45 protein-coding genes and 5 pseudogenes are annotated in these 49,805 nt (G+C 34.8%); 10 read left to right on the top strand and 40 right to left on the bottom strand.

Annotation, left to right across the window (positions count from 1 at the left end; translation table 11 throughout):
* Both AC3WTA_RS24970 and AC3WTA_RS24965 read right to left on the bottom strand, forming a co-directional pair.
* A partial coding sequence (locus AC3WTA_RS24970) for an IS4 family transposase (protein ID WP_492333068.1) occupies positions 1-953 on the bottom strand: 953 nt, incomplete at its 3' end.
* Between the two features lie 128 nt (positions 954-1,081).
* A complete protein-coding gene (locus AC3WTA_RS24965; protein ID WP_000384374.1) occupies positions 1,082-2,254 on the bottom strand; it encodes an MDR family MFS transporter in 1,173 nt (390 codons plus the stop codon).
* Between the two features lie 84 nt (positions 2,255-2,338).
* On the opposite strand from AC3WTA_RS24965, the gene AC3WTA_RS24960 reads away from it, so the two are divergent.
* A complete protein-coding gene (locus AC3WTA_RS24960) occupies positions 2,339-3,151 on the top strand; it encodes a MerR family transcriptional regulator (protein ID WP_000440177.1) in 813 nt (270 codons plus the stop codon).
* A gap of 1,435 nt (positions 3,152-4,586) precedes the next feature.
* Here AC3WTA_RS24960 and AC3WTA_RS24955 read toward each other — a convergent pair.
* From AC3WTA_RS24955 to AC3WTA_RS24930, 6 genes and pseudogenes are all read right to left on the bottom strand, one after another.
* Positions 4,587-5,111 (bottom strand): nuclear transport factor 2 family protein, encoded by a 525-nt coding sequence (locus AC3WTA_RS24955; protein ID WP_000764212.1) that lies wholly within the window; start codon positions 5,109-5,111, stop codon positions 4,587-4,589.
* A 147-nt stretch (positions 5,112-5,258) separates the two neighbouring features.
* Positions 5,259-5,651 carry a nuclear transport factor 2 family protein gene (locus AC3WTA_RS24950; RefSeq protein ID WP_001046367.1) on the bottom strand — a complete coding sequence of 131 codons (393 nt, stop codon included), beginning with the start codon at positions 5,649-5,651 and terminating at the stop codon, positions 5,259-5,261.
* Positions 5,652-5,655: 4 nt separating this feature from the next.
* Positions 5,656-6,477 carry an MBL fold metallo-hydrolase gene (locus tag AC3WTA_RS24945; protein WP_000477263.1) on the bottom strand — a complete coding sequence of 274 codons (822 nt, stop codon included), beginning with the start codon at positions 6,475-6,477 and terminating at the stop codon, positions 5,656-5,658.
* Positions 6,478-6,650: 173 nt separating this feature from the next.
* Positions 6,651-7,271: a DsbA family protein gene (locus AC3WTA_RS24940; RefSeq protein WP_000448622.1), complete on the bottom strand. Its 621-nt coding sequence runs from the start codon at positions 7,269-7,271 to the stop codon at positions 6,651-6,653.
* A gap of 467 nt (positions 7,272-7,738) precedes the next feature.
* Complete coding sequence (locus AC3WTA_RS24935) at positions 7,739-8,368, bottom strand: DUF4352 domain-containing protein (RefSeq protein WP_000913398.1); 630 nt, start codon at positions 8,366-8,368, stop codon at positions 7,739-7,741.
* Positions 8,369-8,537: 169 nt separating this feature from the next.
* Positions 8,538-8,666, bottom strand: a pseudogene (locus AC3WTA_RS24930) (GIY-YIG nuclease family protein); the annotation flags it as partial.
* A 207-nt stretch (positions 8,667-8,873) separates the two neighbouring features.
* Between AC3WTA_RS24930 and AC3WTA_RS24925 the strand changes: the two are divergent.
* A complete protein-coding gene (locus AC3WTA_RS24925) occupies positions 8,874-9,212 on the top strand; it encodes a hypothetical protein (protein WP_000141759.1) in 339 nt (112 codons plus the stop codon).
* An 88-nt stretch (positions 9,213-9,300) separates the two neighbouring features.
* On the opposite strand, the gene AC3WTA_RS24920 is transcribed toward AC3WTA_RS24925, so the two are convergent.
* From AC3WTA_RS24920 to AC3WTA_RS24910, 3 genes are all read right to left on the bottom strand, one after another.
* A complete protein-coding gene (locus tag AC3WTA_RS24920) occupies positions 9,301-9,471 on the bottom strand; it encodes a hypothetical protein (protein WP_082180995.1) in 171 nt (56 codons plus the stop codon).
* A 51-nt stretch (positions 9,472-9,522) separates the two neighbouring features.
* Positions 9,523-10,173: a Yip1 family protein gene (locus AC3WTA_RS24915; protein ID WP_000449719.1), complete on the bottom strand. Its 651-nt coding sequence runs from the start codon at positions 10,171-10,173 to the stop codon at positions 9,523-9,525.
* Positions 10,174-10,585: 412 nt separating this feature from the next.
* The gene (locus tag AC3WTA_RS24910) at positions 10,586-11,257 is read right to left on the bottom strand and encodes a hypothetical protein (protein WP_000748156.1); all 672 of its coding nucleotides are present in this window, start codon (positions 11,255-11,257) and stop codon (positions 10,586-10,588) included.
* Between the two features lie 118 nt (positions 11,258-11,375).
* Between AC3WTA_RS24910 and AC3WTA_RS24905 the strand changes: the two are divergent.
* A pseudogene (locus AC3WTA_RS24905) lies at positions 11,376-11,594 on the top strand (tyrosine-type recombinase/integrase); the annotation flags it as partial.
* Positions 11,595-11,598: 4 nt separating this feature from the next.
* Here the strand turns inward: AC3WTA_RS24905 and AC3WTA_RS24900 are convergent.
* Positions 11,599-13,731 (bottom strand): family 10 glycosylhydrolase, encoded by a 2,133-nt coding sequence (locus AC3WTA_RS24900; protein WP_140399259.1) that lies wholly within the window; start codon positions 13,729-13,731, stop codon positions 11,599-11,601.
* Between the two features lie 284 nt (positions 13,732-14,015).
* Between AC3WTA_RS24900 and AC3WTA_RS24895 the strand changes: the two are divergent.
* Positions 14,016-14,156 (top strand): annotated as a pseudogene (locus tag AC3WTA_RS24895) (nucleoside hydrolase); the annotation flags it as partial.
* Between the two features lie 173 nt (positions 14,157-14,329).
* On the opposite strand, the gene AC3WTA_RS24890 reads toward AC3WTA_RS24895, so the two are convergent.
* The 13 genes and pseudogenes from AC3WTA_RS24890 to AC3WTA_RS24830 all read right to left on the bottom strand — a co-directional run bounded on the left by AC3WTA_RS24890 (position 14,330) and on the right by AC3WTA_RS24830 (position 22,400).
* On the bottom strand, positions 14,330-14,497 hold the full coding sequence (locus AC3WTA_RS24890) for a hypothetical protein (protein WP_000490952.1): 168 nt from the start codon (positions 14,495-14,497) through the stop codon (positions 14,330-14,332).
* Positions 14,498-14,517: 20 nt separating this feature from the next.
* Entirely contained in the window at positions 14,518-14,754 is a 237-nt protein-coding gene (locus tag AC3WTA_RS24885; RefSeq protein ID WP_001160634.1) for a DUF4176 domain-containing protein, read from the bottom strand.
* Positions 14,755-14,883: 129 nt separating this feature from the next.
* Positions 14,884-15,552 (bottom strand): hypothetical protein, encoded by a 669-nt coding sequence (locus AC3WTA_RS24880; RefSeq protein WP_000748417.1) that lies wholly within the window; start codon positions 15,550-15,552, stop codon positions 14,884-14,886.
* Positions 15,553-15,773: 221 nt separating this feature from the next.
* Positions 15,774-16,154: a ribonuclease toxin immunity protein CdiI gene (cdiI, locus tag AC3WTA_RS24875; RefSeq protein ID WP_001188527.1), complete on the bottom strand. Its 381-nt coding sequence runs from the start codon at positions 16,152-16,154 to the stop codon at positions 15,774-15,776.
* Between the two features lie 27 nt (positions 16,155-16,181).
* On the bottom strand, positions 16,182-16,532 hold the full coding sequence (locus tag AC3WTA_RS24870; protein ID WP_070168449.1) for a CdiA family toxin C-terminal domain-containing protein: 351 nt from the start codon (positions 16,530-16,532) through the stop codon (positions 16,182-16,184).
* A gap of 218 nt (positions 16,533-16,750) precedes the next feature.
* Positions 16,751-17,209 (bottom strand): SMI1/KNR4 family protein, encoded by a 459-nt coding sequence (locus AC3WTA_RS24865; protein WP_000481683.1) that lies wholly within the window; start codon positions 17,207-17,209, stop codon positions 16,751-16,753.
* An 18-nt stretch (positions 17,210-17,227) separates the two neighbouring features.
* Positions 17,228-17,686 (bottom strand): YrhA family protein, encoded by a 459-nt coding sequence (locus AC3WTA_RS24860; protein ID WP_000265783.1) that lies wholly within the window; start codon positions 17,684-17,686, stop codon positions 17,228-17,230.
* A gap of 140 nt (positions 17,687-17,826) precedes the next feature.
* Positions 17,827-18,399: an imm11 family protein gene (locus AC3WTA_RS24855; protein WP_000707080.1), complete on the bottom strand. Its 573-nt coding sequence runs from the start codon at positions 18,397-18,399 to the stop codon at positions 17,827-17,829.
* 34 nt (positions 18,400-18,433) lie between these two features.
* Positions 18,434-18,928: an AHH domain-containing protein gene (locus AC3WTA_RS24850; protein WP_002203410.1), complete on the bottom strand. Its 495-nt coding sequence runs from the start codon at positions 18,926-18,928 to the stop codon at positions 18,434-18,436.
* A 157-nt stretch (positions 18,929-19,085) separates the two neighbouring features.
* A pseudogene (locus tag AC3WTA_RS24845) lies at positions 19,086-19,656 on the bottom strand (cytosolic protein); the annotation flags it as partial.
* A 46-nt stretch (positions 19,657-19,702) separates the two neighbouring features.
* Complete coding sequence (locus tag AC3WTA_RS24840; RefSeq protein ID WP_098632600.1) at positions 19,703-20,680, bottom strand: ornithine cyclodeaminase family protein; 978 nt, start codon at positions 20,678-20,680, stop codon at positions 19,703-19,705.
* Positions 20,681-20,699: 19 nt separating this feature from the next.
* Entirely contained in the window at positions 20,700-21,752 is a 1,053-nt protein-coding gene (locus tag AC3WTA_RS24835) for a proline racemase family protein (RefSeq protein WP_492333067.1), read from the bottom strand.
* 186 nt (positions 21,753-21,938) lie between these two features.
* A complete protein-coding gene (locus tag AC3WTA_RS24830; protein ID WP_000483912.1) occupies positions 21,939-22,400 on the bottom strand; it encodes a VOC family protein in 462 nt (153 codons plus the stop codon).
* A gap of 143 nt (positions 22,401-22,543) precedes the next feature.
* On the opposite strand from AC3WTA_RS24830, the pseudogene AC3WTA_RS24825 reads away from it, so the two are divergent.
* Positions 22,544-22,731: pseudogene (locus AC3WTA_RS24825) on the top strand (YflJ family protein); the annotation flags it as partial.
* A gap of 120 nt (positions 22,732-22,851) precedes the next feature.
* On the opposite strand, the gene AC3WTA_RS24820 reads toward AC3WTA_RS24825, so the two are convergent.
* The 6 genes from AC3WTA_RS24820 to AC3WTA_RS24795 form a co-directional block, all read right to left on the bottom strand.
* Positions 22,852-23,805 (bottom strand): TRM11 family SAM-dependent methyltransferase, encoded by a 954-nt coding sequence (locus AC3WTA_RS24820; protein WP_098632605.1) that lies wholly within the window; start codon positions 23,803-23,805, stop codon positions 22,852-22,854.
* 141 nt (positions 23,806-23,946) lie between these two features.
* Complete coding sequence (locus AC3WTA_RS24815) at positions 23,947-25,569, bottom strand: N-acetylmuramoyl-L-alanine amidase (protein WP_492333066.1); 1,623 nt, start codon at positions 25,567-25,569, stop codon at positions 23,947-23,949.
* A 264-nt stretch (positions 25,570-25,833) separates the two neighbouring features.
* Positions 25,834-26,883, bottom strand: coding sequence for a M42 family metallopeptidase (locus tag AC3WTA_RS24810; protein ID WP_000930033.1), 1,050 nt, complete (start codon positions 26,881-26,883; stop codon positions 25,834-25,836).
* Positions 26,884-27,032: 149 nt separating this feature from the next.
* Positions 27,033-27,359 carry a nucleoside triphosphate pyrophosphohydrolase gene (locus AC3WTA_RS24805; protein ID WP_001277355.1) on the bottom strand — a complete coding sequence of 109 codons (327 nt, stop codon included), beginning with the start codon at positions 27,357-27,359 and terminating at the stop codon, positions 27,033-27,035.
* Between the two features lie 17 nt (positions 27,360-27,376).
* The gene (locus tag AC3WTA_RS24800; protein ID WP_000720144.1) at positions 27,377-27,694 is read right to left on the bottom strand and encodes a YjcN family protein; all 318 of its coding nucleotides are present in this window, start codon (positions 27,692-27,694) and stop codon (positions 27,377-27,379) included.
* A 114-nt stretch (positions 27,695-27,808) separates the two neighbouring features.
* Positions 27,809-28,597: an enoyl-CoA hydratase gene (locus tag AC3WTA_RS24795; RefSeq protein ID WP_070168444.1), complete on the bottom strand. Its 789-nt coding sequence runs from the start codon at positions 28,595-28,597 to the stop codon at positions 27,809-27,811.
* Positions 28,598-28,906: 309 nt separating this feature from the next.
* Here AC3WTA_RS24795 and AC3WTA_RS24790 point away from each other — a divergent pair, with 309 nt between their 5' ends.
* On the top strand, positions 28,907-30,286 hold the full coding sequence (locus AC3WTA_RS24790) for an O-antigen ligase family protein (protein ID WP_070168443.1): 1,380 nt from the start codon (positions 28,907-28,909) through the stop codon (positions 30,284-30,286).
* A gap of 136 nt (positions 30,287-30,422) precedes the next feature.
* Here the strand turns inward: AC3WTA_RS24790 and AC3WTA_RS24785 are convergent, their stop codons facing one another.
* Both AC3WTA_RS24785 and AC3WTA_RS24780 read right to left on the bottom strand, forming a co-directional pair.
* Complete coding sequence (locus AC3WTA_RS24785) at positions 30,423-32,906, bottom strand: S-layer homology domain-containing protein (RefSeq protein WP_098632612.1); 2,484 nt, start codon at positions 32,904-32,906, stop codon at positions 30,423-30,425.
* Between the two features lie 544 nt (positions 32,907-33,450).
* Entirely contained in the window at positions 33,451-35,289 is a 1,839-nt protein-coding gene (locus AC3WTA_RS24780; protein ID WP_098632614.1) for an S-layer homology domain-containing protein, read from the bottom strand.
* 263 nt (positions 35,290-35,552) lie between these two features.
* Between AC3WTA_RS24780 and AC3WTA_RS24775 the strand changes: the two genes are divergently transcribed.
* Entirely contained in the window at positions 35,553-36,986 is a 1,434-nt protein-coding gene (locus AC3WTA_RS24775; RefSeq protein WP_098632615.1) for a glycosyltransferase family 39 protein, read from the top strand.
* A gap of 13 nt (positions 36,987-36,999) precedes the next feature.
* Here the strand turns inward: AC3WTA_RS24775 and csaB are convergent, their stop codons facing one another.
* Both csaB and AC3WTA_RS24765 read right to left on the bottom strand, forming a co-directional pair.
* The gene (csaB, locus tag AC3WTA_RS24770) at positions 37,000-38,088 is read right to left on the bottom strand and encodes a polysaccharide pyruvyl transferase CsaB (RefSeq protein ID WP_098632617.1); all 1,089 of its coding nucleotides are present in this window, start codon (positions 38,086-38,088) and stop codon (positions 37,000-37,002) included.
* A gap of 127 nt (positions 38,089-38,215) precedes the next feature.
* Positions 38,216-39,736 carry a putative polysaccharide biosynthesis protein gene (locus AC3WTA_RS24765; RefSeq protein WP_098632619.1) on the bottom strand — a complete coding sequence of 507 codons (1,521 nt, stop codon included), beginning with the start codon at positions 39,734-39,736 and terminating at the stop codon, positions 38,216-38,218.
* Between the two features lie 251 nt (positions 39,737-39,987).
* Between AC3WTA_RS24765 and secA2 the strand changes: the two genes are divergently transcribed.
* Both secA2 and AC3WTA_RS24755 read left to right on the top strand, forming a co-directional pair.
* Positions 39,988-42,351 (top strand): accessory Sec system translocase SecA2, encoded by a 2,364-nt coding sequence (secA2, locus tag AC3WTA_RS24760; RefSeq protein ID WP_098715470.1) that lies wholly within the window; start codon positions 39,988-39,990, stop codon positions 42,349-42,351.
* A 13-nt stretch (positions 42,352-42,364) separates the two neighbouring features.
* On the top strand, positions 42,365-43,243 hold the full coding sequence (locus tag AC3WTA_RS24755) for an accessory Sec system S-layer assembly protein (protein ID WP_098632623.1): 879 nt from the start codon (positions 42,365-42,367) through the stop codon (positions 43,241-43,243).
* A gap of 72 nt (positions 43,244-43,315) precedes the next feature.
* Here AC3WTA_RS24755 and AC3WTA_RS24750 read toward each other — a convergent pair whose 3' ends face one another.
* Both AC3WTA_RS24750 and AC3WTA_RS24745 read right to left on the bottom strand, forming a co-directional pair.
* Positions 43,316-43,675: a hypothetical protein gene (locus tag AC3WTA_RS24750; protein WP_000278032.1), complete on the bottom strand. Its 360-nt coding sequence runs from the start codon at positions 43,673-43,675 to the stop codon at positions 43,316-43,318.
* 218 nt (positions 43,676-43,893) lie between these two features.
* Complete coding sequence (locus AC3WTA_RS24745) at positions 43,894-45,408, bottom strand: SulP family inorganic anion transporter (RefSeq protein ID WP_098632626.1); 1,515 nt, start codon at positions 45,406-45,408, stop codon at positions 43,894-43,896.
* Between the two features lie 152 nt (positions 45,409-45,560).
* Here AC3WTA_RS24745 and AC3WTA_RS24740 point away from each other — a divergent pair, with 152 nt between their 5' ends.
* Complete coding sequence (locus tag AC3WTA_RS24740; protein WP_087979590.1) at positions 45,561-46,031, top strand: hypothetical protein; 471 nt, start codon at positions 45,561-45,563, stop codon at positions 46,029-46,031.
* A gap of 27 nt (positions 46,032-46,058) precedes the next feature.
* Here AC3WTA_RS24740 and AC3WTA_RS24735 read toward each other — a convergent pair whose 3' ends face one another.
* The 3 genes from AC3WTA_RS24735 to AC3WTA_RS24725 form a co-directional block, all read right to left on the bottom strand.
* A complete protein-coding gene (locus tag AC3WTA_RS24735) occupies positions 46,059-47,615 on the bottom strand; it encodes a fatty acid--CoA ligase (protein WP_492333065.1) in 1,557 nt (518 codons plus the stop codon).
* Positions 47,616-47,820: 205 nt separating this feature from the next.
* Entirely contained in the window at positions 47,821-49,311 is a 1,491-nt protein-coding gene (locus AC3WTA_RS24730) for a coproporphyrinogen III oxidase (protein WP_002007015.1), read from the bottom strand.
* A gap of 142 nt (positions 49,312-49,453) precedes the next feature.
* The coding region (locus tag AC3WTA_RS24725; RefSeq protein ID WP_492333064.1) for an LPXTG cell wall anchor domain-containing protein at positions 49,454-49,805 on the bottom strand (352 nt) is incomplete at its 5' end.

The following is a 49,805-nucleotide window of genomic DNA, read 5'->3' as shown; positions in this document are numbered from 1 at the left end:
AGTCGTTTACTACGAGGAGAATACTTCATTCCTTTCTTTTTTTCTCTTACAGCTTGATCTTGTAATCGTTTTTGTTGCTGTTGTTTTGTTAATCGATGGACAATTACACGAGCTGACACTTTATCAATCATTCCTACATAAGCATTAGCTATTTCCCATGTTTGTCCTGGCTGCAGGGAGTTCATTACCGTCTCCATATCTAACTGTATATACTCTGTACCTTTCTTAATTCTTCCATCTTGAAAATAATCAGGGTTAGGATTTTTTTGATAAATACGTGTATTCGACTTGATACGAGAAATATAGTAGGCCTCTTGATCTTGTATATATTGAAGGTCTTTTAAATGAAAATAACCTAAATCTCGGATACATAAATCATTCGCTGCCACAGTTGGGGCACACAGAGAGCCGTAAGTGCGATCATGTTGTTTACCTGGACCTGTATGAATATGTAGGAACTGTCCGCTTAACAAATCATACTCAAGCTGAATTTTTATCCCAGCTGTATGGCTGCATCCTCCTGCACCTGGATAAACCGATGAAAATACATCCGGGAGTTGAAATGCAGTTGAATCTAAGATACGAATACGCTTGAAAATAGAAGTATATGGAGCAGAAATTAGCTTAGCTGAAGATAACTTTTGGTTTAGAAGTTTGGCTAAAACTTGTTGTAGAAACTGGACGGCTGCGGCGTTAAATCTTTGATTTAGTCCTTCAGGACTGATGAGTACTTCTGTTGATACTTCTAAACAACTACATAACTGGGTTAAGGAAGTTTTCGCTACACTTTGGCTTAGCCATACGCATAAAGCTACTAACTCTTGTGCTTGATACTTACTTGTTCGCTGTACAAATCCAACATCTCTAGCTAGATTCTGTAAGGTATTTGGGGATAAAAGACTCTTTATCTCCTGTGCAAATAATTGTAAGTCGTCAGATACAGAATTAGACATACAAAAAACGCCATCCTTTCCTATAATTCTACAGTAAGAATAACGTCTTTTTTGCTTAATGAATAGTGTGAAACCTTAGCTTTATGGTAATGTGACCGTACCTCATGTAGTTACAGTTTTTATTTGTATTAAGACATTCGAAATGATTTGCCACGTAAAGCTGCTATGTAGCAAATAATAACTACTAAGCATAGGCTAACCATCACCAAATACAATTGTGGTGCAAAATGGATAATCAACCAGCCACCAAGCACTGGGCCTAAGAAGCCACCTAAGTTTTGAAATTGCATAAAACCAAGATATGTTGCTTTTTGATGCGCGGGTGCAATCATTTCGACTATAGCACTCGTCATTGGGAAAACAAAAATTTCACCAAGTGAGAACACAACCATACCGACAATAAAAAGTGTCCAATTATCAGCGAAGTGGAAGATTAACATACCAAGTGCTAATAGTCCGCCCCCGAAAATAAGACTTGTTTTGATTGCTACTTTTTCGCTTAAAATGCCGAGTGGCAATTGAAGAATTACGATTGTTGCAGCATTAATCACAATTAGAACTGAATATAATGCTACTCCGTCTGCCATAGTTAAATTAAGCAATTGTGGCATTGTTGCCTCTGTTTGCATATATACGAAATTGCAAATAACACTCGCAATAATGAGCAACATAAGTGTGCTATCTTGTAAAAGAACACGCATCAAGTCGCCAATATCTTGCGTAACATTGACCGTATTCTGCTCCTCTATACGTCGTAAAGTGATGACTAAGAAAATCGCATACAATAAGTACATCGTTGCAGTAATAAGGAATGGAAAACTTATTGATGATGCTTTTGAAATGACAATACCGAGCAAAAGGCCGATCACAGCTGATAAATTGATGGCAGTATATCGAATTGAAAATAGGCGACGACGCCTATCTTCGTCAGTATAGTCAATCATCAAAGCTTGTGAAGCTGGTTCAAAAAATGCACGACAGATACCGTTGAGAGCATTGCATAGAACGAATATCCAAACAGAGTTTGCGAATGCAAAGCCATAAAAGACTATACTCCAACAGAACATCGATATGATGATAATTTTTTTTCGGCCAAACCGGTCAGTAAAGAAACCACCGAAGAAGCCACCAAATGTCGCAGTCAATTGTGAAATACCGACTGCTAAACCAATCATAATTGGTGAGGCATGTAAATCATTTTGTAAATAAAGTGCTAAAAATGGTATCGTCATAAAGCTAGCTGTGCGGGCGAAGGTCGTACCACCGAGCAGCTGCCAGACGAGGGGGTGAAAATAATCCATAATAAAAACCTCCTGTATTAACATGCGTTTGCTTATGCTAGTATGAAGTGTGGAGTTAGTCTATAGTCAAGAGGAGTTTTTAACTTGGAGAGAAAAAACCTTAAAACCTTAAGTACAGGAGAATTTGCTAGTTATTTTGGGGTGAAAAAAGACACCTTGTTTTATTATGATAGAATCAATCTTTTTAAACCTGCCGGTAAACTTCCCAATGGTTATCGATATTATACCTACGATCAAATTAATACATTCTCAACACTCCAATCTCTTCGGAAAGTGGGAGTTTCGATTGAGGAACTAAAAGAATATCTTAATTCTCCCAACACTTACAAACTTGTTGAAATGGCAAAACAGCAGACAGTTCTGGTGGAAGAAGAAATTGAGAAATTAATTCAAATTCGTCGTTTCTTTAAGGGTATTATTTCAATGGAAGAAGAAAGAAAAAACGTTGAAGTTGGGAAGGTTTATATCCAAAAGACACAGAAAAAATCTATTTTCTTAAGCGATGTAAATTCGAAAAATAGCATGACCGATTTCGATTGGGTAAAACATTTTAGCAAGCAAATAGGCTTGTTTGTTCCTGCTCCTATTGGATCTGTGATAACAAGAGAGAGCCTGATTCAAGAAAGATATGAGGAGGTAGATCACTTATTTTGTTATAGTGATTTAGAAACAGGTCAATCAAAACCAGGAGGAATTTATGTCATATATTATCACCAAGGATCTTATAAAGATATTGAATCCGCATACCACAATATCACGGAATTTATCAAATCAGAGGGCTATGTTATTGAAGGAAATGCCTATGAAGATTACTTCTACAATCCATTAAGAACTAATAATAAGGAGGAATATCTTACTAAAATTAGTATACAGGTAACAAAGTGTTTAAAGAGTTAAAGCTATAATGTTATCTTTGTTTAGTAAAAATTAAAAATAGGAAAAACAATTGCAGCGAGTACTTTTAAAAAAAGTGATAAAAAGAGAATCGAACTTTATGTTTAGTAGGGCATACCCCATCATCAAGTTGAAATTTTAAAATACCCCCAAAACGAGAAAATTGTACGTTTTAATCTGGAGACGTCAATTTTCTCATTTTCGGGTATTTGCTTTTCTTAGCTTGATGGTGATGGGGTACCGCCACATGTCCATCAACTTAAGAATTCCGAATTACCCCAAAATAAAAAAATGAGCTTTTTTGCTACAAGTTAGCACAAAATTTCGTTCTGGGGGTATTTACTTTTCTTAGCTTGATAGCGATGTGGTGCTGCCCCTATTAGGCAAATTCGACAAAGAAAAGACACCCAAAGGTGCCTTCCTCCGACTTGAACCATCTTAATTTTATTGTGTTGTTATTATATAAGAAAAGAAGACATCGCTTAAGATGTCTTCTTTTACTTGTACACTTGGTGTTAAGAAGGTATTTATTGCTTAAAAACCATAAAAAAATATAACAATCATCGAGTAAACCTATTATAGCATCAATAAATAGAGTTTTTATATTAATTTTTACATATATATAGATTTATTTATGTTTTATCTATATAGTTAAATTGTCTGTTTCTTGTTTTAATTCGTTTGTTTATTTTGAGTGCTCCAGCAATGGAGCCTTTTTTTTATGCAATAAAACATTTTCTTAGCATTACTTAGTTGATCTATATTAACTTTACCCTCTTAAATTATATCTATATTTTACCAAATAATTATATAGATAACCAATTTTTTCTAATAATCTAGTGAATTGATAATTTCAATGTTAGTTGTTAATACTCATAGAAAAATTCATTATGCAATGAAAATTGAGAAATCAAGAATTATAAAAAACTTATAGTATCTTTTGTAAAGATATATTTATAATTTGTATATTAATATGTTATAATTTAATTTCTAAAACTACCAAAAAAGGACTGCCAGTAATGGTGGTCCTTTTTTATATTGGTGAGATTGTACTAGGTTGAGCAAAAAAAGGAACCAAAAAAGTTATTTCTAATGAGGATAGCCTTCTTATGATGAAGTTTCATTCAGTGGATCTGCAAGCAAACATAAAAGAAGGAAAAAATTACGATTTTACTTTACGTGGATATAGAGTACCTATACTTTCATGGTTTCCAAATTTAGATGGTGCCGAACCACAAAATTAGCACTATTCTTTAATAAAAAATCCTACTCATTTTTTAATGAGTAGGATTTTTTATTAAAGAGCTATTTCGTATTAATTTGTGCCATCATTTAATATGCTATTTTTAAATGATTTCCAAATTTGATAACTTATTATATAAATTTCTAAATTCTATACAGCACTATCAATTAAACAATTATTAAATATATCTTCTATCTAAAACATCGTATTATCATTAGCTGCTTCACTTGGAATCTCTTGAATTACATCCCAGTGTTCGACAATCTTTCCATCCTTGATACGAAATATATCCACTATAGCAACTCCCTTATCTTGAGAATTAGTATGAGAATGTACATGAAGAGCAACTGTATCCCCTTCAGCTACTACACGTTTAATCTCTGCAGAGGAATTAGGATTTTTAACAAAATCCTCCTTAAAGAAATCCATGAAGGCTTTTCGTCCATCAGCAACAAAAGGATTATGTTGCTTATAATCTTCGCTAACATATTTAGGGATAATATCGATATTATGTTTGTTAAAAACTTCATTATAGAAATCAACTACCATCTTTTTATTCTTTTCATTTTCTTTTACTTCTTTTGATACAGAAGCGACATTTTCGCTCTTAATTGAGTTACCTTTGTTATTACCGGTGGAAGCTTGATATACCAAAGTCGAAACTACTCCTAAAATAAATACAGAAATAATTGTTATGATTAAACTTTTCTCTAATTTCATATATACCTACCTCTTCTACTTAAATAAGTTTTCTTCTATAAAAAGTTTGAAGAAGGAGAAACCTTCCCAAAAATGTAATGTCAGGGGTAATGTTAGGAATTTCATTTATCCTCTCCCCTATACAAGGCATATTAGAAACGATTAACTCTAACTTAATACCTCATTAACAGTTGCACTGTCCACAATTTGTATAAACTTCTTAACCTTATCGTTCTCATCAAACTTATAAAGATGACAAAAATCTGCTACAAATGACTTCCCTGTAGCTTTATATGTTCCACTATATTTTCCATACACAATAACAGTATTGTTATTAAAAGTATAAATTTCATCTTTAGCGCTATAGTCATCCCATTCCGTGCCAAGACGTTCATGTACGTTTTTCACTACTTCATCTGGACCTATATAAGTACCTGCATATGGAAACCCAGCAGCTTCTGTCCAAGATACATTTTCACTTAAATACGTTTTGAACGCATCCAATTTCCCTTCGCCAGTTAACACATACGTTTCATGTAATAGTTTTTGATATTTATTCATATCATTAACCCCAAGGCATTTCTTTTGTTACAACTTTTGCACTTAATTCTAATACACCTTTATTTGCATAGCCTGGATATGCTGCTTCAAGTTTTGCCACAAAATCTTTTGAAGTTCCACTTTCCTCAGAAGCTTGAATCGCAGTTCTTAGATAATCCATTGTCGCAGTAAGTGCTTGATTATTTAGGGATTTTTCGATTGATCCATGGCTAGGTACAATTATGTCAGCATGTAATGCTTGTAATACTTTCAAGTTCTCAATCCACGCCTCCATAGCCGCTTTTGAGCTAGTATCCGCTAAGAATACATGTATTTCGTTAAATACATCAATACCACCAATTAATACTTTTAGTTCTTTATTAAATAGGCTAGTTCTGTAATGATCTAAGCCTACTAGTTCAAATGTTAACCCCTGAAAATCAATCGCTTTTTCTTTAAACACTTGAGGTAATACCACGTTACTTGGTGCATTTTCTCCAAGGGCGTCTTTCCAAACTTTTAATTTTCCTAAGACAGAATGAACGATATGTTCAACAGTAGACTCTGTTGCATACGCTATAGCTTCCGGGTAAACAGCTTTAATGCTCTCTAATCCAAAGTAGTAGTCTGGATCCCCATGAATAATAAAGATTTTATCTAAAGATAAGTCGTTTTTTTTCAGATACTCAACAATTTCTTTCGAATCAGATTGAGTAAATTTTGAGTTTATTAAAAATGCATGTCCTGCTTTCTCAACTAATGTTGCTGTGACCATAAAGCTTTTTTCGTCCGAACTAAACACCGTTAATTTCACATCTTTTTGATTTGTATCGATTGTTTTAAACATAGTATGTTATTCTCCTTTTGTTAAAGTTATTAACTAATTATCATATTTTTATCTTGTTCCGATAAAATCTTCCACTCCCATTCACCTGAAAGTGTAATAGTACCGGCGAATATTCCGGAGATGAATGTCAGGTGGCCTAAGATAACATGTTTGCTACTATATCCTAAATTTTCTTAATATAAATTTTTAAAACGCGCTTCAATTTTATCCGGTGTCATTACGCCACCACCAATAGGGATAATTTGATTATCCTTTTGTAAAAGTAAGGAAGGATAGCTATTAACACCAAGCTGTCGAACTTTATTGAAATCATTTTGGACATCTATTATTGTTTCTTGAGCATTTAAACGTTCTAATACTTGTTCAGGGTCCAAACCATGCTCGATTGCAATCTTACGATATGTTTCAGGATCACTCAGACTTTGGCCCTCATAATAAAACGCTTTTTGCATAGCCGAAGTGAATTCTAATAAACGGTCTGGCGCTAATGAGCGTAAAGCTGAAAAGCCAATTGCAGCATCTTTCGAATTCATTTTAAAAGTACCTTCCTCCACCAATTTTTGATATGAAGGACCAAATTCAGCACCTGTAAGTTGATTAATTCTTTTATTTCCTTCTTCTATATATGAGAAGTTTTTCATTGGTAAATTATCTAAAAATAACCCTCCACATAAAACCGTTAATGGCACTTCAGTGTGGTTTTTGTAAAATCCTTTAATACTTTCTGAAAAACCATAGCACCATCCACAATATGCATCCCATACGTAAATAAGGTTATCTTGTTTCGTCTCCATTTAAATCTCCTACCTTTTTTTATTATCCAGCTCAACTAAATTTTTGGTTTATATAAGTACATCTTTTTATACCTTGTTCTTTTTTAGATACCTTACTATATTTCCCCAAAACTAATATTTCCAAAGAAAGATCCACCAAGGTTTTTAACAAAAGATAACGTTGCACCTTATTGCCCCGTAAAAGAAAAATACTAAAGCTTAGAACATGCATTGATTTGAATGTGTTAGTAACTTTCTACACCGGGTGGCAACGTATGGACCACCATCCTTAATTAAATATATAAATCATATTTTTAGCAGATATTAGTTGTAACCAAATTGATTACATCTTTATGTAACTATTTTAGTTACAACTAATATAGAAGTCAATTCTTTTTTTCGAAAACATTAAATTTCTACATTATAACGAAATTCTGTGTTAACTTGTAACAAAAAAAGAGGAGCCATCTCCTCTTCATAAATAATCACTATTTAATTTGTTCCTTATACTCATTGTTAACAACTACATACCATTTTCCTGTATCAAATTTTTCTTTATTAATCACATAAACTTTACTTTCTCTCATTACCTCCCCTGGTTTTAATTCCTTAGTAATAGTAGAGGTCTCACCTTTTTCAACCTCATAACTACTAGCTGCCCACACATCACTTTGGTAAGCATTGTCATTTTCATCCACTAAATCCACTGATGGTAAAACGGCTAATTTCATCGATTCGTTTGTGATGTTTTTCCCTTCTACTTCTACAACAATAAAGACATGTCCATTTTCAGGTTCTTGGATTCCTATACTTTCTTTACCAACCTTATCTCTTTCTACAACTCTTTTTACAGTTACATCAAATTTAGGTGTATGAAAATCCTTGTTTACAGCATACTCTTTTTCTTTTACTTTTGATTTCTCTTTTGTTTGTTCCGTATTTTTCTGCTTTGTATTCTCTTTCGTTTTCGCCTCATCAGTTGTTTGCACTTTCTTTTCTTCTTGTTTAAAATTGGTTTCTTTAGATTCTGAAGAAGTTTTGTCGGATGCATTGCCGCAACCAGATAAATTGAATACTAAAGCGCCACCTAAAATACATGTAGTAAATTTTTTCAACATCTCTTTTTATCCCCCAATAACACGATATATAAATTCCTTACTTATCATAGCAAAAAATACAATCTTAAATTGTTGCATCTTGTCGAATGATTAAGAATAATCAATTGTTTTTATTGCATATAAAAAACATGATCTTGATGTAGTACCAAGATCATGTTTTACGTTGATGTTATTTATAAAACACTTTATTCACATTATATTTCGCTTGAAATTCGTTAATCATATATGTTTCGTAAATTCCTCTTTCCATCTGATTTTCTACAATACATACATCAATACGATACACTTCATCACGATGTTTTTAATTGGTGATAAAATCTATTAGTGCATTCTTGCGATAAACTACATTTATAAGGATGATAAAATAAAAAAACCACGAATAGATTACCTCACAAAATGAGTTAAAAAACTATCAACTTACAGAAACTCCCTCTAAAATGATTGTTATATATGATCGAAAATGTAGAATGGGATTAAGGACAAAAAACACTTTTAGGAGGTTATCATGACATTTGATGAATTGAAAAAAAACAAACCAACAAACTCATGGGTTGAGTATGATGAAGATGGAGAATTTTTCACTGAAGAAAATATAAGTGCAACAAATAAGGTTCTTGACACTTACATTAACCATTTACAGCAATTAGGTGAGAATCCAACCGAAGTCGAAGTAATGCAAGTTGTTAAAGAGGTAGTTATTAAAATAAATGAACTAAATATCGAACATGACCATTTTATCGAAACAATGGAAAGAGAAGATCTCTATGAATTTATCGATACAGCAGCACGATTAGCTGGCTTAGAATCTGAAGAAGATATAACTGAAGAATGGCGGGAATGGTAAAAAGCTGCATTTACTCCTCCATAAAAATTTGTCCCTTATTCTCCAATTGGAAAATAAGGGACAAACAAAGACAATCTACTCAGCTCCCCTAAGGTTTTAATTGTTTAATATTTTGATTTTTAAGTTTGCCTTCACAAATTCCTGTTAACACTGATAATAAGAAAAACAGGCCGTAAAACGGGCGATCAATTTGGTCATAAAGGTCATACGCTTCGCCAAGTGGAACATCCGAATCATGTGGTTGTTCACCCTGTAACAATTACTAACAGCGCGTAGAAAACATTTGGATAAATAAGAAGCAAATCAATGATTAAAAGATTGTAACCCCTACTATAAGAAATACTATTATTACCAAAGGAAGAATGATAATCATAAAGGATATTATTATTGTTAATAATGCTTTCCATGCTGAAAATTGGTGTGCTTCTCCTAAACATTTTAAGGAAATAATGATTGTCCAAATTCCAATAACTATATCAATTATGGCAAAAATAAGAAACAAAATCGTTAAAGTTATGCTACTATCCATTTCCGGTGTCTCACTCGTAAAGTTTTCTATCCCAAACAAGAAAAATGAAGGCACCCAAACTAATATAAGAGAATAAACGTAAGGGATATAAGAATAGGCAACTGAGTAACGTGTTTTTTCAAAGGTACCTTGTCCACCAAGTTTTTTTGCCACCCAATTAAATAACGCTGGTAGCAAAAAATAATAAATTAAGAAAGCAACAAAGGTACCGAATATAACCATTGAGATTAATGAAACTGGACTACTTATTGAATCTGCCATATTTTTAGAAGATGCTCGATCTAAAGTCTGTACGAATGAGCCTAATAAAATAAGTAAAAACACATTCTTAGGTTTGGATATAAAAATTTCTTTCATTGTATCACGTGGTTTTGTCCAAATGGAGAACCAAGGATTAAGTGCACGTTTAAATTGATTTTCTGGAGTTTCCATATAAAAAACATTCCCCTTTCTTAAAACATCTTAAATATAATTTCCTAATCATCCCAATTATGTACCTAGAAATATTAAAGCATAAATAGTCGGTTATTTAAATATAAATATTCAATCATTTAATTTCATCTGAAACTTAGGGGGAGTGCTTCTTAGCAATTACCTCTATATTGTCTTGCATTTTTAACTATGGGCTGAGTAGTTACTTTCATTTTTGAGTACCTCACATTCTTTAATACATTGGATAAACATTTATAATCCTATCATTAATAAGAACAAACCTAATTTCCATTCCTTCAGATGTTTTACTAGAATATAATCTTCCACTTATACATCTTTTATTGCTATAAGTCTCGTGAATGGCTTCCATAAGAAGAATGCGATTATATACTTGAAATGCAACAAATCCTCTTTAAAAGCCTATACGTATTTTCCCTCCATCTTCTATATGCTGCCGTAAATAATAATACTTATGAAGTTCTATAATCATATAAAACAAACCAAACGAAAACACTGTGCATGCAGACATAAATACAATTGCCCCCATCTGTTGTGTTGCAATGCTAAGAATTATATTAGCGATTAACTGCCCCAATCCCGCTGCAATAGCTGCTACTTTTACACCACCAGTTCCTTTCGATGATTTTGATTTTTTTCTTGGTTCCTGAAGTTTTTCAATATGATTTTTATAAAAATAATACAAAGCAAAACCATACAAACCAAATGAAAGAATAAAATAGATAGGAGTTTGTAATTGTAACACTTCATAAGCATATTTTTGAGTTATAACCAATAATCCGACTGAACATATGATGCCATATACTCCTCGAAATAGAGTGTATTGTAATTGTCGTTTCCCAGGATTGATAGCAATCCATATCGCCCATAAATTTAAAAAAATAACTGGAGGAGTTACTATATATACATAGAGTAATCGAAAAGGATTCGCAAACGCAGGCAAAAGAACAAACACGTCTGCCCCCAAAAGGACAAGACCAATTACGTGGACCCTTATTTCATTTACAGGATAAAGTGCCATATAATGTGCAAAAGCCTTCTTATTAAAATCTATACTTTTTTTCATGTTAATTAAACCACCCTGCTATTGTTGACCAAGCTTTTTTCATTTCCCCTTTACTACTATCATCTTCACCATCACCATCTAAATCAACATCCCATTTTACACCTTCTGTGAAATATCATTCCCTTCTCGAAAAGAAGATCAACCCATTAATAAGATCTAGGCTTATCAAAAAATTCAAAAAGCCGGAGATTTTGCCGGTATCGAATCTATCGGGATTCACACCATGCATAAAACCTTCGGCTATTGGTTCTATAAACAAACTAAGGATGTGGCTATGTTGCAAGAAATTTTAAATCACAGCACCCCACAAATTACACTGAAATATATTTGGCGTTAAAATGTTAACGTAATTCCTCATTTATCGTTCTCGCCATCATAGTCGCAAACTGTTCTCGTGTTAACGGATCCCCTGGTCCGAACATTCCATTGCCATATCCAACCGCAATACCATTTTTGGCTAATGATTGAATGTACGAATGTGCCCAATAACCTTTTGGAACATCTGAGAATTCTTCGCTGTGTGTCCCATTTAAATTATAGTTACGAGTTAAAATAGTTGCCATTTCAGCACGGGTTAACACGCCATTTGGCTCGAAATATTTTTGGCCGCTGTCGTTTACTTTGCCTGTAACAATACCTAATTCAACTGCTTTTGCAATTTCTTTGTACCCATAAGTACTAGGATTTACGTCGATAAAATTAGGATTGGATACATTAGATAAATCTTTAATACCTTTTTCGTTCAAAATCATAAAAATAGCTTGTAAACGAGTGAGTCTGTCTTCTGGTTTGAATGTCCCGTCTGGGAAACCTGAAATAATTTTCTTTTCAGCTAGAAAATTAATATAAGTCAAAGCCCAGTGGTTAGTAGATACATCTTTAAATTGCGGTTTTGGTTTTGGTTCAGGTTTTGGTTCAGGTTCAGGCGTAGAAGCCGGAACTAGGTCACTTTCGTTATGAAGGCGGTCTACTGCTGAAACTGCGTATGTGTAGTCACTACTATTCGTTACTGCCTTGTCTACATATGATAGTACCTCTGAACCGTTGTTACGAATTGTTGTGACAATCACAGATGAGTTGTTTCCGTCGATTAGTTGTCCTCTGTTAAAACGATAGATAACGAAATAGGCCGCGTCATTACCAGCATTGTTATTCCATGAGATTGTTGCACCGTTAGGGCCGTCTGTCACAGAATGTATAGAAGGCTTACTTGGCGCAGAGTTATCTAACCAAGGCATAGTTGGAATTAATGCTGGGTATTTGTACGCATTTGCTCGTAATTGATCTTTGATACCTAATATATTTGTCTTTAAATTGCGGTAACTAAAGAACATACTTCCTTTTACATTTTGAAGTGTTGAGTTAAGAGCCAATTGATTGTTTGTCTCAGTCGGGTTCTCCCAGGCCTTGTCCGAATCGTTATTAATCTTGTAAGCAGCTTGTCCAATGTATAGGTGTATGTTCTTTCCTTGTGCTTCGTTGTTCCACCATTTTGTTATTACGTCATAGTTTGCGGCATTATGGCCAATGCTCCAATAAACTTGAGGTGTTAAATAGTCCACCCATTCTTTATGCACCCATAATCTTGAGTCAGCATAGATGTTGTCGTAAGCGGATAAGCCATTTGTCTCGGAACCTTGTGTGTCATTATGTTTGTTTCTCCAAATACCGAATGGGCTAATTCCGAATTTCACGTGAGATTTTGTTTGTTTAATACTTGTTGATAAATCGCGAACAAGTGTGTTGACATTCTCACGTCTCCAATCGTCTTTATTTTCACCTTTCCCGTATGTTTCGTAAGTTGTTTCATCCTTGAAATTTTCCGCATCTGCGTATGGATAGAAATAATCATCCATATGAATCGCGTCTACATCATAGTTTTGGACAATTTCGAGAGTGCTATTTTTAATATAGTCTCGAACAGCTGGGATGCCAGGGTTATAGAGCAGTTGCTTGCCGTGTTTAACAACCCAATCAGGATGTTGTTTAGCTGGGTGATTTACAGCTAGTTTGTTTACATCTTGGTGACTTGTTGTAATGCGATATGGGTTCAACCATGCGTGGAATTCTAGGTTGCGCTTATGCGCTTCTTCCACCATAAATGCTAGTGGGTCATAGCCTGGGTCTTTTCCTTGTGTACCTGTTAAATACTCTGACCATGGGCTATGTTTTGATGGGTAAAATGCATCACCAGTTGGCCTTACTTGTACAACAACAGCATTCATCCCCATTGATTTAACATCATCTAAGATGTTAATAAACTGTTTCTTTTGTTCGTCAGCGCTTGCACCTTTCACTGGCCAATCGATATTGAACACAGTTGAAATCCAAACGGCACGTAGTTCACGTTTTTTATTTATGGCTTGTTGTTCTGATGCTTCTACGCTAGAAGCAGATATGATAAGTGCCAGAAATAAAATGGGAATGAGTAGACTCTGAACGCGCCCCCTACTTATTACTTTTTTTATAAACATATTTATTTCCTTTCTCTCTTTGCGATATAACAACTAGTAGATTTTTTGTTTCCTAGAATCAAAAGGTTATATATTCCAAATGCTATTATAACATTTTATATGTTTTCCGTCACAATCCCCTCATTCGGTACCTCTACTAAGCCAGGAGAAAACCTTTCTAAATTTCCATCCCCCTATTAATTCATTATCTTCAAATACAAAATACATAAAGATAACCTTATGTAACGATATTTAATTATAATCCGTTTCAGAAACTAGTAAAATTCAGGAGAAACATTGTATGAGGAAAAAGTATAGGAGGTTTTAGATCTACTTTTGAACCAGAAACATTCGGTAATCGTCCAAAACATAGGATTGCAATACAAATGAATTATGAACAGTTTTTTAAGGAGTTTATGACTGTAACGACTGGCGACCTATTTTAGTGAATACCCTTGTCCATTAAGCTAAGATTTTAAAGTACCCTCCAAATGGAAATTTTTTGTTTTTATAGACCTGAAATTTATTTTTATCATTTTGGGGGTAACCTGTTTTCTTAAGTTGATGGATGTGAGGTACTACCCCAATCTTCAAATAAAGAATATATTTATGATTAAAACTAATTATATTTTTTTACATTTAAAGGAATAGATATAAAATACAAATCTATAGCATAAATAGTAATCAAAATACCTTTACCTTCATCAGCAAACTTTGATTGAAGAAACTGTTCTGAAACTTTTCTTTTTCCCCATTTTTTAGGAAACCATTGAAATCCTGAAAACATATAATTAATCTACCTTTCCACTAAAATTTTGATAGTTTATTTCTTAACTCTAACTCTTCAACTGTTTCAAAACCTTTAAAAAATACATTGTATTCTTTAGACAAATTCCCATGAGGATATGGACAAGACACGTAATCCCACATTTTATTTCCATTCACTTGTCCCTGTTTTCTACCGTAAATCACAATTTTCTTCGTCCCACCTTTTAAGAGAACAATAGAACCATTTGGTAAAAACTTTTCTTTAGAAAATTGCATAATTCCCCATCCTTGCTTTATCTAAATGTAATTCTATATTCATGATGTTGCTTCTCCCTTTTCTTTTCCGCATTCTTTACTGACTATAGGAGAACCACGATTATATACTGAATATTCAATACAGACTCTTTAAATGGTTTCATGTGTTCTACCCCCATCTTCTATATGCTTCCTTAAATAATAATACCTATGGAGTTCCATAATGAAATGAAACAACATAAACGAAAGCATGGAGTATACACACATTAATACAATTGCTACCATCTTTTGTGTTGCAAAACCAAGACTGATATTAGCAACGAGTTGACCCAACCCTACAAAAGCCACTACTCCAAAACCAGAGTTTTTTTTCGATGATTTTGATTTTTTGATTGGTTCCTGAAGTTTTTTAATATGATTTTTATAATAATAATTCAAAGCAAAAATATACAAACCAACCGAAAAAATAAAATAGATGGGAGTTTGTAATCCTAACATTCCATATGCAAACTTTTGGGTTATAACTAATAATCCTACTGAACATACGATGCCAAATACCCCACGAAATAGAGTGTATTGTAATTGCCGCTTCCTAGGATTTATAACAATCCATATTGCCCATACATTTAAAAAAGCAACTGGTGGAACTATTATGTACATATATATCGGTTGAACAGGATTCGCAAAAGCAGGTAAAAGCACAAATATATCTGCTATCCCAATCACAAGAGTAATTATAGTCGATCTTATATCATTTACAGCATAAAGAGCCATATAATATTCGAAAACTTTTTTATTAAAATTTATACTTTTTTTCATGTTAATTAAACCACCCCACTACTGTTGACCAAGTTTCTTTCATTTCCCCTTTAATACATAATGAGTAAAATATGAATCGGTTAATTTTACTAAACATATTATGCGATTTTGTTGCGAATTTTCAAACATCAAATCTTTCTATTGAATATTAGCATATAATCAATTCTAATCATGAAACATTCTACCTTTTATAATGATTTTGGATAAGTTATAAATAGCCTCTACCTATTAATATTGTATAATTCAATAAATTTGTTAAGACTGTCTTCTAATCTCTTAATTGTGTTTGGATACTTTTTTGAATAACCCTCACACATTTTTTTTAAATAATGATAAAGTGTTTGATAATTAATTATTACCTCATCACCACTGTATAATGCAAATTCTACCCCTTCAAATGAATCTCCATTGGCAATATCATACTCATCCAAATCTCCTGGAAAAGTACATGCGCCATATTCCTCTCCAAATCCTACTCCTTCACAAACTGAATTGATTACCTTTAAAAATCTTTCATCATCTACCATATTAAACACTGCTTGTATAGGAAAATGGGTTAAATCTAGTAAATCCTCATCTTTTAATCTAAATTCTCTTTGCATACATATCTCTCCTCGTATATCTTTAATTTATTCTGGAAAAAAAGAAGAGATTTCTCCACCTTTATGGTATCCTCTCCAAGTTATTTCTTTACCGTCAACACCTGTCCCTTCTCTCGAAAGAACTCCATCACTGGTTTTTAATTTAGCGTCATTAGCTGCTTCAATTCCACGGTTAATAAATTCCTTATCACTTATAATTTTAGGATCATAAATGTTGTTTGTGAATACTTTATTTCCATACTCTCCTGTAGGGGTGCCATCCATATTTAACTTAGGCATATTGTATTCTACTATTTTTACACCTAGAATTTTTGAAGGTGATTCACTGACTATTTTTAATATCGTTTTTAAAGAACTCTTCACTGTTGTGTGCTCCATCAATACCTCTCCTTCTTGGAACAGAGGGATCTATATTTTTAATATGATTTTCTAATTTAGGAGTCGCTTTAAACTTTCAAGTGATTTAATGGTGAATGTTTTTGATACTTTTTACCTATTATGGACATTAAAAAAGCTTATGCAGGTTATACATAAGCTTTCTTACTCATGATTAGATATTTTTCAAATGCTACACATTAAAGCAAGTCTTAAAAAGATTAAATATAATAGTCAGGATTTTCATCCATTTTAATTAAAAATTCTTCTAAAGAATCCGCTATTTTTCCATCCTCAGAGTAAATAGGACATTGACCTAATTCATTTTCCTCTTTAAATTTAATGGTTAAAAAGTTAAGTTCTGTTACTTCAAAAAACACTAATGATTCATCATCATCTACATCATCTAGGTTGGGATTATATTCATAAATATCTTGTCTTAAACGGAAATCTGCAACTGAAATCGGGTCCATAAATCTGTTAAAAAACGTTCTTTTATCAGAATTTAAAAACCCACAACCTATTTCTTGATAAAAGCGTTTCAGTTCTTTTGGAAGTTCCATTTGTAATAAGCTTTCTGCCTCATCTATCTCATCTTGATATATAGGATAGAAAATAGGTTTTTGTTTAGAACGGACACTTCTGTCTGCTACAACATATTCTTTCAAAAAATTAAACATAATTTTTACTACCTCCTATTAAAGAAGGGTTATTTTTAACGCTTCCTCAAGCATTGTATTAAAATCATTATATGTGTTCATTACCGTACCTGATGGTTTATCAAGTTCTAAATAAGTACCGTCTGATAAGCTTTTACAAAACCACGCAATATTTGAATCGCCAAAGAAAAGATACTCTTTTTGAAATTCATTTTCATACCAAATCTCATTCGTGTCTATAAAGCCGCAAATATGTTCATGTTCATCTTTTTCTGTTTCTAGTAAAGGAGAATCGACTCCGTAAAGTACCAATCCATCAAAGTCTAAACCATTTACAGTTTTAAGAAACTCTTCGTATTCACTCGGTAAATCAACATTAAATTTCTCTTTTGCATATTCTCTTAATCTCTGAACTTCAGTATCCGTTGCGGGTGTATTCAGCTTATAATTAACACTTTTCAATATATCTTCAATTTCTAAAATCAGATTTTTCCACATATAAATTTCACCATTTCTTCAGCTTGAATCAGTTCAAAAATTTCTTTTTCATTTCCCTCATAATTGTTTAACATTCTTAGAATTTCTAAAACCTTTGCATCCATGTCACTAACTCCTATCAATTATTTTAGGACTTTCTTTTACATGTTTGCTTCTGAATCCCATACCTCTATAAATTCAAAACCTTTTAAATCACTTTCTAACACTGTATTTCTAAATTCATCTGATACAAAAACGGAAGGAATATGTAATATTTCATTTAAGTAAACTTTAAATATTGTTTGGTTCTTAACCATATTAGGTAAGAATGCGTATTTTTTGAAATCTATTACTAAGCCAGAACGTAGTTTCTTTAGTATAGCTTTCTCATAGTCAATAGCATCTAGTGCATTTAAAACGTTAATTATATAATACACTTCTCCCATCACATCATGAATTAGGGGAAGAAATTCTACATTATCACCAAGTATAGACTCTAAGAATTTTTTAGCTTTCCCACTAACCATTGGTGTACCAACTTCTCCCCAAAAATGAGGCAAATCACTTTGATTTCCTTCTTCTACACATTTAATACGTATTTCTCCCCATGAATCAGATGCTTTTACTGCCGAGTCAATTTTTCCTTCAAAATACTTTTTAGAATCTTCTTCTAAGTTCAATAGTTGAAAGGATTCATAGTCATCAAATGAACTCTTTAATTCCCAAATTTTCATGTTTACTCTCCTTTGTTATTTTTCTATTCTAAGATTACTCTTTCTTCGGTTTATTTAATTTTAATTCACCATTTAATAAACGTTCTCTTATATCATGTAAGGCGTCAACAGCATCTTCTTGAGTACCGCCCCGTTTCTTAACAAGACTTAATACTCTCTCTACTTCAAGTATGTACTCTGAACTATGCTTTCCTATGTGTAAGACTTCAGTAGTCACGTATTCATTAACTTTATAAGGTAAAAATACTCCATTAGCCGCTGAATCATGGTCTATCCCAAATTCCTTTAATAATTTTTGTGCCTTTTCTGCCCTACTATCGTTCCAAGGTGTTAGATGATGCGCTGCATTAGAATATGGGGTTGGTTCAATCCCTGCATCCTTAAGTTCTTCACGTAATATTTTAGATGCTGTATACGAATCAGGATACTCATTTTTCACTTCAACTCTATCAAGAACTTTATCCGCATAATCTTGTATTACTTCTTGTACACCTTTAACTCTATTTCTTCCACCAGTTTTAGAAAACATAAATGTATCACGGGCTTCTTGTAAAGCTTCAAAAGTTTTATCTGATTGCTACCAAAGCCACTAGTACCTGCGAATGCAAATCGTTCTTTCAATGGTAAATGATTCGAAACAGACGAAATACCTTCTGAGAATTTTGTTAGATTTGCAGTAGTTGCTACCTTCGATACTTTACTTAATCCTTTATCACCAATGAGGCCTAGCCCAATTTGAGTTAAAGCATAACTTCCCCATTTAGCACGACTTTCAGCATCTCCATTTATTACATCATTAATAAATGAATCTGACAATACATTATACATCGTACTAAGGGTATCAATAGGGTGCAAAGCAGCGTTCCCCATGTTTTCCCACGTTTCCCATTTACCAAGTGCCTTAAATCCTTCTATAGTATCTTCAACCGCTTCCCCCGCGCCTTCTACAATACCATCCCGAATTTTTTTGAAAGTAGATTTTTCAGGTAGCTTACCACACATTGCGCCTTCTTCACTTGAACTACTTCTCAGAAGATTTTCAGACTGACGTGCCCTCTCTTCTCCAATAGCTTGAATAGAATTTGTCCACTCCATATTCAACCCTTGCGTACTAAATGTACCACTTGCAGGACTAAAACCTTTTCCACTTTGAACTTCAGCAAGACCAGTAGCAATACTCGCTGCTAGTTGAAGAGCCGTACTATAGTTATTACTGGACGTATAATTGAATTCATATAGATGCTCTACTTTTTCTTGCTTTACAAGACCTTATGCAAAAAAAAGACCACCAAAAGGTAGTCCCTCAAAACTCAATCCTATTCCCCACTCCGCGCTCCACCGCTTTCTCATACAAATACTTCGCAACAATAATATCTACTACTGCCAAACCAACTGATTTGAAAATAGTAATCTCTTCATCGTTTTCGCGGCCAACTTTTTCTCCGCTTACGATTTGGCCGAGTTCCGCGTGGATGTCATTTGCTTTGAATAAACCTTCTTGTATCGGAACTTGAAGGTCCCCCGTTTCTTCTAATGCTGCTTCTTTTGATTCGACTACTACTTTATTTGCGCTCGTGATAGCGTGAGATGGTAGTTCTTGCATGTTCGGTTTGAATGAACCGACGGCGTTTATGTGGACGCCTTTTTGTAGTTTTTCTGAGAAGACTGGTGTGGATGCGTTCGTAGTTGTGACGATGATGTCTGCTTCGCTTATTGCTTCATTTGCATTTGTGTGAACATATGCAGGTTTGTTAAATCTCTCTTGTATATATTGCGAGAATGCATACGCCTTTTCTTCTGTTCGATTGTATAACATGACTTTTTCGATATCTCTTACCGCAAATACAGCTTCAGCAATTCCCTTCGCCTGTTCGCCGGTCCCGATAATGCATAAAGTTTTTGCGTTATGACGAGCTAAATGTTTTGTCGCTACTCCTGATAGAGCCCCTGTTCGAATCATCGTTAAGTAGGATCCTTCTAAAAGTGCGAGCGGTTCTCCCGTTTGAAAGTCTGATAGCATCACAATCCCGTTTATCGTTTTCTTTCCTATCTTTTTGTTCTCGGGGACTACTGTTACTACTTTTAAGCCAAGCGCCTCAAGTCCTTCCGCTACTGAAGGCATAATTAATGCCGTATTTTTCTCATTCGCAAATGGTAATGAACCTCGTATTGGCGTAATCGTTCTTTCTGCGGAAAATTCTTTTAAAGCAAGCGCCGCGTATTCAATGACTTCGTTCATTTTTACTAAGTTTCTTTGTTCGTTCGCGCTTATGACTAGCATATCTTTCCACCTCCTCCTTCTATCCTAACAAAAATCCCCTATTCAAATCATCTCTCGGGTCTACAACGAACTGATGAAATCCTGTAATAAATGCATGCCCCGTTACTTTCGGAACGACAGCTTCATATGTATGTACCGTTGTTACTAACAATACTTCTCCTTCGAATTTCCCGTCAGTAATGCATTCGTGGATGAAAATTTCTCCCTTTTGTAAAGCATCTTTTTCAAAAAGAGTTGCAATTCTTGCAGAAGTTCCTGTGCCGCAAGGAGAACGATCTACTTGCCCATCAGCAAAGATTGTTACATTTCGTAAAGTTGCGTCTTCCCCTTTCGGTTCATCTGAGAAAATAACGCCGTATATTCCTTTTAACCCTTCTTCAAGTGGATGTTTTACTTCCATTTTACTCTCGATGCAGTGCTTAATTTTACCGCCCCACATTTGAATAGCAGCTAAGTCTTTGAAATCGACTTTCAAACCAAATTCTTTACTATCTACTACCGCGTAGAATGCTCCACCAAACGCGATATCTACTTGAAATTCATAGTCATCTATTTTAATAGGAACGTCTTTTTTGTATACAAATGAAGGAACATTTTCAAATGATACGGACTCTACTTCGCTCCCGTTATATTTTGCATACGCAATCACTTCGCCAGCAGGGCTATCAATAATGAACTTTTGTTTCTCACCTGTCACTTCAAACATACCTGTTTCAATTCCGACTGTAATAACAGCAATAATGCCGTGCCCACACATCGTACTCCAGCCTTCATTATGCATAAATAATACGCCAAAATCAGCGTGAGCACTTGCAGGCGGAGTAATGATACAACCGTACATGCCATGATGTCCTCTCGGTTCATACATAAGAACTTCGCGAAGATGGTCCAAATGCTCCATACAGTACGCGCGTCTTTCTAGCTGCGTTTCTCCTTTTATTTCTGGCACGCCGCCTGTAATAATTCGAAGCGGTTCCCCAGCTACGTGAGCATCAATTGTCGTGTACACTTTACTAACCTTCATTTCTATCTCTCCCCTATATGTTGATACTATTTTCATTGCAAATATCATGCCAACGCATAGGGTATAAATTTGTATACATTGTGTAAAAAAGCATACACTACTGTCTATTTTTTTATACAGTAGACAGTGAGTGACTCTTAGCCCGCACAAAACAAAAAAGCCATAACGTCACTACTTGAGCAAAGTTATGGTTCCTTTTTTAATTATTTTGCGGGATTTGAGCCAAAATCAAATTTATATGTCACTCGGCAATTTTTCCCACTCACTTAAATGCATGACATCTTGTTTTACGTTTTTCTTTTCAGGAAGTAGACATAGAAACTCTAAAGAATTTCCGTCAGGATCATAAAAATAAAGATTTGCAGTAGGTGTCCACGTCTGAACCATAGGCTCAGACGGTTCAAGACCGAAAGCGGCTCTTGGTTTTATTCCTTTATTAAGAAGCCATTCTCTTGCATGAATGATTTCTTCATAGTTAACCTTGAATGCAAAGTGACTTTTATGGAATTCTTCTTCTGATACCTCCCAAATGCCCAGCATTTGTTCCTTCTTATTATCTTTATCAAACCAAAAGAATGCTACACGGCGTTCTTCAATTGTGCGAGCATGAAATAATCCAAGTTTAGTATAAAACTCTTTTGCTACTTCTAAATTTCTTGTTTTAACATGTGTTTCATATAAAGTACCTGGAAACAAAGCATATCCCTCCTTTATCTTTTTAGAAATTCTTACTATAAAGCCTATTTTAATAAACTAGAAATAGAAGTGATATCCTATTCTTCTTACATGTTTTTCAATTTTGTTGCCCTAATGCTGAATAAAAAAGAAAATTCCCTCACCCCGCCACATATACTGTTCAAAAGCAAAAGGAAGTGATCCAATGTACTACGGAACAAAAGGCTGGTACGTAGCTGAATTAAAAAAATTAGGCGTGCGCTATCATGAAGGACGAAAACTAGAAAGTTACCGCGGACACGTCTTACGAAATTTATTACTTGCACAACAAGAGAAATTAAAAGAACAGTAATATACTAATGTAAGATATCGACTTGCCGACAAATTCCGCCAATTCATCTATCTAAACCGCCAACCAATCACACATCAATACAAACCAAAAAAGGTCACCCAAACGGGCGACCTTCCTTTCTTATTCACAAACAAGAATTTGTCTAGTAAATGATCCTTTTCTTGTAATACAGCGATCTGTAATTTCAAATCCTGCTTCATGAATCATGTCGTCCATTGTTTCCATCGTGACAACGACTACCTTTTTAGCGATGCGGCGCGCGCTTGAAAGAATGGAGAACTGGTCTTCTGGTGTTGCATGCGTAAATAAGTCGTACGGCATATCAATAATTGCAACGTCGTAGTTCTCAGTAATTTCCTCAATTGGACCTTTTGTTACTGTTCCTTCAAACCCGAAATGTGCAATATTTTTTCTCGTTCCAAGCACCACAAGTGGATTTATATCTCTACCAACGATGTTAATCCCCATAGAAAGTGCTTCTACTACTACTGTTCCAATACCGCAGCACGGGTCAATTGCTCGTACTCCCTCTGGATTTGGTACAGCGATATTTGCAACTGATCTCGCAACACGTGTGCTAAGAGATGTCGAATAACTATGCGGTTTTTTTATGTGATGATACCAAACTGGTTCACTTTCTACATAGTGTCCAAAGTACCAGCGTCCTCCAAGTGGAACAATCCCGAATACACGCTCTGGATTACGAACATCCGCTTCTCCTTCAATATGCATACCGAGGTCGCGTTCAATAAGACGTCTTTCCCCATATTCAATTTTATTTTCTTTACCAAGATCATTGATTTTAACGAAGATAACTTTAAATGACGCCCCCGCCAAATCAATTTGTTCCACTTGTTTTAAAATACTTTCTAAGTCGTCTCCTTCATACATAACCTCAACGCGCTCTTTCATAAACGCACTTCTACTCGGGTCAATTTTGACATCACTTTTCAAAATATTAACGTGAGACTCCATTCCAAAGAACGAGCGCATTTCCAAGTAACATAAAGCACGCTCCTCCTCACGAAATGCATACGTATATATACATGCAGGTGTTTTACTATAATTATTCAATCTATTATCATCCTCTATATCGTTATAATTGCAATTACTACAATACTTTTTCATATAAAATTAAATGATATCACATGCCGGAAATAAAGAGAAACGTTAATAAATAAAAGAGACTGCCAATTGGCAATCTCTTTTGATTTATTAACGGAAAGAAGATACGCTATTACCCTTTGCTTCGTAATAATCTAAAATACCTTGATAAATCGCTTCTGCTGCAGCTTGTCTCTGTTTTGGTGTAGCAATTTTATCTGCATCACTTTTATTATCTACAAATGCTAATTCTGTTAATACAGCTGGCATTGTATTTTCTCTAGTTACGTATAAGTCCTGATGTCTCACACCACGATCTTTTGTTCCAAGTGCTGCTACAAGACGGTCTTGAATTTTTTGTGCTAATAAAATACTGTCTTGTACATGTGGATTCGTTGCTCTTGGCGCTGCTGACTTATAATATAATGTTTCTGTACCTTGTCCATTTTTCTTTTCAGAACCATTAGCATGGATACTTACAAAAATATCTCCATTATTTTTTTGAGCAAACTCTACACGTTTCTTTAATGAATCAGGACCACTTGTTCCTGGGCGTGTATCATCTGTACGAGTGAACATCACAGTAAATGGTGCCTTTTGCTCAAATATTTTCTGTAATCGTAATGATACGTCTAATACTGTTTCGCTTTCTTTCTCATAATAACCAGGATTGCCCGAGTCAATTCCACCGTGACCTGGATCAATAATAATCGCTTTACCTTCTAGGAAGTTATCTTGCTTCGCTGGGTTTAATTGATTTTTATCTACCCACTGGAAGCCACTATTTGTACGGATACGAATCCAACTATCTTTTTCTTCAATAACTACTACTTTTTGCGCTTCACGTTTCGCTAGCACTTTAGAAGAATGTGACGCTTCTGCATATGTTGTAAATCCTTCATTAATAACTTCTGTTTTTTCTTTTAAAGGTGTCCATTTCTCACCTTTGCTTGTTACAATTTTAATCCATCCATCTCGCTCTTCTTTTACTACAACTTTTTGTGGCTCATGTTGCATGTCAGTAATTCCTGAAGATAAAGATGGTTGGTGATATGTAATGAACTTACGATCTATATACATTTCCTTCGTTGTTTCTTCTGGTTTGCTAGTATTATCATTATTTTTCTTTAGCTTGTCCGCTTTATACGTCATTTGCGCTGCTTGCTCACGTGGTATAGACAGATCCGGGCTCCAAATTGTCTTCCCAGTACCAGCAGAAATCTCTAACGCTACTAAAATATTTGCTGCTTCTTTACCGAAATGACCTTCTAAATCAGTAAATTGATTCGTAATTGGGGCTTGTACTAAACCTTGTAATTTATAAGCCTTAACAAGCATAGAAGCCATTTCAGCACGCGTTACTTTTCCATCAGGATCAAATACGCCTGCTCCTCGGCCTGAAATAATATTTTCTTTTTCAATTGCTGCAATATACTGAGTTGCCCAATGATTTTTTGAATCATTAAAAGATGGTTTCCCAGCTGGATCCACTTTTAATCCAATTGCTTTCGCTATAATTGTCGCTGCTTCCGCACGTGTTAAAAGACCTTTTGGCGCAAACGTATCACTTGTCATACCGCTAATGACATCTCGCTCTACTAAATAGTAAATTGCGTCTTTTGCAAATGAGTCGTCTCGAACATCTGAAAACTTCTTCGTTTCTGCTAAACTACTAACTGGATAAGCTAGTAAACTTGCTGCTAACATACCAGCAGCTATTGCCTTGTACTTCATAAAAATTAAATCTCCTCTCGAAATCTCACGTTATACAATTCTCTTAATCAAACTAATATTAAAAATATTAATTGGAAAATAACTCCTATAATAGTTTATAACATTCTATCACTGTAGTAAATACGTTTCCTACCTAAATTATTAAAGATGAATATATAAGGAATAATAAATGTAAATACATTTCAAAAAGCGATTCATTACCCACCAAATGAAAAGCTGATTAAAAATAATATTTTTAATCAGCCCTCTCTATTTTCTATGAAATTATTCTTCAATTAAATGAGACATTACATATGCATATACTAACGCTTCTGTATGTACAATCGAACTTTCATGTGTGCGCTCAAATGCATGAGAAGAATCAATACCCGCTCCAATTAATGCATGTTTCACATCAAATCCAGCGCGAATCGCAGCTGATGCATCCGATCCATAGTACGGATAAATATCTACTTTATATTCAATATTGTTCGTTTTCGCAAGCTCTACTAAATGTTTACGCAGTGCATAATGATACGGACCACTAGAGTCTTTTGCACAAATAGATACAGTATACTCGTCAGATGCTTGTCCATCACCTAGCGCTCCCATATCAACCGCTAAATATTCAACCGTTTCTTCTGGAATGTTAGAGTTACCACCGTATCCAATCTCTTCATTATTAGAAATTAAGAAATGCGTTGTATATGGTAATGTTATGTTTTCATCTTGTATTCTCTTAATTAATTTTAATAAAATCGCAACACTTACTTTGTCATCTAAATGACGTGATTTTATGTATCCACTCTCTGTAATTTGAACGCGCGGATCGAATGAAACGAAGTCTCCTACTTCAATTCCTAATTCACGTACTTCATCAGCTGAAAAGACACGCTCATCAATACGAACCTCAATATTTTTCTCGTCACGTTTCGCTTCACCTGCATCTTTATATACATGCACAGATGTTTGATGCATTAAAATCGTTCCTGTATAAGTCTTACCGCTTGATGTTTCAATTTCGCAATATTCCCCCTCTACAGAGTTCCAGCGAAATCCGCCAATCATAGAAAGACTTAGACGACCGTCAGGCTTAATTTCTTTCACCATCGCCCCTAACGTATCAACGTGTGCCGTTAATAAACGGTGCTGTGCATCATTTTTCCCTTTTACCGTTAAAATGAGAGCGCCTTTATTGTTACGCTTCGTTTCTACGTTCCACTCACTTACATAGTTTTCAATAAAACGAATGATTTTCTCTGTATTTCCAGACGGACTTGGAATAGAGACAAGCTCCTTAATAAGTTCCATCGTTTCTTTCGCATGATGTGCCATTGTCGTTTCCTCCTCATTTTCTCTACTATTCAGTATACCGAATTTACTATAAATCCTCTACTAATATAGTTTAATTTTCTAAATTATATTAAAATTCACTTTAACAAAAAAACATAGCGTTATTCATGAACACTATGTTTTCTATCAAACTATTCTTCTGACACATCTAATAAATAAATGCCTCTTTCAAACCCACCGCGCTCTATTTCTTTTTTCTTACGAAGACGTTCTATATCTTCAATTGTTGCACCTTCTGCACGCGCTAAAGAGATAATTACTTCCAGTGCATCCGCAAGAGAATCAAGCGCATGTTCACGTTCTTTCATAGAAGCGAATTCACGAATTTCTTCCGTTCCAATTTTCGCTAAAGCTTGTATGTATGCGTGTCCTGTTAATTTTTGAGCTGTATATGTTTTTCCAGACCTTAAAATCTTCTCTGGAACACGATCTCTTACTAACTTGTTATATGCTGACATCATTCAACCTCCTATATTTAATAACATCCGAGCTCTGCTTTATAGAAAAACCATTTTTTCTTCACGCACGCACTAAGCATATCAATTCCTGATCCATGTGCCCTTACGTGTGGAAAGAAATAGTGCTCTGATTCTTCTTCCTTACCATATAAAGTTTGGTACTCAGCTGGAATTGCTTCTTTTTTCACATCGTTTTCTTTCGTCACCTCGCCAGAAAACGCCACGCTTGGATGTCCTTCAAAAAAAAAAGCAGTTCGCACCGCCATAGATGGTGTACTATGCAAAGCGTAATATGCTATTACAATCATGCCGATCACACCGATAATTTTCTTCATACATTACTCCTTAAAAAAAAAGTGCTAACACAATTATACTAAAATGTGTTAGCACTTTCTCCCCTTTACCTTAAATTAACCGGCAGTAATACTACCATTAATTAAAATTTCACTTTATTCCCCTTTAAATGCTGGCAAACGTTTTTCTAAAAATGCCGCAATACCTTCTTTATGATCCGCTGTTTGTCTCATCGCATATTGGCCGCGTTTTTCAAGCTGCAATGTTTGTTCTAAATTAGAGCGGTTTACTTCACATAAAATTTGCTTCGTTTGAACCATCGCTTTGATCGGCTTTTGTGACCATTCACTAATTTTTTGCTTCACAGCCGTTTGGAAATCCTCACTGATTACTTCATCAATTAAGCCGATATCAAGCGCTTCTGTTGCTGATAATTTCTTTCCTTCCCAAATAATTTGCTTCGTCATATTTTCACCGACACGCTTTTGAAGGAAGAAATGGCCACCGCCATCTGGAATTAAAGCGATTCCAATAAAGTTCATCGCAATAATTGATGAAATATCCGCCATCACATAGTCAGCTGTTAATGCAATGCTTAATCCAAGACCAGCAGTTGGTCCATGAATGGCACTAATAACAAGCTTCGGCATCGTATATAAAGTTACAACAACTTCAGAAATAGTGTTCATAATACCATCAAACTTGCTTTCATCATTACTTGAAAGCATCGATTTAATATCTCCACCCGCAGAAAAACCACGGCCGTTCCCGCATAGCACAACAATATGCGCAGAACTCTCCGCTACTTCTTTCAGTTTTTGTAATAGCTCTTTTAACGTTGGCTCATCTAATGCATTTAACACCTCTGGGCGATTGACCATAACCGTTGCAACGTGCCCTTCATATTTCACAATGACAGATTCTGTTTTACTTGTTACTTCCATTATATATACCCCTCTTTTCTACATAAAGATTATACTTATATAATTATAGAAAGGAAGTGAAAAACCCTTCTTTTTTCTTAATTTTCTGTCTAATAATCACATAATTTGTATATAGCCTCGTATAAAACATACAATTCCGTTGAAAAATATAGCAATTAAAGTCGGTTTATCCATACTTTTCATCTATTTACCATTACAATGAAATGGTGTATTCTTAAGTTTGATGTAAAAAATTAAATATAGAAATTCATTCTCCTTCCTATTAATATAGAGGTGCTGAAATAAAGGAATGAAGAAATGGAGGAACATATGGTTACTAAGTTAAAACAGACGGATAACTCCTTCCCGCATTTCCTACTGCTATTCATTGTGTTTCAACCAATCTTAGATTTATTAACGTCTTTTTCAATCTATGTATTACACATGAGTGCAACAGTCGGAATCGTAGTCCGTTTCGCCTTTATGCTTCTTGCATTAGGTTATCTACTTCTTCACCATAAACAACAAGGTGCGAAAAAATATATTCTCTACTTATGTCTCTTTGGCATCGTACTCGCAATCGGCCTTGTGAATAATTTAATGGTAAAATCTCCAGTTTCATTTGGAGAAGAAGTGAAATTCATTTTAAAAAGTGTATATCCAATTGTACTACTGTTTGGATATATTATCGCACTAAAAAAATTAAAAAATAACGAATATGCGTTTCATAAAATCATTACGTATTTCTTATATGCAACGTTAATTTTAAGTATTTCAATCATTGCGGCTATGGCAACTGGTACAGATTTCCCAAGCTATCCGAACTCAAAGATCGGTTCAAGAGGATGGTTCTTTGCTGGAAATGATTTAAGTTCCATTTTCGCAATTATGTTCCCAATCGTTGTCTTATACTCGGTTCATAAAACAACTTCTTTCTCAAAAGTGTATTACTGGATTCCAACTGTACTTGCGATGTATGCAAGCATTATGATTGGAACGAAAGTAGGCTATGGTGCCATCGTTATTACACTTGGTATCGCCCTTTTCTTCTTATTCATTGAATACATGATACATCGTAAAAAAGAAGGAAAAGGATTCACATATCTTGTAAACACAGTTGTTGCTGCTGTCGTATTAGGAGGGTTACTCGTACTTACACCGCAAACTCCTATCGCAAAAAACATGAGCATCCATTTACAAATATATGAATACAAAAAATCAGTACAAGAAGAAAAAGACCGAAAAGAAGGAAAAGTAATTAAAGACGAAGAACATAAACAAGGCGAACTAACAGACTCTGAAATGAAAAGTTTAATTTACAGTGATCGCGACAAGTTTTTAAAAGTATACAAACAATACTATAAAGAAGCACCACTATCTCAAAAACTATTTGGAATGGGATACGCTGGTAACTATACAACGAAAATGAAATTGGTCGAAATGGATTTCCACGACCTATTCTTCGCATTTGGTATTGTCGGATTCCTTATGTACTTACTACCACTTCTTTATTTCGGTATAAAAATATTCATTCGCATCATCACAAACTTCAAAAAACTATTTAGCGTAAAACATATGCTATTAGCTAGCACACTCGTCTTATCGCTCGGAATCGGCTTTATGTCTGGACACGTACTAACAGCGCCAGCCGTAAGTATTTTCTTTACTGTCATACTTGCTTATATGGTTGTTGATTTGGAAATTGAATAGCAAAAAAAAGGTGCTCCAAAGAGTCAGTTACACTGGCTTCTGGAGCACCTTTTCTTATACTTATAAATAGAAAAAATAAAAAGCGTTCAAAAGTAGCTATTCAGCTACCTTTGAAACGCTTTTTTATCATTATATATTACTTAATGATGTTTTTAACAGTAATGCTTTCGAAAGCAGCTAGTGGGTTACCTTTTTCATCAGTAACTTTAACGCCTTCTTTAGCAGGTTTTACTGTAAGAGTTTTAGCAAGTTCTTTGCTGTCTAATGCACGGTTGAACGTGAATGTAACTTTAGAACCTTCTACTTTAGTTTTAGTTCCATCTACAGTAATTTTATTTTCTAACTCAGCAGCATTTTTACCGTCAAGAAGAACGATGAAGTCTGCAGCGTCAACATTTTTAACAGCTTCGCTGAAAGTTAATTCTAATTTCTGACCGTCTACAAGCTCAGCTTTTTCTACTGTTGGAGCTACGTTTTCAGTAATTTCAACATATAGATTAGCATTTTCACCAGCTTTTGCTTCTACAGCTTTCGTGCTATCTTTAACACCGTTTACAGATACAGCATATTTACCAGTAGCTTCTACTGAATTAGCTTTTAATGTAAGTTTTACTGTAGCACCTTCGCTAGTATTAGCAGTTAATACAGCTTTTTCTACTTTTGCACCTTCGATTGCATAGTTTGCTGCATTTGTAGCTGAAGCACCGTCAACTTGACCAGCAAATGTAATGATTACTTCATTGTTTGTAGTTGTAGGAGCTACGCTGTAAGTAAGTCCTTTAACTTCATTTTTAACTGTACCTACATCAAAAGTAAGTGATTTTGCTTTTGTTGCATTAGCAGCAGTATCTTTAGTAAATCCTGCACCTAAATCAACTGTCCATTTTCCAGTTGCTAATTTTGATAAATCAACTTTAACAACTTTTTTGTTTTTGCTGTCTACTGCAGCTGTAACATCAAAGTTAGGTGTTGTAGTTACATAATCCTTAACTAAAGTACCTGCTTCTGGAAGTTTTGTAGGGTCTAAATCTGCTACATCTTCATTGTAAGTTAATACAAGAACTTGTTTGTTATCTTCAGTTACAACTTCATGCTTAACTAGTTCTGGAGCTACTTTATCTTCTTTAAGAGTAACAACTACTTGTTTTTTGTAGTCTTTCTCTAATTTAGCACCAACGCTATCAGCTGTACCAGCTTTAACTGCGAAATTATTGATTCCATCTACTAAGTTAGCTGTTACGTAAGCAACTTTGCTGTTTTCTTTATCTAGTTCAACTTTTGTTGCTGGAGCGCCATTTACAGTAACACCATCTTCTAATGCTGTTGCTGTAAATTCTTTAGAGAATGTTACTTTTAATTGGTTGTTAGAAATAGCTTCTACACCTGTTACTTGTGGTGCAGTTTTATCGATCGCTTGTTTTTTAACTTTTACTTTTGCTGGGTTTGGAGAAATTAAGTTACCAGCAAAGTCAGTAGCACCAACGATTGTTACTACAGCTTCAGTGTTTTCTTTAACTGCAGATAAATCGATAGTTGCGAAGTTGTCGCCTGAGTTAAATAATTTTAAAGTTGCACCTTGTGTTCCAGTTACTTTACCGATGTCTTTAACTGGCTCAGAGAATAAAACTTTAGCAGTGTTTACATCTACATATTCTACACCTTTAACTTCTGGGCGAGCTGTATCTTTGTAAGTGATTACTTGTGTAAATTTGCCAGTTTTTACTTTAGCATCAGCTTTTGTTGCAACTGGGTTTACAACTAATACAACGTCTTTAACATCGTTTAAGTTTTCGAAAGTTACTACAGCAGTTTTGTTGTCACTAGAAACAGTGATATCTGTAGCATCTTTACCTTCTAAAGTGAATAATTTTAAAGCTTCAGCTTTTTTAGCTGCGTCTTTTGTATCGATGTTAACTTCAGTACCGAATTTAACTTCTACTTGTTTAGCATTGATTGGAGTTGCAGAAACAACTTTTGCTTCTGGTTGTTTGTAGTTCATTGCATTGTAAATGAACTGAGCAGCTTCCTCACGAGATACAACTTTGTTTGGTTGGAATGTGCCATCACCGTAACCAGAGATAAGACCTAGGCTTGCAAGAGTCTCGATTGAAGATTTTGCAGTTGCCCAAGATAAACCGTCAATGTCATTGAAAGTTTTCTTGTTGTTTTCATCAGCTTTGAAGCCGTATGCGTTAACAAGAATTTGTGCCATTTGTGCACGAGTTAACTGATCTTTTGGTCCGAATTTATTGTCGCCAATACCAGCCATGATTTTGTTAGTTTCAGCAGCTGAAACGTATTGAGCATACCATTCATTTACATCTACATCTGTAAATGAAGTTTTTGTTGAATTAGGTTTAATGTCTTTCGCTTTTACCATGAAAGTAGCTACTTGAGCACGAGTTACATCTTGACCTAAACCAAATATGCCGTCCTCCATACCTGAGATGATTCCTTTTGCAGCCATTTCATTGATTGCTTTTGTATACCACTGACCACTTGGAACATCTTTAAATGCGTTTTCTTGTGCAGATGCAGCAACTGGAGCTACTACTCCTGCTACCATTGCAGCTGTCATTGTACCAGCCATTAATTTGTTAAAAGACTTATTTTTTGCCATTGATTTATTTTCCTCCTTGAGAAATATAATACTAGCTTTAGAAATATGTATTTGAAAAACTAGTGATTTACTAAATTCATATATTAATCTACAAACACTTTTTGAAAAATAGTAGTTTATTAGCCATAATAAATACTATCTTTTTCCAAAAAGTTAAACCATGTATATAATACGTCATAATTCTTTTTTTTAAAAGAATTTCTTATCGCATAATTCGACAAATTTAAAATGTTTGTCGAATTATATATTTATCAACTTTTCTAATATGTAAACGTATATACATCGCTTATATTTAATATACAAATAGCATTATAGCACATAATATAAATGAAATGATAATTTACACTCTTTAAAATTATCGACACTCTTCGACAATAATGCACTTTATTTTTGTTATTTTGTCGAATTTTTTGTTATTAATTTCTATATAATGGGATTGTTTTCGTATAAATGTTATTAAATAGCATTTAGTTCATTTATTGATTTTATTCGACAAATAAAAAGACTGATCATCTAAGTGATCAGTCTTTTTGTTTTTTCTTTATTAGTGTTTTACGTACTCTACATTTTCTTTTACAACATACGCTTCATTTACAGCAGGATCATCAGAAATGATTTTAACCCACGCTTGTCCATTTATCGTTTCTTCGCCTGTAATTGTAACAACTTTATTTGCCGCTAAGTTATACAGTCGTTCATTCGACGTACGAGGATCTTTTTTCACTTCTACCTTGCTTGTTACACGTGCAAGTTTATATTTGTTGTACTCTTTTTTACCTAAGTACGAATCAAAACGGAACATATGCCCTGCTACTTTTTTACCCCAGTTTGCATCAGACGCATAGTTCATATTTATACCACCAGCTTTATCACCTGTATACGCTGCTGTATAACGCCAATGTCCTGGATTTAAATACCATTCATTCATATATACTTTTGCAGCATCTTCAATACAATCTTCTTTTGAATTGAATGTTTTACCTTTACCATATGGATTATCATCCGTTGCATTTAAGCCAAATAAATTATTTTTATCTCGCGCAAGTTCACTTGTTCCATACTGACTCTCATGAGCTGCTAATGAATATAGGAATAATGCATTTACATTATACTTGCTTTCTACTTCTTTAAATTTCTTTCCTAAACCGATTAATGGGGAATCTGCTCTAACTGATTTTATATAACTATCTAATTGTTCTGCCGTGTACTCTGTTTTAGAACGTAATGATAAGTAATTAAAATATTGATAGAACGTTTCATTTCCAAATGTTTTTCCATCTATACTCTCCATTTGTTGCCCTGGTTTCATAAAGGCAGGTGCCGCACCGTATCTATATCCTGTATAGCTCGGCTTCTTTTCAAACTCATAATATCTATGATATAAATATCCATCATTGGCAACATAATAAGTTGATTTTTGCATTTCTTTTTCTGGAACTAAAGTGACTTCGTTTTTCTTCACATAACCTGTTAAATCAGAGAGTTGCACTTTCACACGATCTTCTCCAACTTCTAACACTTTAAATTCTGTTCCATACTCAAGGTATGTATATACTGTTTTTAAATTTTCACCGTAAATATTAATTGTATTTCCAGTAACTCTCTTCGCAGTTGCAAAGCCATCTTTAATCCATACGTATTCATTTTCATACTTCACTGCATTGATGCCTTTATTTTGTGCAGCTGTAACAGCTTCTTTATATGTAGTGTAACGCTCTACTACTTTCCCGGCATCATTTAACAACACATAATTCTTTGTTTCTACAGGCGTCTCTCCACCACCAATTTTATTAAGCATTAAGTTCAGCATCGCCGAAGCCATACCTCTTGTCGCTGATAGATGCGGTCTAAACGTATTATCTTCTGGATAACCTTTAATAATCCCTGTAGCTACCATAACTTGTACATGTTCTTTATAGTTAATACGATTCGTATCAGCAAATGTAAGCGGACTTACAGTTACGTTAACCTTTTTATAATCTAGCGCCTGTTTTACCATTACGGCCATTTCTTCACGTGTAATCACATCATTTGGTGCAAAAGTCTCAGGACTACGCCCTTTAATAATTCCCGCTCCGAATGCTCTACTTACACCGTCATATAAGCCGTATGTTTTTGGCACATCATTAAAATTCGAATCTGCTTGTGGAAGTTGTAATGCTTTCGCTACTAATGTAGCAAACTCTGCTCTCGTTATCTCTTTGTCAGGTAAATACACATCATTTCCATATCCTGACATAATCCCTTTATTAATAAGAGTACGCATATGCTGCTCAAATAGATGACCTGTAATATCATCACTCGCCGCATAACTTGAAATAGGAGTTAAAAGCAATGACCCCGTTAACGCAACTGCTGTAATACCTTTTGAAAATTTCTTCACGGTTATGTAATCCTCCTCGTAATCAACGAATTTATCATTCCAACACCGATTATATACTAATTATATAAACATGATAAACAAAAATTAACATACAGCCTTTTGAAAATAAGTATTTTATTATATTAAAATATTATATATCCTACTAATCTCCCTATGTACTCCATTCCTTTTACAACCGTAAAATCCTTTATGATATAATGACGTAGTTATTTCTGTTTATATAGAAATAACTACAAAGATATTACATACTACGGAGGATCATTATGCCTAGATTATATGCATTTGCATTTAAATCACTGCAAATATTAACATTGTTATTTTTTGTAATGACTCTTATATACTCATTGCAATTTTTAATAATTGAACCGAAGTACGACCATCCCTATTTCCTTATAGTGGCACTTATAGTCGTTTTAATCGGTATTATATTCATGTCTATCATCGTGAATCGATTTTTCACTCAAACACAATTTATCATCTTTATTTGTCTACTAGCGTTCACACTTCGTCTTGCATGGGTGTTAACAGTTCAAACAAATGTCGTACAAGATTTCGAACAAATGTATAACGGAGCCGTTGATGCAGCACATAACAATTTCTCATTCGCGGACAAAGCATATTTTACTACTTGGGTATATCAATTAGGCTTTACAATGTACCAAGCTGGCGTCATCAAATTGTTTGGCGAAGGTGTACTAGCGATTAAATTATTAAACATACTGTACTGCACTGGTATTACGTACTTTATATATCGCATAGCTACGCATCTATTTAACGAATTTAGCGGTAGAGTTGCCGCACTTATTTTCGCAACCTATATTCCTAACATTATGATGACTTCTGTACTAACAAATCAGCATCTCGCAACAGTTCTATTCTATGCTGGTTTTTATCTTCTCGTAAAAAAAGGAATCTCGCATTCATATGCGTGGATATTTGTTAGTATTCTTATTGCATTTGGCGATATTATGAGACCGATTGGTATTGTTATTTTACTAGCTCTCATTCTTTTCTTACTGATCACTCATATAATTGGTGATCAGCCACTGAATAAAAAAATGGTTGTATCGAAGCTAATTGGCATGATTGGGATTTATTACATCGTACATTTCATCTTTAGCTATACATTAATCTCTACAGGGGTTACACAATATCCATTATCTAGTCGAGACCCTTATTGGAAATTTGTAGTCGGATTCAATACTGAAACAACAGGTGGATTTTCTTTTCCTGACCATAAACTTGTTTTTCAATATCCGATTGGCGAGGAACGTTTCGAAATTGAAAAACAGCTCATTAAAGAAAGAACTGCCGATAAAGGACAACTATTATTGTTATTCAAAGATAAATTTAAAGTTATGTGGGGAGATTATGACGCAGCCATTTATTGGGGATTAGAAGGACATCCAAAACCCGAATTATCAAAATTACTGTGGACGTTAGAAAAATTATGTTACGTAAGCATTTGCATATTCGCTTGCATAGCTTCCATCAAAACGATAAAAGAACAACGAAATAAAACGTTACTGTTCTTCTCATTATTAATTTTAGGGTATGTAGGCGTGCACTTCTTCATCGAAATTCAATCGCGCTATCGCTACTTTATCATCCCGGCATTTATGATTATACAAGGGTACGGTGTCTATCTTATTACACAATATATAAAAGAAAGATTTCAACGTAAAGAAATACACTAACAAAAAAAACACTCTACTTTTTCTGTAGAGTGTTTTTTTCTATATGATAAATAATTTTCTGAGCCGCTTGTTCTCCTTGCAGTTGCAGCTCATCCACTCTTCTTTGCAGGGATTGTTGTATCTCTTCATGCTGCGTCACTTGCTTTTTCGCAATTTTATATAAATCGTCTGCACTCCAGTCTCCATCCACACTTCCTATAACCGGTTGATTCACTTGTCTTAAAAATGAATCGATTTTTGGATCGTATGAAATTCCAACCATCGGTGTTTTCGCGACAGCCGAAAAAATAAGAGCGTGAAGACGCATACCAATTAAAAGGGTACATTCTGATAAAATAGATATTTTCTCATCAATATCCATTTTATATGGAAGCATATACGTCTCTTCTCCCATTAAATCCACTACATCACGCGAAGCATTTTGATCAAACGGACCATGCATCGGGACGAATAAAATTTGGTACCCTTCTTGCTTTAATTTTTTTAAAGCCATCGCTAACTTTTTTATATAATCTTCTTTTGCATTCCAGTGACGCACACTCACTGCAATTATTTTCCCATGCAGAGAATGTTTTTGTAGCCAATCTGATTGTTTTTTTCGTTTCCATGTTAAAACTGGATCTGGAACAAGTTCAATATCCCTTTTCATGCCAAGTTCCTTTAAGTATAAAAATGAATCCTCATCGCGAACTGATATATATGCAGCTTTCGACAAATGCCATTTCACTAATAGTCGATTATGCCTTTTTGTGATCGGACCTATTCCTTGTGAATAAATGTAATACGGTTTTTTTAGCATACGAGCAAGCCACATAATACCCGTATAGTATAAAATACTTTTTATACTCGTTTTATCTTGGAGGAGGCTCCCTCCACCACTAATAAGCCCATCACTTTTTTTAATTGCATCATAAACCGATTTGATACTCCAACGATCCACCGCTTCTACTCCGTACATTTTCCTTGTATAGTCAGGGTCATTTGACAGCACAACGAGTTCAATATTCGGATTCTCTTTATGTAACGATTCAATAATCGATTGTAGAATAGCCTCGTCTCCAACGTTATAAAAACCATAATATCCTGATAAAACTAACCGCACTCTTAATCTCCTCCAACATTTGGTAACCAATCATTTCATCTATCATTGGCACCAACTCCTTACCTAAAAAAGCATCTTCACAATAAGCCCGTCCGAATTCCAATCCTTACATTTCGTAGTTCTATATTTATCTTTTCAAAAATGGTATTTGTTTTGTTGATATCCAGTTTAATTTCAAAGCACATACCGCATACAAAATTATTGCAATAGCGAGTGCTATACCACTATATAATAACGCAATAATTCTTGAAGATGTAACATCTATCATAGTAGATAGTTCATATAATCCTAATCCTAAAATACAAGATACACCTATTACAATAAAAAATCTCCCTATATGAACAGAATAGGAAAGATATTTTCGAATGTACAGATGATTTACGATACAGATTAACACATATATAATCAATGTACTATAAGCCGCTCCATCTATGCCAAACTTTTTTGTTAATACTATGTTTAAGAAACATTTCACAAAACTTGCGCCGATAACAATCCAAGCAGCTTGGGCAGAGCGGTTAATTCCTTGTAAAACTCCTATTGATAATACCATAACCGATGTAAAATACGAACTACCAATCATAACAGCTAACATACTGCTTCCTTTCGCATCTGTAAACAATCCCACATTTAACGGAACCGTTAATGCAATTAACCATATCGTTAACGGGGCTGTTAGCACATGCATAATTGAGTTCGTATTTTGAACTGTCGTTTTTGCTAAATTCATATCTTTTTTTGCTAGCGCAGACGTTAATAATGGTATTAATGGAAATACAATTGCGCTTGCGAAAACAACGATTAATTGTGTAAATGCAGAACCACGGCTATATATACCAAATTGCGCTTGAATTTCGGCTGACGATCCTTGCAGCACGTGCGGCACTGTTAACGAATCCACCAAATTTAAAAGTGGCATGGATAAAGCTCCAATAGCAATTGGAATAGATACTTGCAATATTTTCTTTCCATCTTTTTTCAAATCTTGCAGTGAATACGAGTTGCTCTTATATCGGTATGAACTTTTATTGTACGTCATACGTAAATATATAAGCGAACTTATTACTCCAAGAAAAGATCCAACCATTGCCCCACTAGTAATAACAGCACTACTTTCATTCCAATATACTAATATATAAGCGATGATTAACATAAAAAATACTCGTACAAATTGCTCAATGACTTGTGAAATCCCCGTCGGTTTCATATCACCGAATCCTTGAAAATACCCACGATAAACCGCCATATATGGTGCAACGAGTAACGCCGATGACGTAACTAGTAAGGGCACCCTCGTTTCTTGTCCACCAAGCATACTTGCCATTTCAGTAGAAAATAATATAATCACCAAACATCCAAATGCACCAAAAGCCATTCCTATAATCGATGCAGATTTAAATAATTTTGCAATTTCTGTTTCTTTATTTTTTTCTTTTAACTCTGCGATCAGTTTTGAAATTGCTAGCGGAACACCAGCTACTGACAATGTGAGCGCAATCATATATACAGGAAACACGAGGCGGAAAATACCAAGCACTTCATCCCCTGCAATATTTTGTAACGGAATTTGAAAAAAACTACCAAGCAATTTCGACAAAAAAGTTGTAATTGTTAAAATTGCCGCACCTTTTACAAACTTCTTATTCATGTACCTTCTCTTTTCTTTTTTACATATATTCTTAAATGTATTGTTACGAATTATAGAGACCATATTTTATCTCATTAAATTATCATACCAAATTTCTTATATATTGAATACTTTCTTTTTTACAACAAAACGAAAGTATTCTTACTCACAAAACGATTTCACTCAAACTTCCTACCACTTTCCATTTCTACTTTTTTCTAGTATAACTATACTATAATGTATCTATTGTCAGTAAGAGGAGTGTTACAAGAATGCTGAATTCGGTCAAGAAGTTGTTGGGAGATTCACAAAAAAGAAAGATTAAAAATTATGAACAACTTGTGAATGATATTAATCAATTAGAATCTGTAATGGAAACATTATCAGATGATGAATTATGTCAAAAAACTGCTACTTTTCAACATATGTTGCAAAATGGAAAAACAGTTGACGATATAAAAATAGAAGCATTTGCTGTCGTTCGAGAGGCTGCAAAAAGAGTTCTTGGTCTTCGTCATTACGATGTACAGTTAATCGGCGGCCTTGTATTACTAGAAGGAAACATTGCTGAAATGCCTACAGGAGAAGGAAAAACTCTCGTTTCCTCTTTACCTACGTACGTACGTGCTCTTGAGAAAAAAGGCGTTCACGTTATTACAGTAAATGATTATTTAGCGAAACGTGATAAAGAATTAATTGGACAAGTCCATGAATTTCTCGGCTTAACAGTTGGATTAAATACGGGGAAAATGGCATCTATTGATAAAAAACAAGCTTATGAAGCTGATATTACATACGGAATTGGGACTGAGTTTGGTTTCGACTATCTTCGCGATAATATGGCATCATCTAAAGAGCAACAAGTGCAGCGCCCATATCACTTTGCTATTATTGATGAGATTGATAGCGTTTTAATTGACGAAGCGAAAACACCTCTTATCATTGCTGGAAAGAAATCAAGTAGTTCTGATTTTCACCATTTATGCGCAAAGGTAATGAAAACCTTCCAAGATACAGAGCATTATATTTTTGATGCAGAAACAAAAACATGTAGTTTCACAGAAGATGGCATTACAAAGATTGAAGACTTATTTGATATTGATAATTTGTATGATTTAGAACATCAAACTTTATATCATTATATGATTCAAGCATTACGTGCAAATGTTGCTTTCCAACTTGATGTAGACTATATTGTCGAGGATGAGAAGATCATGCTCGTTGATATTTTCACAGGACGTATTATGGATGGTCGTTCTTTAAGCGATGGATTACACCAAGCGCTTGAAGCGAAAGAAGGCTTACAGATTACAGATGAGAATCAAACACAAGCATCTATTACAATTCAAAACTTCTTCCGTATGTATCCGTCATTATCTGGTATGACTGGTACAGCAAAAACAGAAGAAAAAGAATTTAACCGTGTTTACAATATGGAAGTTATTTCAATCCCAACGAATCGCCCTATCATTCGCGAGGATAAACAAGACGTTATATACGTTACTGCTGATGAAAAATATAAAGCGGTCCGTGAAGAAGTACTACATATACATAAAAAACAGCGCCCTATTTTAATTGGTACGATGTCCATCCTTCAATCTGAAACAGTTGCACGTTATTTAGATGAAGCAAAATTATCTTATCAACTATTAAATGCAAAAAGCGCCGAGCAAGAAGCTGATTTAATTGCCCTAGCCGGGAAAAAAGGGCAAATTACTATTGCTACAAATATGGCCGGACGCGGAACTGATATTTTATTAGAAAAAGGTGTTCATGAGCTTGGTGGTTTACATGTAATAGGAACAGAAAGACATGAATCTCGCCGCGTTGATAATCAATTAAAAGGTAGAGCTGGTCGACAAGGTGATCCTGGAAGTTCCCAATTCTTCCTTTCATTAGAAGATGAGATGATTCAACGTTTCGCAGGTGAAAAGGTAGATAAATTAAAAAAATCACTTAAAGTTGATCAAGATGGTCTCATTCTAACTCAAAAAATTCACGATTTCGTAAACCGTACACAATTAATTTGTGAAGGCGGTCATTATGGAATACGAGAATTCAACTTAAAGTTAGATGATGTGACTAACGATCAACGAAATGTCATCTATAAACTTCGTAATAACCTTTTAAACGTAGAAACAAATATGATAGAGACTGTCATCCCAATGATTGAACATGCGGTAAATACAGTGGCACAAAGATATGTAATAGAAGGTATGCTTCCAGAAGAATGGGATTATGTAAGTTTAACAGAAGAGATAGAAGCCTTATTATCAAACGAGGAAATCCCTTCATTATCAGCAAATAATGTCCACTCTATCGAGGATTTACATATTTTATTAAAGGATAGTATTTCAAATTATGTAGAGCATGTGAAAGCTTTAGAAAATAATACGGGTGCACAACACGCATTACGTCAATTAGGTCTACACTTCCTTGATTCAAATTGGACAAATCACTTAAGTGCAATGCAACATTTAAAAGAAGGTATTGGACTAAGGCAATATCAACAAGAAGACCCAATACGCCTTTATCAAAAAGAAGCTCTTGAAATTTTCTTACAAACGTATAGTCATTTCGAGAAAGAAATGGTTTTATATCTTGCACGATACTTAAAAGTTCCACAAAATGTATAATGAGGTGAATTACATGTTATCATTTTTAAAAAGAGGAAAGAAAAAAGGAAAAGATACTGTCGTTTCTAGTTCTCAACTATTAGGTGGAGAAGAAACTTCACTGAAAAGTAAAAACGTAAAACCTACGCTTTACTTCCACCCTTCATGGGGCGAGGTTGCACAAGAACAAAAATATATTTATCAATTTTTACATAAGTCATTACCTAGCTTACAAGAAAATCAAATTTCATTGGCTGGTATCGAGGCTGAACGACGTGATCACACGTATTACATTACAACATTCATTCGAAATAGTGTCACGCAACCTATTTCGTTCGAAACAATTACTTTGTTGCTATTAAATAAAGACGATGAGATTTGCGCACGTAAAACATTTGATCTATCAAACTTAGAAAACATCCCTTCCAATGTGAATATGCCATGGACATTTACCTTTGAAGAATCTACAATGACGGATGCTAAATTGTCTGCTGAAGATTGGCAATTAGCATTTGAATTTGATAAAGAACATACTTTAGATTTAGATCCTGCTTGGGCAGCACAACTAGCAGATTCTGCGAAAGAAAAATTAAAAGAAATCGTTGCAGGCCTAACACCTCCTAAAGAAAACGAACTTAATTTCTTAGGATTACAAGCTCGTCTAGCCGAAAATAATGGTTTACATACAACGATCTTATTACGTAATGGTCACAACCGAAATATTACAATAGAACAGCTGCCTCTTCACATCTCAGATGCGACTGGAAACGTCATTGCAACAGGTAGCTTCAATCTGAAAAACTTTGAAATAAAAGCAAATTCAACAAAACCGTGGACATTTACTTTCCCTACAACTGTAGTAGCTCAACAAGATATTGATTTATCAACATGGACTGCATTTGTTCCAAAATAAACAAAATAAAAAACAAGTCGTATTTTCTTCCTATACGACTTGTTTTTTTATGTACAATGTTATGTAATTCAACTACAAACGTTCAATATGATACGCTGCTTCCAACTTACAAAAATCATCTATATTATTTACTTCGTGATCTTTTAAAATTTTTAATTGCTCTTCAGTCGGCTCTTCATTAATAAGCTCGTTAATTTTCTCATTCACTTTTACTGCTAGCGCTTGATGGAAATCTGGATGTTCTTTCAACTTGTCATCCACTTTATTAATCCAAGTTGATTTTGTATATAAATATTGTTTCCACTGTTCAACAAATTGTTGTATGTCAAACTTTTCTTCGTTCCATTCAATTTCTTTCATATACTTCTCAAAAGAAGCAACGATTGAACGTGTAATCCCGACTTTTACTCCATGTGGTAACTGTTTGTACATCAAATATTCCCTCCAGCTTAAAGCGATTTCTTTTCAGCGTAAAGAAATCTTAAAATTCTTACACTTATTACGATAGCATACTGCTAATCTAAAATGTTACTATACTGCTAAGTGTAGCAATTGTCAACAGACGTATAACATCTGGATATTCAAATTCAATACATACACATGCGAATAATCAGAAACCCTCACATTTTATCACGTGAGGGTTCTTATCTCTAACTTGTTTTTGCCTTTAAGAATTGTAATTGTTCCCTCTGCTCATTACTTGCCATCGTCACGATTATTTGTTCAATACTCGGATGCAATTGCTCAAGTGTCACACTCGCGCCCGCTTTATCCGATTGCTCAACAAAATTTAACAATGCCATCGCTCCTGATACATCCATATAGCGCACATCTTTCATACGTAAAACAACTGGAGACTTTACGTCTTGTAAAGTATGAAAAACACGATCCACTGTTAGGAAAGAAAGTGGACCTTTAATTTTATACGTCGCTTCCTTTTCTTTTACAATAGAAGCTTTACGTTCTTTACATTTCACCATGTATATAAGGAACGAAAGAATAATACCGAATGCAACAGCGATCATTAAATCAAACTTCACTGTGACAACCATCGTTACGAGCATAACAATGACATCACCTTTTGGTGCTACATGCATTTTCTTCATGCTTTCCCAATCAAACATGCCAATACCAGTTAAAATTAAAATACCTGATAATACAGCAAGCGGAATGTATTGTACGACCGATCCAAGTCCCATAATGAAAATAAATAATATAACACTATGCATACATGCCGAAAGCGCCGTTTTACCACCGCTTCTTATATTCACGATAGATCGTACAGTCGCTCCTGCCCCTGCTAATCCGCCAAACAACCCGCTCATCATATTACCGATACCTTGTCCGACCAGTTCTTTATTACTTTTATGACGTGTACCCGTCACATTATCCATTACGACCGATGTTAACAACGAGTCAATCGATCCTAATAAAGCAATACTAAGCGCTGGTAAAATAAGTTCTGCGATGCCTGTTCCACTTAAAGATGGAATATGAAGCGTCGGCATCGCTTCTGGAATCGTCCCAATCTTTTCAATCACCTTATTTAATGACAAGTTTCCGATAATCGGCAACTTCACTGTAAGCCCTTCTAACGCAGAAGAAAATAAAGGAAGCAAAGCCGTCACACCAACTAATGCAACTAAACTAGATGGAATAGCCTTAATCCATTTTCCAGAAACAATCATTACAATAATCGTTAATACTACGAGTAGAAAACTATTTTGCACATGCTTTATTTCACCTAAAATAATAATTAATGCGATTCCGTTCATAAATCCTGAAACGACAGGATACGGAATATATCGCACGTAAGAGCCAAGCTTACATACACCGAATAAAATTTGAAACAGTCCCGCCATCATAAAGGCTATAAAACTCGCCTCTAACCCGTGCGTCGCAATAACCCCTGTTGCAATAACCGTAATCGGTCCAGTTGGCCCGGTAACCTGCCCCGGTGTACCACCAAATAACGCCGCAAATAAACCTGCAAAAATCGCACCATACAATCCGACTAGTGCTCCCTCAGACGTTCCCGTTGCAGCAATACCAAATGCAATGGCAAGTGGCAACGCAACAATCGCAACAGTAAAACCTGCTAAACATTCCTTTGCTATTTTTTGAAACATATAAATAACCACCTTCACATTAAGTCCACGTTCCATTGTACACCTAAAAGAATACATTCGTTAGTCCACTTTTTACAGTATCGTGACGTAAACGTATTCAATTGTAAACTCACGCCGCATCTTTGGAAACCATTGTAACTGTGCTATAATAGATAAATTAAATCTTTTATTATATATTTGGAGGCACTATGCTAACTTTTGAAGAAAAATTATCGATTATTGAATCTTTCCCTGAATTAGAAAGAAAGAACGTATCATTAAAACGCGTGAACTTTCACTTTGAAGAAAGTCGTTTAGATAAAAAGAACGTTGTATATCATTTACATCCAAACGGAAACGGATTTGTATATGCAAACTTCATTAAAGGTTATAAAACTGATGATAAAGGCATGATTAACATCCGTGAGTTTTCAGAAGAAGAACTGCGTTCATTAATTGAAAAAGTAATTGAACGTCTATCACAGGAGCCAGAAGAAATTGTTACATCAATGGAACCTGCTGCAGAAGAAGAATGGAAGAACGAAGACGGCCACATCCTAACTCTTATTCAAGAGGATGATATGTGGAACGTGTACGCTGGTGTAAACTTAGACGGTACATTCAACTCTTATCCAGAAGCTGCGGAATACCTTGATGAAGAAGGGTTTTCACGTAAATAAAAATAGAAAGTGGGTATCCCCCACTTTCTATTTTTTTGCTCCTTTTAAAGACTCTCTAAGCACAAACTTCTGTAATTTTCCACTCGCATTACGAGGCAGTTCATCCACAAATAAGTAATGACGTGGACGTTTATAATCTGCTAATTCATCACTTTCTTTACAATATATTTCCAAATCTTCTTCTGTAATCGCTTCATCTTTCTTTACAACAACAGCCACAACACGTTCTCCCCATAATTCATCTGGCTCACCAAGCACCGCAACATCTAATACACCAGGATGACTATGAAGGAAATCTTCAATTTCACGTGGATAAATATTAACGCCTCCGCTAATTACCATATCATCCACACGATCTGCGACGAATAAATAGCCATCTTTATCGAAGTAACCTAAATCACCAGAGTGATACCATCCTTTATACATCGATTTGGCATTTGCTTCTTCTCGGTTATGATAACCAGCCATCATAGTTGGGCCGCGCAAAATAATCTCTCCTACTTCATAAGGAGGCAATACATCATCTGGCTCTGCTGGTGCATCTTCGTTCGGTTTTACAATGCGAATTTCATGACTAAAGCATGGCGTGCCTGCTGAACCTGCTTTCGTAATTTGATCCTCTTCCACGAGGAACGCAACAACTGGTCCCATTTCTGTCATTCCGTAAATTTGTACAAGATCAATATAAAGACGTTCTTTACATTCCTTCACTAATGCTGGCGCCATCGCCGCTCCGCCATATATACCAATCTTCATCGACGTTAAATCGTACTGTGTTAAATCTTTTTGCAGTAACATATTCCACATCGTCGGTGCTGCAAAAAACGTCGTAATCTTCTCTTCTTGAATCGTATGTAATACTCTATCCGTATCAAAATGATGCAAAATAACATTCTTTCCGCCAACTTGAATGCGCGGAATGATTCCAGCATTTAACTCGCCGCAATGATATAAAGGTGCTACAACAAGTCCGGCACTATCTCTATTATATTTTAAGAAATACGTACAAATCATACTATGCTCAGTCATTTCACGATGACGATGCAATACGCCTTTCGGATGACCTGTCGTACCGCTCGTATACAGCATAGAACAATAATCCATTTCATCAATTTCGATATCTACTTTGTCAGAAGATGCCGCATTAACTTTTTCATGGTAAGAACTAGCATAGGAAGGTGTATCGTCTTCTACATACCAAAAAGACGAATTTGGAAAATCTCGTTCAATGATAGCAACAGTTGATTCAACTGCTTTTTCAAAGACTACTACTTTCGAGGCTGCATCTTGAAGGATATAAGATAATTCTTTTGCTTTTAAACGGAAGTTAATCGGGTTAAAGATCGCCCCAATTTTCGCACAAGCTAAGTAAACGTTTACAAATTCACGGCAATTATATAAGTAAACAGATACAGTATCTCCCTTTCTTACCCCTTCTTTCAACAGAGCTTGCGCCGTTTTATTTATTTGCTCATCCCACTGTTTATATGTCCAGCAAATATTTTTTTCCGGCTCTACTAACGCCTCTGTATTCGGATACTTACCAACCGCTAAATCAAATATTCTCCCTATCGTCATGTACATGCCAACAATTTCCCCCTTTTCTCTTTCATAAATCTATCATTTCGTCCATAAGTAGACATTGTCCTCTAATAATTTGACTAATTTTTCTGATTATTATCGACATAGTTTTACAAACAGTGTGGTCTCTTGGTAAATGAAATTATAGCAACTTACTCACAACAATATAAAAAAGAGGCTGTTCCAAATCGGAACAACCTCTTTCTTCTTATACAAATAGCTCTTCTAAAATTTTCAGTTTGTCTTCTGTATATTTTACGAAGCCATCGTTATATGATTTTGGATCTTTCGGATTTGCGAAGTGCGTAATTGCACCTGTCTTCGGATGAACAAATTTACTTGATGCACCACAACCAAGTCCAATAATCGATTGAACTTCTTCCATAATAACAATGTTATAAATACTTTCTTGCGTCGGCATTGCATAACCAACGTTCTCTAAGTTACCTAAAATATTCTTTTGACGATATAGGTAATATGGTACGTAATTATGCTTTTGCGTCCACTCTTCTGCTTCATGCATCATCGCTGTAATTTCTTCGCGACCTGCTACTTTATATTTACGTTTGTTTTGCGTCATTTCAGAAGCACGTTTGAATGATAACGTATGAACTGTTAACGATTCTGGCATTAACTTTTCTGTCTCATCTAACGTGTGCTTGAAAATATCTAACCCTTCACCAGGAAGACCAATAATTAAGTCCATATTAATATTGTTCATTCCCATTTCACGAGCTAAGTGATACTTCTCAATTGTTTCTTCTACAGTATGATGACGCCCAATTGCTTTTAATGTCTCTTGATGGTATGACTGCGGATTAATACTAATACGGTCAATGTTCCATTTATTTAACACTTCTAGCTTCGCTGGCGTAATTGTATCTGGGCGACCTGCCTCAACTGTTACTTCACGCACATTTTTCACATCTGGGAACGCTTCATACATTTCTTCATACAGCATATCCATCTCTTCTGCTGTAATACTTGTCGGTGTACCGCCGCCGTAATAAATCGTCGTAACTGTTACACCTTTTTCTTTTAAAAACTTACCAATTTCACGAACTTCATAATGTAAACCACCTAAGAATGAATCAACAGAGCCTTGGCGTCCGTTAATTGCATACGCCGGGAATGTACAATATGCACATTTTGTTGGGCAGAATGGAATACCGATATAAATACTTACTTCCTCTTTCAAACGGTATAAATCCGGAACTACCGCTAATTGGCAATCCACAATACGCTGAAGAAGTTCAATTTTCTCTTCATGAATTAAATAGCTTTCACGAAGTTCTTGGTGTGCTTCTTCTTTTGACATACCACTTTGAAGCATTTTATGAAGAAGTTTCGTCGGACGAACTCCTGTTAAAATGCCCCAGCTTTGTTCAAGACCAGTTAACTGCTGAAGAACAGAAAGATATACATAAGAAACAACGTGCTTCACTTGCTTCATACGCTCTTTTTCATCTGTGAAAGCAGATAAATCTTTTGCGAAAGTTTCTTCATACACATTTCCAGTAGCAACATCTGTTAAACGAGCTGATGCTTTCACATTCTCTTCAATGTGTATATCAACGATAAGATTTGCTTCCTCTTGTTCAAATCCAATCGTACTATCTTCAAAAAATAAGCCGCCAATATTTTGCAGCGGACGTAAAAAACGATCATCTTGTAGCGTTTTAATTGAAATTAACAACATTATCACCTTTTCATTTGCAAACTCTCTTTAGTTTACTTGAAGGGCGTTTGCAGGTCAATACAGAAGGTTTTACCTTATTTCTTCTATTTAAAAACTAAAAGGCAGAAGAGATGACATTTCTCTTCTGCCTTTTATAAATCTATTAGCTATTTTTAGTCATAAATCTTAAACGCATTCCTAATAACACAAGAATTACACCTATAAATGGAAGGTAATTTGTATTATGCCCTGTAGCTGGAAGTTTTTGATCATTGGAACTGCCTTGTTCTTTTTCTGGTAAGTTAGGCTCTCCTACTTCTTCACCTGGTTTTTCTGTTTCCTCACCTGGCTTCTCTGTTTCTCCACCTGGTTTCTCTGTTTCCTCACCTGGCTTCTCTGTTTCCTCACCTGGCTTCTCTGTTTCTTCACCTGGTTTTTCTGTTTCTCCACCCGGCTTCTCTGTTTCCTCACCTGGCTTCTCTGTTTCCTTACCTGGCTTCTCTGTTTCCTCACCT

This window comes from Bacillus sp. EB106-07-01-XG149 (assembly GCF_058791555.1).
Note: the sequence above shows the minus strand (reverse complement) of the source record. Positions and strands in the feature narration are given on the sequence as shown.

Bases quoted from the DNA above. Each gene is read 5' to 3' on its own strand.
- AC3WTA_RS24965 (WP_000384374.1), bottom strand. From the start codon at position 2,254: ATGGATTATTTTCACCCCCTCGTCTGGCAGCTGCTCGGTGGTACGACC.
- AC3WTA_RS24955 (WP_000764212.1), bottom strand. From the start codon at position 5,111: ATGAAATTAGAGAAAAGTTTAATCATAACAATTATTTCTGTATTTATT.
- AC3WTA_RS24950 (WP_001046367.1), bottom strand. From the start codon at position 5,651: ATGAATAAATATCAAAAACTATTACATGAAACGTATGTGTTAACTGGC.
- AC3WTA_RS24945 (WP_000477263.1), bottom strand. From the start codon at position 6,477: ATGTTTAAAACAATCGATACAAATCAAAAAGATGTGAAATTAACGGTG.
- AC3WTA_RS24940 (WP_000448622.1), bottom strand. From the start codon at position 7,271: ATGGAGACGAAACAAGATAACCTTATTTACGTATGGGATGCATATTGT.
- AC3WTA_RS24935 (WP_000913398.1), bottom strand. From the start codon at position 8,368: ATGTTGAAAAAATTTACTACATGTATTTTAGGTGGCGCTTTAGTATTC.
- AC3WTA_RS24925 (WP_000141759.1), top strand. From the start codon at position 8,874: ATGACATTTGATGAATTGAAAAAAAACAAACCAACAAACTCATGGGTT.
- AC3WTA_RS24915 (WP_000449719.1), bottom strand. From the start codon at position 10,173: ATGGAAACTCCAGAAAATCAATTTAAACGTGCACTTAATCCTTGGTTC.
- AC3WTA_RS24910 (WP_000748156.1), bottom strand. From the start codon at position 11,257: ATGAAAAAAAGTATAGATTTTAATAAGAAGGCTTTTGCACATTATATG.
- AC3WTA_RS24900 (WP_140399259.1), bottom strand. From the start codon at position 13,731: ATGTTTATAAAAAAAGTAATAAGTAGGGGGCGCGTTCAGAGTCTACTC.
- AC3WTA_RS24890 (WP_000490952.1), bottom strand. From the start codon at position 14,497: ATGTTTTCAGGATTTCAATGGTTTCCTAAAAAATGGGGAAAAAGAAAA.
- AC3WTA_RS24885 (WP_001160634.1), bottom strand. From the start codon at position 14,754: ATGCAATTTTCTAAAGAAAAGTTTTTACCAAATGGTTCTATTGTTCTC.
- AC3WTA_RS24880 (WP_000748417.1), bottom strand. From the start codon at position 15,552: ATGAAAAAAAGTATAAATTTTAATAAAAAAGTTTTCGAATATTATATG.
- cdiI (WP_001188527.1), bottom strand. From the start codon at position 16,154: ATGCAAAGAGAATTTAGATTAAAAGATGAGGATTTACTAGATTTAACC.
- AC3WTA_RS24870 (WP_070168449.1), bottom strand. From the start codon at position 16,532: ATGGAGCACACAACAGTGAAGAGTTCTTTAAAAACGATATTAAAAATA.
- AC3WTA_RS24865 (WP_000481683.1), bottom strand. From the start codon at position 17,209: ATGTTTAATTTTTTGAAAGAATATGTTGTAGCAGACAGAAGTGTCCGT.
- AC3WTA_RS24860 (WP_000265783.1), bottom strand. From the start codon at position 17,686: ATGTGGAAAAATCTGATTTTAGAAATTGAAGATATATTGAAAAGTGTT.
- AC3WTA_RS24855 (WP_000707080.1), bottom strand. From the start codon at position 18,399: ATGAAAATTTGGGAATTAAAGAGTTCATTTGATGACTATGAATCCTTT.
- AC3WTA_RS24850 (WP_002203410.1), bottom strand. From the start codon at position 18,928: ATGTTTTCTAAAACTGGTGGAAGAAATAGAGTTAAAGGTGTACAAGAA.
- AC3WTA_RS24840 (WP_098632600.1), bottom strand. From the start codon at position 20,680: ATGCTAGTCATAAGCGCGAACGAACAAAGAAACTTAGTAAAAATGAAC.
- AC3WTA_RS24835 (WP_492333067.1), bottom strand. From the start codon at position 21,752: ATGATATTTGCAATGAAAATAGTATCAACATATAGGGGAGAGATAGAA.
- AC3WTA_RS24815 (WP_492333066.1), bottom strand. From the start codon at position 25,569: ATGAAGTACAAGGCAATAGCTGCTGGTATGTTAGCAGCAAGTTTACTA.
- AC3WTA_RS24810 (WP_000930033.1), bottom strand. From the start codon at position 26,883: ATGGCACATCATGCGAAAGAAACGATGGAACTTATTAAGGAGCTTGTC.
- AC3WTA_RS24805 (WP_001277355.1), bottom strand. From the start codon at position 27,359: ATGTCAGCATATAACAAGTTAGTAAGAGATCGTGTTCCAGAGAAGATT.
- AC3WTA_RS24800 (WP_000720144.1), bottom strand. From the start codon at position 27,694: ATGAAGAAAATTATCGGTGTGATCGGCATGATTGTAATAGCATATTAC.
- AC3WTA_RS24795 (WP_070168444.1), bottom strand. From the start codon at position 28,597: ATGGAAGTAACAAGTAAAACAGAATCTGTCATTGTGAAATATGAAGGG.
- AC3WTA_RS24790 (WP_070168443.1), top strand. From the start codon at position 28,907: ATGGTTACTAAGTTAAAACAGACGGATAACTCCTTCCCGCATTTCCTA.
- AC3WTA_RS24785 (WP_098632612.1), bottom strand. From the start codon at position 32,906: ATGGCAAAAAATAAGTCTTTTAACAAATTAATGGCTGGTACAATGACA.
- AC3WTA_RS24775 (WP_098632615.1), top strand. From the start codon at position 35,553: ATGCCTAGATTATATGCATTTGCATTTAAATCACTGCAAATATTAACA.
- AC3WTA_RS24765 (WP_098632619.1), bottom strand. From the start codon at position 39,736: ATGAATAAGAAGTTTGTAAAAGGTGCGGCAATTTTAACAATTACAACT.
- secA2 (WP_098715470.1), top strand. From the start codon at position 39,988: ATGCTGAATTCGGTCAAGAAGTTGTTGGGAGATTCACAAAAAAGAAAG.
- AC3WTA_RS24755 (WP_098632623.1), top strand. From the start codon at position 42,365: ATGTTATCATTTTTAAAAAGAGGAAAGAAAAAAGGAAAAGATACTGTC.
- AC3WTA_RS24750 (WP_000278032.1), bottom strand. From the start codon at position 43,675: ATGTACAAACAGTTACCACATGGAGTAAAAGTCGGGATTACACGTTCA.
- AC3WTA_RS24745 (WP_098632626.1), bottom strand. From the start codon at position 45,408: ATGGAACGTGGACTTAATGTGAAGGTGGTTATTTATATGTTTCAAAAA.
- AC3WTA_RS24740 (WP_087979590.1), top strand. From the start codon at position 45,561: ATGCTAACTTTTGAAGAAAAATTATCGATTATTGAATCTTTCCCTGAA.
- AC3WTA_RS24735 (WP_492333065.1), bottom strand. From the start codon at position 47,615: ATGTACATGACGATAGGGAGAATATTTGATTTAGCGGTTGGTAAGTAT.
- AC3WTA_RS24730 (WP_002007015.1), bottom strand. From the start codon at position 49,311: ATGTTGTTAATTTCAATTAAAACGCTACAAGATGATCGTTTTTTACGT.